Consider the following 52,088-nt stretch of genomic DNA (forward strand, 5'->3'; position numbering starts at 1 on the left):
GTGCAGCAGGCCGCGGGCGGCCGCGAGGCGCTGGGCCTGGGTGCCCTTGCCGGCGCCGGGGGGGCCGAGGAAGAGAAGGCGTTGCGTCATGGCGCGATAGGGGAGACGGATCGGGGGAAGAAAGGAAGTCGGGACATGGGCACGCCGGAGGGGTTCGCCACGGCCCGGCCCAAGGGCCAGGCCCGGAGGCGACGCCTCACTGGCGCACCATGCCCTCGTAGCGCTGGGAGATCACGTAGGTCTGCACCTGCTTGGCGGTGTCGATCGCCACGCCCACCAGGATCAGCAGCGAGGTGGCGCCCAGGCCCTGGAACGTCTTGACCTGGGTGGCCGACTCCACCGCCGAGGGGATGATCGCCACGGCGCCGAGGAACAGGGAGCCCAAGAGCGTCAGCCGGTTCTGCACGCTGGAGAGGTAGAGGGCCGTAGCGGAGCCGGGCCGCACGCCGGGCACCGCCACGCCGGTGCGCTTGAGGTTGGTGGCGATGTCGATCGGGTTGACCGTGAGCGAGGCGTAGAAGAACGAGAAGCCCACGATCAGGGCGAAATACACCAGCGCGTAGACCCAGGGGGTGCTGCTGTTGGGGCTGAGGTAGCCGGCCAGCTTGATCAGCCAGGGGGCATTCGCCATGTTGGCGATCGTGAGCGGCAGGAACACCACCGCCGAGGCGAAGATGATCGGCATCACGCCGCCGGCATTGAGCTTGAGCGGCAGGTAGCTCTGGCGCGCCGCCAGCAGGTTGGCGCCGCCCACCTGGCGCTTGGCGCTCACGATCGGGATGCGGCGGTTGCCCTCCTGCACAAAGATGATGCCCACGATCGTGACCAGGAACACCAGCACCAGCACCACGATTCCGCCCACCGTGCTGCGGTCACCGCTCTGGGCCAGCTCGATGGTGGAGCCCAGGGCCCGGGGCAGGGTGGCCACGATGTTCAGGAAGATCACCAGCGAGGCGCCCTGGCCGATGCCGCGCTCGGTGATCACCTCACTGATCCACATCACCACCATCGAGCCCGTCACCAGGGCCACGGCGGTCTGGATCACGAACACGAGATCCGGCGTGCCGGCGGTGGCGTAGGGCCGCAGGATCAGGGCGAACACCACGCTCTGGAGGATGCCCCAGCCGAGGGCCACGTAGCGGGTGTACTGGGCGATCTTGCGGCGGCCGGCCTCCCCCTCGTTCTTCTGCAGATCCTCCAGCTGGGGGATGGCGGAGGTGAGCAGCTGCAGGATGATCGAGGCGTTGATGAACGGCAGGATCCCCAGGCCGAACACCCCCAGGGTGGAGATGCCGCCGCCGGTGAAGATGTCCAGAAAGCCGATCAGCTGGCCGCCGCGGGCGATGAAGTCCTGGAAGGCGACCCGATCGATGCCGGGCACGGGGATGTAGATCCCCAGGCGCACCAGCAGCAGCAGGCCCAGGGTGGTCAGCACGCGATCGCGCAGGCCCTTGGCCTGGATCAGCTGGCTGAGGATTTCTCCGGCACTGGGGTTGCGACCCCGGCTGACGAGCATGGCGAAGAGGGGCGGTGGAGGGGAGAAAGCGGAACAAAAAAGCCGCCTGCAGGGCCCATGGCACTGTCAGACGGCTCTGACCCTAAGGGGTCTGAAGAACGGGAGAGATCGGGCCGATGGCTCAGATCTCTTCGACGCTGCCGCCGGCGGCCTCGATCTTGGCGCGGGCGCTGGCGGTGAAGGCGGCAGCCTGGACCGTGAGTTTCACGGACAGCTCACCGTTGCCGAGCACCTTGAGGGGGTGCTTGGGGCTGGTGACGAGGCCCTCTTTGACCAGGGTGTCGATGTTGACGGTGCTGCCGGCCTTGAGGTCGGCGAGCTTGCCCACATTGATCACCGTGTAGTTGGTCGGGTTGATCAGGGTGAAGTGCTTGAGCTTCGGCACCCGGCGGTAGAGGGGCATCTGGCCGCCCTCGAAGCCCGGACGGGTGGGACGACCCGAGCGGGACTTCTGGCCGCGCATGCCGAAACCGCAGCTGGCACCCTGGCCGGCGGCGATGCCGCGGCCCTTGCGGAGCTTGCGGCGACGGGCCCCCTTCTGGGGGGCGAGGGACTGGAGATTGAGCGACGTCATGGCGGGCCTCAGGAGTAGATCTGCTCGAGGGAGATGCCCCGCTCCTTGGCGGTCTCCTTGTGGGTGCGCAGGCCGTTGAGGGCATCCACGGCGGCCCGGGCGTTGTTGAGGGGGGTCTTGGAACCCAGGCGCTTGGCCAGCACGTTCTTGATGCCGGCGAGCTCCAGCACCGTGCGGATCGAACCACCGGCGATCACACCCGTACCGGGGGCGGCCGGACGGATCAGCACGCTGGCGGCGCCGTCCCGGCCGTTGCCGAGGGTGGGGATCGAAGAGTGGCGGGTGAGGGGCACCTTCACCAGGTGCTTCTTGCCATCGGCCACGCCCTTGCGGACGGCGCCGATCACATCGCCGGCCTTGCCGACACCCACGCCCACCTGGCCCTTCTCGTTACCGACGACGACGATGGCCCGGAAGCTCATCTTCTTGCCGCCCTTCACGGTCTTGGAGACCCGGCGGATCTGCACCACGCGCTCCTGCCATTCGGAGTCGCGCTCCTGACCGCGACGGTTGTCGCGGCCTCGACCGCCCTTGCGGTCACCACCCCCCCTGCCGTCACCGCGGCCACCACGGCGCTCCTGCTGGCCTTCGGCCGCGGCGGGAACGTCGGAGGCGGCGGGCACCGCGTTGGACTGAACTTGATCGTTGGTTTCCGTCATGGTGAGAGCAGGGATCAGAACTGAAGGCCCGCTTCCCGGGCGGCATCAGCCAGGGCCTTGACCCGGCCGTGGTACAGGTTGCCGCCGCGATCGAAGACCACCTGCTGGATGCCCTTGGCAAGGGCCCGCTTGGCGACCAGCTGACCAACAGCGACGGAGGCGTCGGAGTTGGAGCCGAGCGTGAGGCTGGTGCGGAGCTCCTTGTCGACGGTCGAGGCGGAACACAGGGTGTTCTGGGCCGCGTCGTCGATGACCTGGGCGTAGATGTGATTGTTGGAGCGGAACACGGCAAGCCGCGGACGAACCGCGGTGCCGGCCAGATGGCGACGCAGGCGGCGGTGCCGCTTCTGGGTCTGCTGCTTGCGAGTAAGGGACGACATGGGAGTACTGGGTAACGACGCTCAGGCAGACCTCATTTCTTACCGGTCTTACCGGCCTTGCGCAGGATGCGTTCGCCCTCGTACTTGATGCCCTTGCCCTTGTAGGGCTCAGGCGGACGGATTGCGCGCACCTTGGCGGCTTCGTTGCCCACAACTTCCTTGTCGGCACCGGACACCAGCACGGTGGTGTTGCCGTCGACGGCGAAGCTGACACCCGCGGGGGGATCCAGCTCCACCTGATGGCTGTAGCCGGCGCTCACCACCAGCTTCTTGCCCTGGACGGCGGCGCGGTAGCCCACGCCGACGATCTCGAGCTTGCGGGTGAAGCCGTTGCTGACGCCCTCGACCATGTTGGCCACGAGGGTGCGGCAGAGGCCGTGGCGCTCCCGGGAGCGGCGGCTGCCGTTAACGGGGCTCACCACCAGGGTGTTGCCGTCCTGGGCGATGGCGACGCCATCGGGGAGGGTGCGGCTCAATTCCCCCTTGGGCCCCTTCACGGTCACGTCGAGGCCGTTGAGGCTGACGGTGACCGCGTTGGGGACGGGAATCGGCGCTTTACCAATACGAGACATGGGTTGACCTCCCTATCAGTAGACGTAGCAGAGCACTTCGCCGCCGACGCCCTGCTTGCGGGCATCGCGGTCGCTCATCACACCCTTGGAGGTGGAGATGATGGCCACGCCGAGGCCGCCAAGAACCTTGGGCAGCTGGCGGGTGTTCTTGTAGATCCGCAGGCCGGGCTTGCTGACGCGCTGCACGGTGCGGATGGTGGGCTGGCGGTGCTTGCCGCTGTACTTCAGCTCGAGCACGAGGTGCTTGAGCACGCCCTCACCTTCTTCGGTGATGTCGGCGATGAAGCCCTCCTGCTGCAGCACGTTGGCGATGCTGCGGACGATGCGGGAGGCCGGCACCTTGGTGGTCTGGTGACGCTTCTCACTCGCATTGCGGATGCGGGTGAGCAGGTCGGAAATCGGGTCGTGATTAGCCATGGTCGGATCCGAAGAGGGCTCAGTTGCTCTGGAACGGCATTCCCATCTCGCGCAGGAGGGCGCGGCCCTCTTCGTCGTTACGGGCGGTGGTCACGATGGTGATGTCCATGCCCCGGATGGCATCGATCTTGTCGAAGGAGATCTCGGGGAAGATGATCTGCTCCCGGATACCCAGGGTGTAGTTCCCCCGGCCGTCGAAGCTCTTGGCACTCACGCCGCGGAAGTCGCGGATGCGGGGCAGGGCGAGGTGGATGAGACGTTCGAGGAAGGCGTACATCCGATCACCGCGGAGGGTGACGGCCACACCGATCGGCATGCCCTGACGGATCTTGAAGCCGGCGATGGCCTTCTTGGCGCGGGTCACCACGACCTTCTGGCCGGTGATGGTGGCCAGCTCCACGATCGAGGCCTCGAGGGCCTTGGCGTTCTGGGCGGCTTCACCGAGGCCCCGGTTGACGGTGACTTTCACCACCTTGGGGACTTCGTGGATGTTCGAGAGGTTGAGATCCTTGAGCAGCTTGGGCTGGATCTTCTCCCGATAGTTCTGTTTGAGGGACATGACGGGGGGAAGGGGTTGCGCTTCTGGGCGTTGTCAGAAGGCGGACAGGGACAGACAGAAAGAAAGGCGGGTGTAGCGGAGACCGATCAGGGGCCTGGAATGAGGAAACTCAGTCCAGGATCTCGCCGGTCTTCTTGAGGCGGCGCTTCTTGGTGCCGTCCTTCTCCACCACGATCTCCACGCGGCTGGCCACCTTCTTGTCGGTGGAGTACAGCTGCACGTTGGAGGCGTGCACGGAGGCTTCCTCGGTCACGATGCGACCGGATTCGCCCTCCTGGGTGGGCTTGACGTGGCGGGTGCGCAGGTTGATGCCCTGCACGACCACGCGGTTCTCGTAGGGAAGGGTGCGCAGGACCTCACCGGTCTTGCCCTTGTCCTTGCCGGCGATCACCTGGACGGTGTCGCCCTTCTTGATGCGCATCTTGATGCGCACCTGGGCCTTAGCCTTGGGGGTGGCAGTCGCCATCTCAGATCACCTCCGGAGCGAGGGACACGATCTTGGTGAAGTTGCGCTCGCGCAGTTCGCGGGCGACGGGACCGAAGACGCGGGTGCCCTTGGGGTTGTTGTCGTTGCCCAGGATCACGGCGGCGTTGTCGTCAAACCGGATCGAGTTGCCGGTGTCGCGGCGCAGGGTGGCCTTGGTGCGCACCACCACGGCCTTGACCACGTCCGACTTCTTGACGCCCATGTTGGGCATGGCGTCCTTGACGGCGGCCACGATCACGTCGCCCACGTGGGCATAGCGACGGTTGGTGCCCAGCACACGGATGCACTGGATCCGCTTGGCGCCGCTGTTGTCAGCGACGGTGAGGAAAGTTTCCTGTTGAATCATCGGGAGTCTTCCTCAGCTGGCGCTGGTGTTGGTGAGAACCTCGGCCACGGCCCAACGCTTGGTGCGGCTGAGGGGACGGGTTTCGGTGATACGAACCCGGTCACCCACCTTGCAGGCGTTGGCCTCATCGTGGGCCTTGTAGCGGGTGGTGCGGCTCACCGTCTTCTGATAGATGGGATGGGGGAAGCGGTTTTCCACCGCCACCACCACCGTTTTGTCCATCTTGTCGCTGACGACGGTGCCGACCCTTTCCTTGAGTGCCATGACTGGTATGGGGGGAATCAGGAAGCGGCGGAGCGCTGGCGCTCGGATTGCACCGTCAGCAGCTGGGCCAGCTTGATGCGGGCGGCCTTGAAGCGGTGCGGGGTCTCGAGACGGCGGGTGGCCTGCTCGAAACGCAGGGTGAACAGTTCGCGGCGGGTGCCGTCGATCTGGGCGGTGATCTCCTCGCCGGAGAGCTTGCGCAGTTCGGCGATGTCGGGACGTGCCATGGTCAGGACTCCACGGTGGCGACTTCTGCGACCTGGGCGGCCTCTTGGTCAGCCAGGCTCAGAAACTTGGTCTTGAGGGGCAGTTTGTACTGCGCCAGGCGCATGGCCTCTTTGGCGATTTCGGGGGTGATGTCGGCACCACCCATCTCAAAGAGGATGCGACCGGGCTTGATCACCGCCACCCAGAACTCCGGGTTGCCCTTACCGGAACCCATCCGGGTTTCGGCGGGGCGCATGGTGACCGGCTTGTCGGGGAAGATCCGGATCCAGATCTTGCCGCCCCGCTTGACATGGCGGGTCATGGCACGACGGCAGGCCTCGATCTGGCGGGAGGTGATCCACCCGCACTCCTGGGCCTGGAGCGCGAAGTCACCGAAGGCAATGGTGTTGCCTCGGGTGGCGATGCCGCGCATGCGGCCGCGCTGCTGCTTGCGGAATTTGACGCGTCTGGGACTCAGCATGGTTCAGGCCTCCTGATCACTCTTCGTTCGAACGGTCTTCGAACTGTTGGGGCCGCCGGCTGGTGCGGCGCTTGGGTGCCGCACCCACGGGCACCTTGTCCTGTTGACCAGGAAGGACTTCCCCCTTGAACACCCACACCTTGATCCCCAGCACCCCGTAGGTGGTGGAGGCGACCTTGGTGGCGTAGTCGATGTCGGCGCGGAGGGTGTGCAGGGGCACACGGCCTTCGCGGGTCCACTCGGTCCGGGCGATCTCGGCGCCGTTGAGGCGGCCGCTCACCTGGATCTTCAGGCCCAGGACGCCGGCGCGCTGGGCGCGCTGGACGGTCATGCGCAGCACGCGGCGGAAGGCCACGCGCTTCTCCAGCTGCTGGGCGATGTACTCGGCCAGCAGGTAGGCGTCGGCGTCGACGCGCTCCACTTCGACCACGTTGATGCGCACCTGACGGCTGGCATCCCCGACGGTCTTCTGAATGCCGGCGCGCAGTTCCTCAATGCCGCTGCCCTGACGGCCCACGAGCACGCCCGGACGAGCGGTCTTGAGCTCGACCTCGAGCTGGTCGGCCTTGCGGGCGATCAGCACATCGCTGATGCCGGCGGCGCCGTACTTCTTGTGGATGAACTTGCGGATCCGGTCGTCCTCCTGAAGGAGGGTCGGATAGGTCTTGCTGGGGGCGTACCAGCGGGACCGGTGCTCCTGGGTGATCCCCAGGCGCAGGCCGGTTGGATGGATCTTGTGTCCCATCGTTCGGTGTCCTCGGGATCAGGCGGAAGGAGCCACAGCAATGCTGATGTGGCAGGTTTTTTTCTGAATCGCGTAGGCGCGACCCTGGGCGCGGGGGCGGAAGCGCTTCAGCACGGGACCCATATCGGCCGTGGCCGCAGAGATCACGAGATTGGCGGGATCCAGGCCCAGGTTGTTCTCGGCATTGGCCACCGCGGAGCGAAGCACCTTGGTGATCGGGCCGGTGGAGCGGTAGGGCATGAACTCGAGCATGATCAGCGCGTCGCGATAGGAGCGACCGCGGATCTGATCGAGCACCCGGCGCACCTTGGACACGGAGCCACGGATGTAGCGGCCATGGGCCTGGGCCGTTTGGTTGGAGCTGTTAGCCATGTCCTCAGCGGCCTCCTTTCTTGTCCTTGATGTGGCCCCGGAAGTTGCGGGTGGGCGCAAATTCCCCGAGCTTGTGACCCACCATCTGCTCGGTCACGTAGACGGGCACATGGGCCTTGCCGTTGTGCACGGCAATGGTGTGTCCGATCATCATCGGCAGGATGGTGGATGCCCGTGACCAGGTCTTGATCACGGACTTGTCGTCGGCAGCGTTCTGCTTCTCAACCTTGCGGAGCAGGCTGTCGGCAACAAACGGGCCTTTTTTGAGTGAACGTCCCATGGCGGTTTAAGCGGAAAGCAAAGCGGTGTGGTTCATCAGGAATCGCGTCCGCCACGGCTCCGCTTGGAGGTGCGGCGACGTTTCCGGAGCACAAACCGATTGCTGGGTTTGTTCCGCTTGCGGGTCTTGAGGCCAAGGGCCGGCTTGCCCCAGGGGGTGACAGGGCCGGAGCGGCCGATCGGCGCGCGACCCTCGCCACCACCGTGGGGGTGGTCGCAGGGGTTCATCACCGAGCCGCGCACCTGGGGACGGCGACCGAGCCAGCGGCGACGGCCGGCCTTGCCGAGGCTGGTGTTGCGGACTTCGGCGTTGCCCACTTCGCCGAGGGTGGCGTAGCACTCACGGCGCACCAGGCGAACCTCGGTGGAGGGCAGCTTGAGGGCGACGTAGTCGCCTTCCTTGGCCATCACCTGGGCGCTGGCGCCGGCGGTGCGCACCATCTGGCCGCCACGACCGGCGTACAGCTCCACGTTGTGGACGCTGGAGCCGAGGGGGATGGCGGAGAGGGGCAGGGCGTTGCCGTTCTCGATCGGGGACTCGGGACCCGAGACCACGGTGGAGCCGACGGCCACCCCGGCCGGAGCCAGGATGTAGCGCTTCTCGCCGTCGGCGTAGAAGAGCAGCGCCAGACGGGCGTTGCGGTGCGGGTCGTAGTGGATGGCGGCCACCTTGGCCACCACCCCGTGCTTGTCGCGACGGAAGTCGACGAGGCGATAGAGGCGCTTGTGGCCACCGCCGCGGTGGCGGCAGGTGATCACGCCGCGGTTGTTGCGGCCCTTGCGCTGGTGCTTGGCCACCACCAGGCCGCGCTCGCGGCCCCGGCCGGTGACTTCGGCGTAGTCGCTGGCGACCCGGGTGCGGGTGCCAGGCGTAATCGGGCGGTACTTACGGATTCCCATGTCGGTTCAGACCCCTCAGGACTCAGGGAACAGCTGGATGGCACTGCCATCGGCAAGGCGCACCACCGCCTTCTTCACCTGGGCGCGCTTGCCGGCGAAACGGCCCACACGCCGGGTGCGGCGCGGGGGGTTCATGGTGCTGATCCCGACGACCTTCACATCGAACAGCTGTTCGACGGCGGCCTTGATGTCGGGCTTGGCAGCCCGGTGGTCCACCTCAAAGGTGTACTGGTTCTGCTCGAGGGCGCGGGTGGCCTTCTCGGTGATCAGCGGCCGACGGATCACATCCGCGAGCCGACCTGCAAAACGTTCAGCCATCGCCGTAGACCTCCTGAATCTTCGCGAGTGCTTCCTCGCTCACCACCAGGGCGTTGGCGTGGAGCAGATCGAACACGTTGAGCTGATCAGCGGCGATCAGCTTCACCTTTTCGAGGTTGCGCACCGAGCGGCGCACCACCTCGCTGGGGGCATCCAGCACCACCAGCACCTTGGAGCCTGCGGCGATGCCGAGACGGCCGAGGGCGGCGGTGATTTCCTTGGTCTTGGGGGTGTCCAGGCCAGCGGCGAAACCCTTCACCACGGTGATGTCCGCAGCGCGGCTCACCAGGGCGGTGCGCAGGGCGAGGCGCCGCTCCTTGCGGTTCATCCCCAGGTTGTAGGAGCGGGGCTTGGGCCCGAAGACCACACCGCCACCGGGACGCAGCGGGGTGCGGATCGAACCCTGGCGGGCGCGACCGGTGCCCTTCTGCTTGTAGGGCTTGCGGCCGCCACCGGCCACTTCAGCGCGGGTGAGGGTGCTGGCGGTGCCCTGACGGGCATGGGCCAGCTGGCGCACCACGGCGCGATGCACGAGGTCCTTGGCGGAGCTCTCCTTGGCGACCTTCAGGTCGAGGCTGGCGGAACCCGCCTCCTTGCCTTGCCAGTCGCGAACGACGATGGTTGTCATCTCTGTCCTCCTCAGTTCGCGGCCTTGGCGCCCACCCGCTTGGCGGGGAGGATGTTCAGCAGGGTGCCCGGCTTGCCGGGAACCGAGCCCTTCACCACCAGCAGATTGCGCTCGGTGTCCACCTTCAGGATCACCAGCCCGCGGGTGGTGATCTGCTTGCCGCCGTAGCGGCCTGCCATGCGCTTGCCGGGGTAGACGCGGCCGGGGGTGGTGCCGGCGCCGATCGAACCGGGCTCGCGGTGGTTCTTCGAACCGTGGGTCATGGGGCCGCGGCTGAAGCCGTGGCGCTTCTGCAGGCCGGAGAAACCGCGACCGATGGTGTCGCCGCTCACATCGACTTTCTGGCCCGCCTCAAAGGCGGCCACGGTGACATCGCTGCCGAGTTCCAGGCCGTCGACGCTGTCGACGCGGTACTCCTTCAGGTGACGCAGGGGCTCGCTGCCGGACTTGGCCAGGTGACCCTTGGCCGGCTTGTTGACGAGCTTCTCGCGAATGTCACCGAAGCCCAGCTGAACGGCGGTGTAGCCGTCGGTGCTGTCGGTTTTGAGTTGGGTGATGCGGCAGGGACCCGCCTCGATCACGGTGACCGGGATGGATCTGCCTTCGTCGTCGAAGAACTGGGACATACCCAGTTTCTTCCCAAGAATGCCGATGGACATAGGAAGGGGAACAACGCCAGCAGGACCACCACTGCCCTCTGCAACTGCAGCCAGCAATGGTGTGGGCTGAATTCGGCGCTCGCGGACTGACCCGGCGGGGCGTGGCGCTCAGGCGAGCGCGGCAGCAGAAACCGGGGGAGCTAGCGGCATCGCAGACAGCAGGCTGGGACTTGCTCGACCGGACCAGGCAATCCCCGAGGGGACCGGATTGATCTGCAGGGGAGGCCTCGCCGAAGCGGTTGTCCCGAGGTCAGTCCTGGCGCGTGAAGCAGTTTCCCGGCGGTGACTCCTGAACCGATCCCGAAGGAGGGCTTGGGAGGCCGCACTGGCCGGGGAAGGTCGCCACCACTGGCGACCTGGTGCAGTGCGCTGGAGGCCCGGCTAGCGGACGGGCACAGTTGCAGTTGCACAAGCGACGATGCTACCGCATCGCCCCACGGCCTTCCCCTGGGCCGAACCAAAGACCGGGGCCTAACTGCCAGACTGGTCGGAGCGCTCTGCTGCCCGCATGCCCCTGCTGCTCACCGGTCGCGGATTCCGCCAGGAACTGGAGCAGGCCGGAGCCCTGGCCCTCTATGCGCCCCTGGAGGGTGGCAGCGAGACCCGGCTCCTGCGCCGGCTGCGGGCCGCAGGCTACCGGGCCCAGATGACCTCAGCCCGGGGCCTGGGCGATCCGGAGGCCTTCCTGCTGCAGCTCCACGGCGTGCGGCCGCCCCACCTGGGCCACCAGAGCGTGGGCCGGGGCGCAGCGGTGGGCGAGGTGCACATGGCCGCGCCCCAGCTGGGGGCCCTGCTGGAGGGCGACGCCCCAATCCTGCTGTGGCTGCTTGAGGGCCAGGTGCTCTCCACGGCCGAGCTGGCGACCCTGGTGAACCTGACGCGGCGCGAGCCGCGGCTGAAGATCGTGGTGGAGATGGGCGGCGCCCGGGCCCTGCGCTGGCAGCCCCTGCAGCAGCTGGTGGGCTAAGGCCTTGGGCGCCGCCACGGCTGGTCCGCCCCTGGCGGCCCCGCTCCCAGCTGACGCCCAGGACTCCCCCGAGCAGGCCCTGGCCACGGGCCGCTGGGTGAAGCTGATCTGCGGCGCCGGCAACCAGGACCTGGCCGCCATCGAGGACCTCTGCGCCATCTACGCCCTGGCGGGGGTCCACTGCATCGACGTGGCGGCCGACCGGGCGGTAGTCGCCGCGGCGCGCCGCGGCCTGGCCTGGGCGGCCGAGCAGGCCGCTGGCCGGGAGGCCCCGCGGCCCTGGCTGATGGTGAGCCTCAGCGACGGCGAGGACCCCCACTTCCGCAAGGCCCGCTTCGATCCCGGGCTCTGCCCGCCCGACTGCCCGCGCCCCTGCCAGCGGGTCTGTCCCGCCCTGGCCATCGGCGCCGCCGGCGGGGTGATCGCCGAGCGCTGCTACGGCTGCGGCCGCTGCCTGCCGGCCTGCCCGCTCGGGCTGATCGGCGAGGAGCACCAGATCCTGGCGGCCGAGGCGGTGGCGCCGCTGCTGGCCGAGCTGCGCCCCGACGCCGTGGAGCTGCACACCCAGCCCGGCCGCCTGGCGCCCTTTGCCCGGCGCCTGGAGCAGGTGCGCGCCAGCGGCGTGCCCCTGCGGCGCCTGGCGGTGAGCTGCGGCCTGGAGCGGGGGGCCGTGGGCCCTGAGGCGAGCCGACCCCCGGCGCCCCTCACGCCCCGGCAGCTGGCCACCGAGCTGTGGCAGCGCTTCGCCCTGGTGCGGGCCGCCGGACTGCGGCCCCTCTGGCAGCTGGATGGTCGGCCGATGAGCGGCGATGTGGGGGCGGGCACCGCCCGGGCGGCGGTGGCCCTGCTGGCGGAGTTGCAGGCCTGGGCGCCCCCCGGCCCCCTGCAGCTGGCGGGGGGCACCAACGACCGCAGCCTGGCCCTGCTGCCGCCCGGCAACCGGGCCGCCGGGGTGGCCTTCGGCAGCGTGGCCCGCCGCCAGCTCCAGCCGTTGCTGCAGCAGGCGGAGGCCGCCGGCCGGCCGCTGCGGGAGCTGCCGGAGCTGCGGCGGCAGGCCCTGGGACTGGCCCGGGGGCTGGTGGAGCCGTGGCGGCAGCGCGGGCGCAACGCCGCTGGCTAGAACGCAGGTCCGGCAGAGCATCCGCCCGTGACGGCCTCCCCCGCGCCCAGCGGCGCAGCCCCCATCCCGGTATCCCCGCCTGCGGCGGGGGCCGTCCCCAGCGGGCCGATCGCGCCCCAGCGGGTCACCGACGACCTGGACCGGCTGCTGGAGGTGCTCCCGGCCGCCGTGCAGCAGGCCCTGGCGCCGGCCGAAGCCCGCGACCAGCTGCTGGAGGTGGTGCTGGACCTGGGCCGGGTTCCCGAGGCCCGTTACCCCGGCCGGGCCGTGGCCCTGGGGAACGCGGTGGTGACCCGCGGCGATCTGGCGGCCGTGGTGGAGCAACTGGGGGCCTTCGGCGGCGACAACCGGGCGGGCATCGAGCGCACCCTGCACCGCATCAGCGCCATCCGTAACCGCAGCGGCGACGTGGTGGGCCTCACCTGCCGGGTGGGCCGCGCCGTGTTCGGCACCGTGGCGATGGTGCGCGACCTGCTGGACACGGGCCAGTCGCTGCTGCTGATGGGGCGCCCCGGCGTGGGCAAGACCACCGCCCTGCGCGAGATCGCCCGGGTGCTGGCCGACGAGCTGGGCAAGCGGGTGGTGGTGATCGACACCAGCAACGAGATCGCCGGCGACGGCGACATCCCCCACCCCGCCATCGGGCGGGCCCGACGCATGCAGGTGGCGCGGCCGGAGCTGCAGCACCAGGTGATGATCGAGGCGGTGGAGAACCACATGCCGGAGGTCATCGTGATCGATGAGATCGGCACCGAGCTCGAGGCCCAGGCGGCCCGCACCATCGCCGAGCGCGGCGTGATGCTGGTGGCCACGGCCCACGGCAACGAACTGGCCAACCTGGTCAAGAACCCCACCCTCAGCGACCTGGTGGGAGGCATCGAATCGGTGACCCTGGGCGACGAGGAGGCCCGCCGCCGCCGCACCCAGAAAACGGTGCTGGAGCGGGCCGCCGAGCCCACCTTTCCCCTGGCGGTGGAGATGCACAGCCGCAGCCGCTGGCTGGTGCACCGCGACGTGGCCCGCACCGTGGATCTGCTGCTGCGGGGGCAGCTGCCCCGGCCCCAGGTGCGGGAGCTCGATGGCGACGGCCAGCTGCGGCTCCAGGAGTCGCCGACGCCACTGCCCCTGACGAGGCCCGGGGGCGAGGAGGAGCGGATGCCGGCGCGACGGCCCCGCCCCGTGGCCCTGGCCCCGGTGCCGCTGCCGGATCCGAGCGCTCCCGCCCGGCAGCGGGGCCGAACGGGGTCACCGGCCGGCCCATCGGGGCGGGGGGCTGACGGGGCGCCCGACGCGGCAACAACCGGGCTGGCGGACGGGGACGAGCCAGCCGGGAGCAGGCCCCAGCTGCCCCTGCGGCTCTATGCCGCCGGCGTCAGCCCCCAGCTGGTGGAGCAGGCCGTGCGCAGCCGCCGCCTGCCGGTGCAGCAGGTGGAGGCGGTGGCGGAGGCCGATGCGGTGCTGAGCGTGCGCCAGCAGCTGGGCCGGGACCCGGCGGTGCGCCAGCAGGCCCAGGCCCACGGGGTGCCGATCCTGGTGATCAAGGCCGACACCCTGCCCCAGATCCAGCGGGGCCTGGAGCGGCTGCTGAGCCGCCACGGCGCCCTGGCCCCGGACGCCCCCACGCCCGCCGGCCAGCAGGACGACGCCCTGGCGGCCCTGGAGGAATGCCGCCTGGCCGTGGAGCAGCTGGTGCTGCCCCAGGGGCGTCCGGTGGAACTGCTGCCCCGCAGCGCCCGGGTGCGGGAGCTGCAGGCCGAACTGGCGGCCCGCTACCGGCTGGGCTCGGCGGTGTTCGGCAGCGGCGGCCAGCAGCGGCTGCGGATCTTTCCGGCCTGAGGGCCCGGCGGCGGGTGCAGCGCGGACCGGCCGACAGGACGCCGGGATTCAGGGGGCCGAGATTGACGAAGGTCCCCCCGCTATGGGTAACTATCTGGGTGCTCAGGACTCCCTGGGTACTCCGGGCTGCGGCGCCAATGCCGTCGCAACCAGCCTGACTGGATCGACCTCCGTTGACCAAGCCAGGCCGATTGATCCCAGATCAATCGAAGCCCGAAGACATTGGGCCGTCGCCAAGTGGTAAGGCAGCGGGTTTTGGTCCCGCCATTCCTAGGTTCGAATCCTAGCGGCCCAGTTCAAATCGTCTCCGCCGTGCACCCCAGCCCCCTGCTGGTGTTCGACTTCGACGGCGTGCTCGTCGACGGCATGGCCGAGTACTGGTGGAGCGCCCGCCGTGCCGCCCTGGCCCTGCGGCCGGAGGTCCACCTGCCTGAGCTGGCACCCGCCGGCTTCCGGCTGCTGCGGCCCCTGATCCACAAGGGCTGGGAGATGGTGCTGTGCGCCCTGGAACTGGGCCGGTCCGACCTCGATCTGGCCGCCTTCCTGGCGGACTACGACGGCCACACCGCGGCGGCCCTGGCGCGCTGGCAGCTGGAGCCCGCCCAGCTGCAGGGAAGCCTGGAGGCCGTCCGCCACGCCGCCCTGCGGGACGACCGCGACGGCTGGCTGGCCCTGCACCGGCCCTACCCCGGCGTACCGGAGCGCCTGCGGCGCCTGGAGGCCGAGGGCAGCCCCTGGCTGGTGCTCACCACCAAGGGCGAGGCCTTTGCCCGGGAGCTGCTGGCCGCCGCCGGGCTGAAGCCCCTGGCGGTCTACGGCCACGAGCGGGGCAGCAAGCCGGAGGTGCTGCTGCAGCTGGGCCGGGAGCAACCCCTGGGTCAGCCAGCGCCGGGGCAGGAACCGCCGCCGGCCCGGGAGCCGCTGCGGCCGCTGTGGTTCGTGGAAGACCGCCGTCCCACCCTGGAGCGGGTGCGGGCCACCGACGGGCTGGCCGGGGTGCGCTGCTTTCTGGTGTCGTGGGGCTACCTGGGGCCGGGCGACCAGCAGAACCTGCCCCCGGGCATCCAGCTGCTGGAGCCGCAGCAGTTCGCCGCCCCCCTGGCGCAGTGGCCCTGACGCGCTAGCGTACGTCTGTACTAGAGCGCTGCCATCCACCTGGGCCGGGGCCCCGCGGACCCCGCCGGCACCCGCGGCGCTCCAGCTTCGGACGCCACCCGTGGAACGGAAGCCGGTTTCGGTGGCACTGGTTCCTGCGAGGTCGCAGGATGGCCCCCATCTCCAGCCCAGCCTCCCCCCAGCCCCGCGGCCCACTCCATCGCTGATTCGCAGACATGCCTGCCGACGACAAGACCCCCGACCTCAAGGCCGCCCGCATCCCCGCCACGGGCGGCAGCAGCGCCGCCAGCGCCGCCGCCGATGCGCGGGCCGCGGCTGAACGGGACAAGGCCCTGGGCCTGGTGCTCAACCAGATCGAGCGCAACTTCGGCAAGGGCTCGATCATGCGCCTGGGGGATGCCTCGCGCATGCGGATCGAGACGACCCCCACCGGCGCCCTGACCCTGGACCTGGCCCTGGGCGGCGGCTATCCCAAGGGCCGCGTGGTGGAGATCTACGGCCCGGAGAGCTCCGGCAAGACCACCCTCACCCTGCACGCCATCGCCGAGGTGCAGCGCCGCGGCGGCGTGGCGGCCTTCGTGGATGCGGAACACGCCCTCGATCCTGTCTACGCCGCGGCCCTGGGGGTCGACATCGCCAACCTGCTGGTGTCCCAGCCGGACACCGGTGAGATGGCCCTGGAGATCGTGGACCAGCTGGTGCGCTCCGCCGCCGTGGACATCGTGGTGGTGGACTCGGTGGCCGCCCTCACCCCCCGCGCCGAGATCGAAGGGGAGATGGGCGATCTGGCGGTGGGCAGCCAGGCCCGCCTGATGAGCCAGGCCATGCGCAAGATCACCGGCAACATCGGCAAATCCGGCTGCACCGTGATCTTCCTGAACCAGCTGCGCCAGAAGATCGGCGTCACCTACGGCAACCCGGAAACCACCACCGGCGGCAACGCGCTGACGTTCTACGCCTCGGTGCGCCTGGATATCCGCCGCATCCAGACCCTCAAGCGCGGCACCGAGGAATTCGGGATCCGGGCCAAGGTGAAGGTGGCCAAGAACAAGGTGGCACCGCCCTTCCGCATCGCCGAATTCGACATCCTGTTCGGCCGCGGCATCAGCACCCTGGGCTGCCTGCTCGACCTGGCCGAAGAGCACGGTGTGGTGGTGCGCAAGGGCGCCTGGTACAGCTACGAGGGCGACAACATCGGCCAGGGGCGCGACAACACGATCACCTGGCTGGAGCAGAACCCCGCCCAGAAGGACGCGATCGAGGTGAAGGTGCGCCAGAAGCTCAGCGAGGGCAACGAATCGCTGCGCCCGGTGGCCACTGCGGCCGCCAAGCTCGCCGCCGGAACCACCGCGTCAACCGACGACGTGGCCGAGGCCGCCCTGCCGGCGGCCGCCGGCTGAGCCCTAGGCGGGCGCCATGGCAGCCGTGCGCGTCGGCGTCTGGCCGGCGCTCACGGCATCGGCGACGCGCTGCAGTTCCTGGATCGCCTCGGCACCCTCGAACTTGACCAGTTCATGGCCATGGCGGGATTCGACCCAGCTGATGCCGTAGTCGGACACGAGGAAGCGCACCATGTGGCCATCCCCCAGATCGGCCACGAAGGAGGCGCCCTGGCCGTCGCGGCCATCACCGCAGACGTAGCAGGTGGCCGCCAGGCCCTGGGCCTGCAGCCCCTCGGCGAGGGCCTGCAGGCTCATGACCAGGTCTTCAACGACCGAGCGGTAGTGCTCGGCGAGACGCGCAAACATGGCGCCCAGACAAAGAGTTCGCCCAGCCTAAAGGTTTTCTTCCGTTTGTTGCGAGTCGTCATGGACGGAGGCGGGGCCTCAGCCGTCCGCCAGGGTCCACCAGCCCAGGGCCGGCCCCAGGAAGCGCACGGTGATCCAGAACAGCACCAGGGCGCCGATGCCGATCCAGGCGCCCTTGGTGGTGACCTGCACGAACTGCTCACCCTGCTTCTGGGTGAGGGGCAGCCAGGGGGCGATGCGCGGCGAGGTGTCCTTCGGCTTGGTGGCCTTGGGTCTGGGGCGGGGCGGAGCCCCGGTTTCGGCACGGCGTTTGGCTTCTCCCATGACCCCTGGATCCTGCGCGCTGCAGGCTAGAGGGCCAGGCCATCGCCAGCCTCAGCTGGGCAGCAGGCGCTGCAGCGCCACCCAGGGCTCGAGGGCCTGGAGCACCTGGCGGCCCCAGCCGCGGCGACGCAGGCGTCCATCCAGCACCGCCAGCCGGCCGCCGCTGCGCCGCAGGCCCGCCACCGCCCGCTGCAGCCGCCCCAGGGCCTCCGGCAACAGCAACTCCCGGAACCAGTCGCGCCCCTGGAGCCGCAGGGCCTGAACGCGGGCCGCCGTGAGCGGATCCTCCAGGCTGGCGATCGGCAGGGTGGCCGCCACCAGCTGACAGGGCAGAGGCAGTCGGCCCTGGTGCTCCAGCCACCAGCTCCAGCTGCAGCACAGCACCCCATTGGCCTCGGGGGCGGTGGTCTCATGGCCCACGCGGCTGCCGAACTCGGCCGCCAGGCCGCTGGCCAGGCCGCGGCGCAGGCCCTCATCGTCGAGCAGCACCACGGTGAGGCCGGCCTGGCCCAGCACCAGCCGCCGCGACTGCTCGAGCAGATGGCTGGCGTAGTGGGGGGCATTGGGCAGGGCCTGGCCCTGGGGGGCGAACAGGGGCAGGGGATCCTGCAGTGGTGGATCGGCCAGCCGGACCTCCACCTGGGGCCGGAAGCCAAGGCCGCTGCCCTCGACCACCTGGCCCAGCAGCACCACGCCCCGCTGCTCCCACAGACCGGCCATGGCCGCCAGGGGCTCCAGGGGCTGGCGCAGCCACTGCCACTGCAGCAGCACCGGATCGACCTGGGCCCAGCTGGCCCAGCCGTCGCCGGCGGCCGCCAGCCACTGGGGCCAGGGGTCCGGCAGGGGCGTGAGCAGGCCGAGCAACTGGCGCAGGGGCGCCTCCTCCTCGGGAGCGATCGCCACCTGCTGCAGGGGTCCGCAGGGGCGCGCCAGGATCCGCCGGCTCAGCCGTTCGTGGAGCGCCAGCAGGCTGGCGGCGGCGGCGGGCAGGCTGCGGCGCAGGGCCTCCCAGTCGCCGGAATCGAGGCTGACGCCCAGGGCCCGGCGCAGCTGGGGCTCCAGGGCTTCGGCCTCGGGCACCACCAGCTGCCGGTCCGCCAGCAGCCCCTGGCGCCAGGCCGCCACCAGATCCGCGTGCTGGAGCAGCCAGAGCCGATCCGGCGGCGGGGCCGTCGGCCCCTCCCAGCAGGGCAGCTGCAGGCCGGCCGCCTGCAGGCGCGGCAGCTCCACCTGCAGCAGCCGCTGCCGCAGCTCCGGGGTGACCACCAGGGCCAGCGGCACCTCCGCCAGGGCCAGGGGCACCAGCAGGCCCAGCAGCCAGCTGGGGTCGGAGCCGGGGGCCAGCCGCACCAGGGTCTGGTCGCCGCGGCGCAGGCTGCGGGCCACCAGCCGGCTGAGGGTGAGGTGGTGGGGCCAGCGGGGTTCCCCCTCCAGGCGGAGGAGCGCCTTGAGCTGCGCGTGGGCCCGGGCTTCCAGCATCGGGGAATCGTAGGAAGCTGGCTCCAGCCGACTGTGCGGGGGATGACCAGTCCAGGGATACCGGCGGCGCCAGGGCCCGCAGGCGCCTCACCGGCGCCCACCGTCGCGGCGGCCGCCACCGGCGATGCGACCACAGCAGCCGCCAGCAGCGACGGGAGCCAGCCGTGGCGGCTGGGCCCCGTGGGGATCGTGGGCCTCGGCCTGATCGGCGGCTCCCTGGGGCTGGACCTGCGCCGGCGCGGCATCCGCGTGCAGGCCCTGGTGCACCGGAGCGCCACGGCGGAGCGGGCCCGGGCGCGGCAGCTGGCCGATGCGGTGGACACCGACGCGGCCGTGCTGCAGGGCTGCGGCCTGGTGGTGCTGGCCCTGCCGCTGGACCGGCTGCTGGATCCCCCCGCCGAGCTGCTGGCCGCCCTCCCCGCCGGGGCGGTGGTGACGGACGTGGGGTCGGTGAAGGAGCCGGTGCTGCGGCGCTGGCGCGCACGGGAGCGCTTCGTGGCCAGCCACCCGATGGCGGGGACCGCCGAGGCCGGGGTGGAGGCGGGAATCCCGGGACTGTTCCAGGAGCGCCCCTGGGTGGCCACACCCGAGGCGGGAACCGATCCCGGCGCTCTGGCGGCGGTGCGCCAGCTGGCCGACACCGTGGGGGCCCGCTGGCTCACCTGCGAGGCCGGCGCCCACGACCGCAGCGTGGCCCTGATCTCCCACCTGCCGGTGCTGCTGGGGGCCGCCCTGATCGAGGCCGCCGACGCCGGCGGGGCCGAGGCGGGCGCCGGGGCGCTGGTGCGGGCCCTGGCCTCCAGCGGCTTCGCCGACACCAGCCGGGTGGGCGGCGGCAACCCGGAGCTGGGCACGCTGATGGCCCGCTGCAACCGGGAGGCGCTGCTGGCGGCCCTGGGCCACTACCGCCGCGAGCTCGATCAGCTCGAAACCCTGGTGGAGGGCCACGACTGGGAGGGCCTGCAGCGGGCCCTCAGCCGCAGCCAGGCCCTGCGGCCGGAGTTTCTCTGAGCACCAGCTCCCGGCCGCGGCCGGCCAGCAGCTGGCGGCAGGCCATCAGCGCCGAGAGGCTCACCCCGGCGGTGCCCTCGCCCGGATAGATGGCATCGCCGCAGAGCCACAGGCCGGGCAAGGGCGTGCGGCTGGCCAGGCCGAAGGGGCCGAAGCGGCCGGGGTGCTGCCCCAGGCCGCCCACGAAGCCGAAGGGGCGACCGGTCCAGCCGGCCCAGCCCCGGGGCGTGGCCAGCTCGGCGTGGAGCCAGTGGTGGGACTCCAGCCCCAGCAGCCGCTGCAGCCCGGCCTGGATTCCGGCCAGGGCGGCCGCCTTGCGCCGCTGGTAGTCCGGCTCCGCCAGGCCGAACCAGGGCCGGGCCGCCGTGAACACGCTGGCGATCACCGTGGCCTGCCCCGCCGGCGCCCGGCCGTCACCCTCGGCGCTGAGGGACACGAACAGGTTGCCCGGATCGTCCCACTCCAGCTGGGCATGCAGGCCGGCGTCGGCGGGCAGAGCCTGGCGGGGCACCGCCCCATAGAGCACCAGGGCGCCGGAGGGATCGCCGAAGCCGTTGAGGCGCCGGCCATAGGCCGGCGGCAGCTGCTCCCCCAGCAGCGACGGCAGCGCCTGGGGCGGCAGCGTGCACACCACCTCCGCGGCCTCCAGCGCAAAGGGTCGCCGGGCCGGGCCCTCGCCCGTGACCCGCCAGCCGCCCCCGGTCAACCGCTCCAGCCCCGTGACGCGGTGCCGCAGCCGCAGCCCGCCGCCCGCCGCGGCCAGAGCCCGTTCCAGATCGTCGCTGAGCACCTGCATCGAGCCCTGCAGGTGCCAGAGGCCCAGCGGCGCCTGGGCCATGGCCAGCACCGTGGCGCCGTAGAGGGCGGCGGTGCGGTCGGCCGGCTCCTGGGAGTAGAGCTTCAGCTGGAGATCGAGGAAGCGGCGCAGGCGCCCATCGCCGCCGCAGCCCGTGAGCCGCTGCAGATCCGCCACGGTCGCGGTGGTGAACAGGCCGCTGGCCAGGGTGGCGGGGCGCAGGGCCGCCAGCAGCCGGGCCAGGTCCCAGGGGGTGCGGGGCGGCAGCACCGGATCGCGGGCGGCGAAGGCCCAGTTGCTGCGGTGCAGGGCGGCGCAGAGGTCCCAGAAGCGGCCGCTGCCGGGGAACTGGCGCAGGCGCTCCTGCTGCCAGCGCTGCGGATCCCGCCAGAGCTGGATCGGCTCCGCCTCCCCCGCCAGCCGCACGCTGCAGCCCGGATCGAGGGCACTGGCCGGCGGCAGCGGCAGCCCGAAGTGGCGGCAGAGCCGCCAGTGGATGCCGCCCGGCTCCAGGCCCGCCACCTGGGTGGCGCCCACGTCGAAGCGGTAGGGACCGCGGCGGAAGCTGCCGGCGCAGCCGCCGCTCTGGCTGTGGGCCTCCAGCAGCACCACCTGCAGACCCTCCCGGGCCAGCAGGGCCGCCGCCGTGAGGCCGGCGATGCCGGCGCCGATCACGATCACCTCAGGCCGATCAGCGTGGCGGTCGGAGCTGGCGATGGCGCTGCGCTCGAGAGGGCGATCGGCGTCGCGTTCGCCGGGGCAGTTGGAATCCGGCGCGGCAGGCAACGGCCAATGGGGAACGGCAGGCGGCATGCTGGCAACGCCCCCACCGAGGCCGTGGCCCCGTGCTGCCGACGCCGCTCACCGCCTGGGTGCACGAGCAGCTCGGCACCGCCGTGGCCGCGCTGCGGCCGGTGGGGGGCGGCTGCATCCACCGCGCCTGGGCCCTGGAGCTGGCCGATGGCCGGCGCCTGTTCGCCAAGACCAACGACGCCCGGCAGCTCCCACTGCTGGACGCCGAGGCCGACGGGCTGACGGCCCTGGCCGCCGCGGCCGCGGGCGATCCGGTGGTGCCCCGGCCGCTGCACTGGGGGGAGCGGGACGGCCAGGCCCTGCTGCTGCTGGAGTGGCTGCCCCTGGCGCAGGGCCCGGACAGCGGCTGGTGGGACCTTGGCGCGGCTCTGGCCCGGCTGCACCGGCGCAGCCTGGAGCAGGCCGATGGCCGCTTCGGCTGGCATCGGGACAACGTGATCGGCGCCGGGCCCCAGCCCAACGGCTGGCGGCGGCGCTGGGGCGCGTTCTTCGCGGAGCAGCGGCTCGGCGCCCAGCTCGCCTGGGCCGCCCGCTCCGGCCGGCGGCTGGAGGGAGCCGAGGCGCTGCTGGCCCAGGTGCCGCAGTGGCTGGAGGGCCATGGTGCCCAGCCCTGTCTGGTGCACGGCGACCTCTGGAGCGGCAATGCCGCCCTGCTCGAGGACGGCCGCGGCGCCCTGTTCGATCCGGCGGTCTACCGCGGGGACCGGGAGGTGGATCTGGCCATGGCGCGGCTGTTCGGGGGCTTCCCCGAAGCCTTCTTCGCCGGCTATGCGGCGACCTGGCCACTACCGGAGGGCCACCAGCGCCGGGTTGAGCTCTACAACCTGTACCACCTGCTCAACCACGCCAACCTGTTCGGCGGTAGCTACTGGAGCCAGAGCCAGCAGAGCGTGCAGCGGCTGCTCCGCCACCCCCCGCTGGGCTGAGTCACGGGGGGAGAGAGAAAGAAGGGGCCTCGAGCAAGCCCATTGGTCCCAGTCGCCTTGAACCAGGCCGCTCGGAGACAGTTGCCTGGCAGAAGACCGGCGGAGCCAGCCGACTCGGACCGAGCCGCCGAGGACCGCTCGGTCTGAGGCCCAGGCCCTCAGCCCAGGTATTCCTGGCGCAGGTTCTGGATCCGCGACAGCACGGCGCTGCGCTTCTCGCTGGTGGTGAGGTTCTGCCAGCTCCACTGACCCACCACCACCAGACCCAGCAGCTCCAGCAGGCCGGGCACCACGGGCAGCAGGTTGATGGTGTCGAGCACCCCCTTGATCAGCACCTGGGCCACGATCACGGCCACCAGGACACCCACCGCCTTGAGGACGAGGCTGATCTGGCTCCAGTCGACCTGGTCGAGGGTCTGGTTGACCTTGCCGAGGATCTCGCTGTAGCGCTGGCTGAAGCTGGCGGCGGCGTCATCGATCGCCTCGCTCACCGGCTCCTTCAGGTCGGGGGTCTCGTCGCTCATGGAGCCAGGGCTTGTGGGTTCAGCGCCCATAAGGTATCCGGGTGAGTGCCCCCACACCAGAGCAGCTGCGCGCAGATCGGCATTGCCTGATGGTTCTGGCGCGCACGCTGCAGAGCGCCGAACCCGAGGAGGGCTGTGCGCTGCTGCTGGGCCGGCGGGATGGCACGGAGCTGGCGCTGCTGGAGAGCTGGCCCTGCCTGAACCGCTGGCAGCCGGCCGGCGAGCGCCGCCGCCGCTTCAGCCTCGATCCCCGCGAGCAGCTGCAGGCCCAACGCTGGGCCCGGGCCCGGGGCCTGCAGGTGCTCGGTGCGGCCCACAGCCATCCCGGCAGCGCCGCCGAGCCCTCCGCCACCGACCTGGCGCTCTGCTGGGGGCCCACCCTGATGCTGATCCGCAGCGGCCTGGAGCCGGGCGACGGCGACCCCGCCACCGCCACCGCCAGGGAACAGGCAACGGCCGCAGCGGCTGCCGCGGGGCTGCGGGCCTGGTGGATCCCCGGCGAGGACGGCGGTGCCCCCCGGGAGCTGCCGATCGCGGTGGCGAAACCCGAACGCCCCGGCGCCTGGGCGTCGCGCCATGCGGGCGACGGGCCCTCTGATTTGGGAGAGTAGGGAGCTGGCAAGCACTCCCCGCCCATGCTTCCGCTCGACACCAGCAGCGTTCAGCTGAGTCCCGACGAGGTGGCCCGCTTCTCGCGCCACCTGATCCTGCCCGAGGTGGGCATGGAGGGGCAGAAGCGGCTGAAGGCCGCCTCGGTGCTGTGCGTGGGCACCGGCGGCCTGGGGTCGCCCCTGCTGCTGTATCTCGCCGCCGCCGGCGTGGGCCGGATCGGCATCGTCGATTTCGACGTGGTGGACCACTCCAACCTGCAGCGCCAGGTGATCCACGGCACCAGCTGGGTGGGCAAGCCCAAGATCGAATCGGCCAAGGCGCGGATCCTGGAGATCAACCCCCACTGCCAGGTGGATCTCTACGAGACGGCGCTCACCAGTGAGAACGCCCTGGAGATCATCCGGCCCTACGACCTGGTGTGCGACGGCACGGACAACTTCCCCACCCGCTACCTGGTGAACGACGCCTGCGTGCTGCTGGGCAAGCCCAACGTCTACGGCTCGATCTTCCGGTTTGAAGGCCAGGCCACGGTGTTCAACCTGGATGCCGAAAGCCCGAACTACCGCGACCTGTTCCCCGAGCCGCCGCCGCCGGGCATGGTGCCCTCCTGCGCGGAGGGCGGTGTGGTGGGCGTGCTGCCCGGGATCATCGGCGTGATCCAGGCCACCGAGGCGGTGAAGATCATCACCGGCATCGGCACCACCCTCAGCGGCCGGTTGCTGCTGTTTGACGCCCTGCAGATGAAGTTCCGCGAGCTGAAGCTGCGGCCCAACCCCGAGCGCCCGGTGATCGACAAGCTGATCGACTACCAGGAGTTCTGCGGCGTGGGCGGCACCGCCCCGGGCCAGGAGGAGGCGGGCGCGGTGCCCAGCATCACCGTGGCCGAGCTGAAGACGGTCATCGATGGCCAGCTCGAGGACTTCCTGCTGCTGGATGTGCGCAACCCGCCCGAAGCGGACATCGCCGTGATCCCCGGGGCGGTGCTGGTGCCGCTGGATCGGATCGAGAGCGGCGAGGCCATCGACGACGTGCGCCAGCTCGCCCAGGGCAAGAAGCTCTACGTGCACTGCAAGCTGGGCGGCCGCAGCGCCAAGGCCCTGATCGCCCTGGGCCGCCACGGCATCGAGGGCACCAACGTGAGCGGCGGCATCGACGCCTGGAGCCAGGAGGTGGATCCCTCGGTGCCGCGCTACTGAGCGGAGCACCAGCGCCTCCGATGGCACCCGTGGGCCCCACCCTCTCCGGAGGCGACGACTTCGGCCTTGACGTCCGCTCCCAGCGCCTGCGCCTGCAGCGCCGACTGGTGCGTCTGGAGGGGCAGTTCGTCCCCCTCCTGGTGACGGTGCTGCTGCCGATCCTGCTGCTGCCGCTCACAGCCAGCCACGACGGGCCTGGCCAGTGGCTGATTCCGCTGCTGTTCAGCCTGCTGATCCTGCAGTCGATCCGCACCCTGCCGGTGCTCAAGCCCTCCCCCTCCGCCGCCGCCCTGGTGACGGCCTACCGGGTCATCGGGCTGGTGGCGCTGGCTGGGCTCTGGCTGCCGCTGCTGAGCCATGGCTGGCCGAATCCCTTCGTGCGGGCCACGGTGATGGTGCTGAGCACCAGCTTCACGCTCACCACCTCGCTGCGCCTGGTGCAGCTGCTGGCGCGCGTTCCCCGGGTGAATGCCCAGGTGATGGCCGGTGCGGCAGCGGGTTACATCTACCTGGGCCTCACGGGGGGCCTGGTGGCCACCGCCATCCAGGTGATCCAGCCCGGCAGCTTCAACCTCGGGCCCAACGCCACCAACCAGGTGCTGCTGGATCGGCTCACCTACTTCAGCTTCGTGACGATCGGCGGCCTGGGCTTCGGCGACATCGTGCCGACCAACGCGGTGGGCGAACGCCTCGTGATCCTGCTGAGCGTGGCGAGCACCCTCTACGTGGTTCTGCTCGTGGGTCTGCTGCTGGGACGCTTCATCGCCACGGAACAGCTGGAATTTGAGGTGGAGGCCCTGGTCGACGAGGTGGAGGATGCGAACAGCACGATTCGGAGCCGTCTCAACGCTGGCGGGCCCGACCGACGGGACGCGCCACCTTGAGGCACGTCAGTAATCGACGCCGCGCTTGAGATCGATGCCGCGCTCGGCGTAGTGCTTGTGGCACACCATCTCCGAGTGCACCGAGGCCAGATCGAAATAGGCCGGCGGGTGCTTGCAGCGCCCGGTGATGATCACCTCGGTCTCCGCCGGCTTGCGCAGCAGGGTCTGCACGATCGGCTCCACCGGCAGCAGCTCCAGATCCACGGTGGGGTTGAGCTCATCGAGGATCACGGTCTTGTAGAGGCCGCTGGCGATGGCGGCCCGGGCGATCTCCCAGGCCCGCTCCGCCTCCACGTAGTCGATCGGCTGCTGCTGGCCCCGCCACACGATCGCGTCGCGGCCGGAGCGCAGGTGATCCACCAGGTGGGGATAGCTCTCGCGCAGGGCGGCGATGGCGGCGTCCTCGGTGTAGCCGTTGCCGCCCTTGAGCCACTGCAGGATCAGCACCCGGTGGCTCTTGTCCTGGCTGATGCCGCGGCCGATGGCCTGCAGGGCCTTGCCCAGGGCACTGGTGCTCTTGCCCTTGCCCTCGCCCGTGTAGATCTCGATCCCGTCGAGGCCCAGGGCCGCCGCCTCGGCGTCCTCGCCGGCCTCGAGGCCCTCCAGGGTCGCGTCGTGGCGGCGGTGGGCGCGCATCTCCGAGTGGAGATCGGCGATCTGCACCAGGGAGCGCGGCGCCCCCCGGCCGGTGACGATCACCTCCATGCCGTCGGGCTTGGCCGCCAGGCTGCGCACCACGTCCTCCACATCGAGCAGGCCCAGGTCGAGCACCGGGTTGAGCTCATCGAGCACCACCACCGAGTAGAGCTCGCTGGCGATGGCGCCCTTGGCGATGTCCCAGCCGCGCTGGGCCTCCTGGCGATCGAAACGCGTGGCCTCCTCGGCGGTGAAGAACTCACCGCGGCCCGTGCGCACCTGGTCGATCAGGTGGGGGAAACCCTGCTGCAGGGCCTCGATGGCGGCGTCCTCGTCGTAGGAGCGGCCGGGGCCCTTGAGGAAGCGCAGCAGCAGCACGCGGGTGCGCTTCTGCTCGCAGATGCCCAGGCCGATGGTGCGCAGCACCACGCCCAGGGCGGCCTGGCTCTTGCCCTTGCCCTCGCCGTCGTAGACGTGCAGCTGGCCGTGGCTGCGCTCGCTGCTGCCGGCGGCCGTGCGGATGCCGATGCCACGGCCGGTGCCTGTGGGGCGTCCGGAGCGGGGGGAACTGGTGGCTGAGGTCGCCTGCGGCGCCATGAGCGGCCCTCTTACCGTTGGATCCTAACGAGGGCCGTCCCCCGGCATGCAGCCAAGCCCGAGCCCCACGCGTCCCGGCGGCAGCCCCTGCGACTCCGGGACCCATGGCGGCGAGCAGCATCCGCCTGGAGCCCATCCGCTGGAAGGCCAGCAGCGCGCACCTGGCCCAGTGGAGCATCCCCAGCTCGAGACCCTGCCCGAGGCCCTGCAGCGCGACCTGACGCGGCTGCGCCAGCGGATCGCCGCCCTGGGCCCGGTGGTGGTGGCCTACTCCGGCGGTGTCGACAGCGCCCTGGTGGCGGCCATCGCCGCCGAGCAGCTGGGGGACGGCGCCCTGGCGGTGACGGGGGTGTCGCCCGCCCTGGCGCCGCACCTGCTGGAGGAGGCGCGGCTGCAGGCCCGCTGGCTGGGCCTGGCCCACCGCGAGCTGGCCACGGCCGAGCTGGAGGACCCGACCTACGCGAACAACCCGGCCAACCGCTGCTATGCCTGCAAGCGCGAACTGCACGCGCTGCTGGCGACCCTGGTGGCAGACCTGGCCGAGCCCGCCGGGGAGCAGGCGTCCGGGGCCGGCGCAGCGCAGTGGCCTGCCGCCCAGGTGCTCGATGGGGTCAACCTGGACGACCTGGGCGACCACCGCCCCGGCATCCAGGCCGCCCGCGAGCGGGGCGTGCTGTCACCCCTGGCGGAGCTGGGCATCGACAAGGCCGGGGTGCGCGCCATCTCCCGGGCCCTCGGCTTCCCCTGGTGGGACAAGCCCGCCCAGCCCTGCCTGGCCTCCCGCTTCCCCTATGGCGAGGCGATCACGGCCCAGCGCCTGCGGCGGGTGGCGGCGGCCGAGGCCTGGCTGCGCCAGCGGGGCTTCCAGGAGCTGCGGGTGCGCAGCCAGGGGGAGACGGCCCGGATCGAGCTGCCGCAACAGCGGATCGGCGAGCTGCTGGAGCCCCGGGCGCGCCAGGAGCTGGTGCAGACCTTCCGGGAGCTGGGCTTCAGCGCCGTGAGCCTGGACCTGGAGGGCCTGGTGAGCGGCAAGCTCAACCGCGAGCTGCTGGCCGCCGCCCAGGGCTGACCGGCCAGACACCGACCCGCCGCACGGCGCGTGGCCAAGGGCCGCCGGGACCCGCCGGACAGCAAAAAGCCCCGCCACGGGGCGGGGCAGACAACAGCCAGGGGCTCAGGCGGGCACGACCCCAGGGGAGGGGAAGGGCGCCAGGGCCCCGCTGGGTTCAGGCGGCCGCCAGGGCCGGCTCCCGCTCGGCGCCGGCGACGCTGCAGGGGGTCTCGCGGCGGAAGCTCTTGAGCTTGTAGTGGCCCGCATCGAGCTCCTCGCTCAACACCGTGCAGGCCCGCTCCGGCATGGTGTGGTCACCACAGGTGAACACATCCACCGCGGCGTAGCCGGACTCCGGCCAGGTGTGGATCGAGATATGGGATTCGGCCAACAGGGCCAGCCCCGTCACCCCCTGCGGTTCAAACCGGTGGGTGATCAGATTCAGGAGAGTGGCGCCAGCACGTTTCGCTGCTGTCGTGATGGCGGTCCTGAGGAAGGCTTCGTCATCGAGCTTGCTCGGATCGCAGTTGTAGAGCTCGAGGATGCAGTGTTTGCCCACCATGTCGGTGGCACTGGGGGGTTGGGGGCTTGGGGAGAAGGGGCTCTCAGCTCCGGTCCATCCCGGGTTGGGGTGGAGGCAGGCCGCGGTCTGGCTCATCGAATCCAGGTAAACAGCGCACCAGCTTAACGGCCTGGGCCGAGCAGACCGTGCTCCACGCCCACAATCTGCGACTGCTCCCGCCAGCCACCGCCGAAGGCCCCCAGGTGCGTGGCACTCACCAGGCACTGGTGCCCCTCCCCCACCGCCTCCAGCAGCAGCTGCTGGCGGGCGGGATCGAGCTCGGCCAGCACGTCGTCGAGCAGCAGCAGCGGCGGCTCGCCCCAGAGCTGGTGCACCAGCTCCAGTTCCCCCAGCTTGAGGGCCAGCACCAGGGTGCGCTGCTGGCCGGCCGAGCCGTAGCGGCGGGCGGGCTGACCGCCCAGCTCCAGGGCGATCTCGTCGCGGTGGGGGCCCACGCTGCACTGGCCCAGGCGCAGCTCGTCCTCGCGCTGGCGGCGGAGCTGCTCCAGCAGCGCCTCCCGCCAGGGGGCCTCCGCCTCCTCCCCCTCCAGCAGGCTGCCGGGGCAGTAGCGCAGCTCCAGGCGCTCGCGCCCGCCGCTGAGCCGCTGCTGCCAGGCCGCCGCCAGGGGCTCAAGCCGGGCCAGGGCACGGCGGCGGCGGCGGTGCAGCCGGGTGCCGACCAGGGCCATCTGCTGGTCGAAGGCCTCCAGCAGATCGGCGAGGTGGGCGCGGCCCAGGCCGCGGCGCAGCAGCTGGGAGCGCTGGCGCAGCAGCCGCCCGTAGCGGCTCAGCAGCTCGGCGTAGACCGGCTCCAGCTGCAGCACCACCCGGTCCAGCCACTGGCGCCGCAGCGCCGGCTCACCCCGCACCAGCTCCAGATCCAGGGCACTGAAGCCCACGCAGCGCAGCGGCCCGATCAGATCCAGCTGGCGCTCCAGCACCTTGCCGTTGCGGCGGGCCTCCCGACCGCCCCGGCGGCGCAGCTCCAGTTCGAGCCGATCGCCCCCCGCGCAGTCGGCCCGCAGCAGGGCGCAGGACTCCCCGTGGCGGATCAGGTCCCGGTCGGCGCTGCAGCGGTGGGAGCGCAGGCTGCCGAGCAGTTCCACCGCCTCCAGCAGGTTCGACTTGCCCTCGCCGTTGCTGCCGATCACCAGCAGGCGGGGCGCCTCGATCACCAGATCCTGCTGGGCGTAGTTGCGGAACTGGCGGAGCTCCAGGCGTTGCAGCCGAATGGGTCCGGGGCCGTCTGCCGGTTAAGGTAAGTCCCGCGGCGGAGGCCTGGCCTCAACCGAGCCATGGGCTGCACGTCCATGGGCATGTAGCTCAGTTGGATAGAGCGTCAGATTCCGGTTCTGAATGTCGGGGGTTCGAGTCCCTCCATGCTCGTGACGGCCCGCAGACAAGCCCCACCCGACAGCCCCGCCCGACCCGGCGGGGCTTTTTCATGGCTTGTCCGGGACGGCGTCCCCGGCGTCAGCCCAGCAGCTGCAGGCCCATGGCCCGGATGCCGCCCGGATCCACCACGAAGCCGTGCTGCTGCAGGGCCTGGAGCGCCTCGGGCGGGGCCGAGAGCGAGATGCTGCAGCCCGGCAGTTCCCGCCGCAGCCGCTGCAGGACTGCGTGGACCAGCACCAGCAGCAGCTGGTCGCGCTCCGCTGCGGCCGGGTGGGCCGTGAGATCCCAGATGTTGGCGTTGAGGGCCAGGTCGCTCGTGACCCGGGCGAAGCCCACCAGCTGGCCGCCGCCATCCCGCAGGCAGAGCTGCCAGGCGCTGCGGGCCAGGGCCGCCTCCAGCCGGGCCAGGGGGCGCTCCGGTTCGCCGCAGGCCACCAGCAGGGCATTGAGCTCGGCTGGCTCCACGCTGCCGCGGCCGTCGAAGGCATAGCCCTGGGGCAGCACCGGGGGCTGGTTCTGGCTGCGGAAGGGGATCAAGAGGGAATCCAGCACGTCAGCCCGTGTTGCGCATGCCGGCGGCGATGCCGTTGATCGTGAGCAGGGCACCCCGCAGCAGCTCGCTGCGGCTGTAGGTGCGGCCGTCGTCGCTGGGGCTGGCGGCCTCGCTGGTGGGCGGCTGGCGGTTCTGGTCCCGCAGGCGCCGCAGCAGCGCCACCTGCAGGAAGCCCAGGGGAATGATCGTGCGGTTGCGCAGATCCACCGAGAGCTGCAGGGCCGGATCCCCGTCCAGCAGACGGCTGTGGCCGGTGATCGCCAGCACCAGATCGCGGGTGAGCACGAACTCGGCGGCGATCGCCTCGAAGATCTGCTCGAAGGCCTCGCGGTGGCCCGGGCGCCCCAGGGCCTGCACGTAGTGGTGCGCCAGGTCGAGATCGACCTTGGAGAGCGTCATCTCCACCTTGGAGATCAGCATCCGGAAGAAGGGCCAGCGCTGGTAGAGCTGCTGGAACAGCTCCAGCTGCTCGGGATCGCCAGCCATCTCCTCCTGCAGGGCCGCGCCGACGCCGAACCAGCTGGGCAGCAGGAAGCGGCTCTGGGTCCAGCCGAACACCCAGGGGATGGCCCGCAGGCTGGAGAGGTCCTTGGCGCCGCTCTTGCGCCGGGCCGGCCGGCTGGAGATCTGCAGCTTGCTGATCTCCTCGATCGGCGTCACCTGCTGGAAGAAGGCCACCAGGTCGGGGTTGTCGTGCACCAGGGCGCGGTAGTGCTGACGCGAGCGGGCCGCCAGCCGCGCCATCAGGGTGTTCCAGTTGGGGGTGTCGTCCACATGGCTGGTGACCAGGCTGTTCTGCAGCACCGCCGTGGTGACGGTCTCCAGGTTGTAGAGGGCCAGCTCGGGCAGGGAGTATTTGGAGGCCAGCACCTCCCCCTGCTCGGTGATCTTGATGCGGCCGCTGAGGGTGCCGCTGGGCTGGGCCAGGATCGCCTGGTAGGCCGGACCGCCGCCACGCCCCACCGAGCCGCCGCGGCCGTGGAAGATGCGCAGCACCACCTCATGCTGGCTGGCCAGGCGCTGCAGGGCGATCTGGGCCTGGTGGATCTCCCAGTTGCTGGAGAGGAAGCCAGAGTCCTTGTTGCTGTCGGAGTAGCCGAGCATCAGCTCCTGCAGGGGCCGGCCGCCGGCGTTGCTGCTGCTGCTGGCCAGCAGCTGGCGGTAGAAGGGCTCCCGGAACAGCCGCTCCATCACGGCCGGCGCCCCCTGGAGATCCTCCACGGTCTCGAACAGGGGCACCACCAGCAGGTCGGAGCGCTGGGCGGAGGGATCCACCAGCCCGGCCTCCTTGGCCAGCAGCAGCACCTCCAGCAGATCCGACACCGTGTGACTCATCGAGATCACGTAGGTGCGGCAGATGCGGCGGCCGAACTCCTTCTGGAGCCGCTGCAGCATGCGAAACACGTCGAAGGTCTCGCGGGTGGGGGGCGTCCACGGGGCCGCCGGGGGGATCAGGGGCCGGCGCGTCTGCAGCTCGGTGAGCAGCCACGCCACCCGCTGCTCCTCGTCCATGGCGCCGTAGGGCACGGGCAGCTGCAGGTAGCGGCTCAGCTCGTCGAGGGCATCGCTGTGGCGGGTGCTCTCCTGGCGGATGTCGAGGCTGGCGAGGCAGAAGGCGAAGGTGTGGACCTGGGCGATCAGGTTCTGCAGGGGCTCACAGCTCAGGCCCGTGCCCTCCAGGCTGGCGAGGATCAGCTCCAGGTCGCCGCGGAATTCATCCACGGAGGTGTAGTGCAGCTCCTGCACCGGGGCCGGCATCAGCCCGGAGCCGGGCTCGGCCACCGGCGCCGGCCCCTCGCTGGGGGCCTCCCAGCCTGCGGCGGCCAGCTGCTGGTTGCGCTGGTGGGTGAGCTGCAGGCGCTCCAGGATGTAGCTGATCTTGAGCCGGTAGGGCTCGAGCCGGTAGCGGGCGGCCCGCTCCTCGTAGATCTCCGGGAAGCGCAGCCGGTCCATCTCCAGCGACTCCAGCAGCGCCGCGCTCACCTGGCTCCACTGCATCGAGATGCTGAGCTGGTCGCGCAGGTTGCCCACCGCGGCGATGTAGCGCTCCAGCATCAGCTGGCGCTGGTAGCAGGCGGTGCGCCAGGTGATCTCCGGCGTCACCGAGGGGTTGCCGTCCCGGTCGGAGCCCACCCAGGATCCGAAGGTGCAGAAGGCATCCCGCGGCGGCACCACATCCGGGTAGCTGGCGGCCAGGGCCCCTTGCAGCCGCTGGCGCAGCTGGGGCAGCGCCTCGAACAGCACCTGCTGGAAGTAGTGCAGGGCGTAGTCCACCTCGTCGAGCACCGAGGGCTTGAACTGGTGCAGCTCATCGGTGCGCCACCACAGGCGGATCTCCTCCTCCAGCTGCTGGCGCAGGCTGTGGCGCTCATCCAGGTTGGGCAGGCCGTTCTGCTGCAGCTTCTGGATCAGGGCCGCCACGCGGCGCTGCTTGTGGCGCACCGTGTGGCGCACGATCTCGGTGGGGTGAGCGGTGAACACCAGGCGGATGTCCAGCTCCTGGAGCAGCTGCTCCAGCTGGGCCGGCGGCACGCCGAGGCCCCGCAGGCGCGCGAACAGCTCGCGGAAGGTGGCCGGTTCGGTCTGGGTGGCGAGGGGCGGCGCGAAGGGATCGCTGAGGTCGTCGCGGTGCTGGGCCTTGAGGCTGGCCAGGTAGCTGTCCTCCTCGATGTGCTGCTCGAGGATGTTGACCAACTGGAAATAGAGGGAGAAGGCGCGGGCCGCGGCGATGGCCTCCGCCAGGTCCATCTCGCGGATGAGCTGCACGATCGCGGCGGTGGCGGCCTCCGATCCGGGATCCAGCTCGCCGCCATCGATGCCGGCGCTGAGCGCCTTGAGCCGCAGCAGCCGCTCGGCCTGCAGCGGCGGGCACTCACTGCGCAGCACGGTCTGCCAGAGGTCCTCCACCAGCTCCAGCCGCTCACCGAGCAGCCGGGTCACCTGGGGCGGCGTCGCCGCGGCGAGCAGGGCCGGATTGCCGCTGATGGCATCGCCGCTGACGCCGGGTGCGTCGCCGCTGTCGTGGGGGGCGGTCAGGGACTGCCGCATGGGGGCGGGCTCAGCGGGCGGGCGATCCATGATCATCCCAAAGCGCGCGAGCGGTCTGTCGCAGTGAGTGCGATCAGGGCCTGCTCCTCGCGCTCCATCGCCGCGATGCCCGCCGCCAGGATCCCGGCCACGCCCTGGCCGGCCGCCAGCTGGCGCAGCCACTGGATCGCCTGGTTGCCCTCGCTGAGCACCCGCTGCAGCGGCGCCAGGGTGGCCGTCAGCCCCAGCTCGGTCGCCAGGGGAGCCAGCTGCTCCAGCTCGGCGGCGATCCAGTCGCGGGCGGTGAGGGTCTCCCCCGTGCGCCAGTGGACCAGCGGGGCCTCAAGGCTGGCGCGGGCGGCGGCCCGGTCGTTGGCATCCGCCAGGGCCGCCAGTTCATCGGGGCTGAAGCACGAGCGGCCCAGGGGGTCGTGGCCGTCGGGATCGGCCAGCAGCTGCTGGATGCGCAGCTCGGCGAAGGCCGTCACCGCCAGCAGCAGCGCCGGATCGGCGATCAGATCACAGATGCGGATCTCCAGACGGTTGAGGTCGTGGGGGCGGTGGTCGCCGTTGGGGCGCACCGAGGTCCAGAGGTGGCGCACGTTCTGCATGCTGCCGGCGGCCAGCTGCTCCTCGATCCAGCGGATGTAGTGCTGGTGACTGGTGAACAGCGGCACCTGCTTCGGCGTGAGCGGGAACTGCAGCCAGCGCTGGGAGTGGGCACCGGTGGCCACACCGTCGAGGAAGGGGGAGCAGGCGCTCAGGGCCAGCAGCAGGGCGCCCTCGCAGCGCATCAGCCGGCAGGCGGCGAACAGGGGCTCCATGGCGGTGATCCCCAGGTTGATGTGCACGCTGGCGGTCACCACCCGGGTGCCGTAGGTGGTCTCGATGTAGCCGTGGTAGGCGTTGCCGGGGTCGGAGCGCTCGAAGCGGTGGCTGTCCCCCAGGCTCAGGGTGCTGCCGGGCAGCAGGGTGAGGCCGCGGTGGGCCAGCCAGGCCCGCAGGCGCTGGCGGGGTTCCAGCAGCAGCTCCAGCTGGCGGGCATAGCTGGCCTCGGGCGGCGTGGTGTATTCGAGGTTGCGGCAGTCGGGCTCGGTCACGAAGCCCTCCAGGGCCGCGGCGGCCTCGGCGGAGCAGCCCACCACGGTGCCGTCGGGGCGGCCCGTGAACAGCTCCACCTCGAAGCCCTTGAGCAGCAGCGGGGCGGCCATCAGGCGGAGGCCCCCGCAGCGGCAACCCCCGTGGCCGCATCGGCCCCCTGCAGACAGGCGAGGGCCTTGAGCATGCCGCGGGCCTTGTTGAGGGTCTCCTGGTATTCGGCGGCGGGCACCGAGTCGGCCACGATGCCGGCCCCCGCCTGCACCTGCACCCGCCAGCCCCCCTCGGCCGCCGGCAGCACCACCATCGTGCGGATCGTGATGGCGGTGTTGAGGGCGCCGCCGAGGTCCATGGCGCCGTAGACGCCGGAATAGGGGCCGCGGGCGTCGGGCTCGAGGGCGTGGATCAGCTGCATGGCCCGGATCTTGGGGGCGCCGCTGACGGTGCCGGCGGGAAAGGAGGCCATCAGCAGATCCCACACGTCGTGCTGGGGATCCAGCAGGCCCTCCACCTCACTCACGATGTGCATCACGTGGGAGTAGCGCTCAATCACCATCAGCTCGCTCACCCGCACGCTGCCGGGCCGGCAGACACGGCCCAGGTCGTTGCGGCCCAGGTCCACCAGCATCACGTGCTCGGCCCGCTCCTTGGGGTCGGCCAGCAGGTCGGCCTCGAAGGCGCGGTCCTCCGCCTCGTCGGCGCCGCGGGGGCGCGTGCCGGCGATGGGCCGCAGGGAGGCCTTGACGCCCCCAGCCCCGGGCAGGGGATCGGCCTTGACCATCACCTCGGGACTGGAGCCGATCAGGTACCAGCCGCCGAAGTTGAAGAAGGCCATGTAGGGCGAGGGGTTCACCATCCGCAGGCTGCGGTAGAGCTCGAAGGGGTCCCGGTCGATGCGGGTCTCGAGCCGCTGGCTCAGCACCAGCTGGAACACGTCGCCGGCGGCGATGTGCTCCTTGGCCGTTCCCACGGCGGCCTCGAAGTCGGCGCGGCCGCGGTTGCTGGTGGTGGCCAGGTCCAGGCCCGGCGTGTCGCGCCAGTCGAGGGGGGTGACACCGGCGGGCAGGGGCTCGTGCATGCGGGCCTCCAGGGCATCGAGCCGGGCCAGGGCCTGGTCATAGGCCCGGTCCGCATCGCCGCCGGCGGCCCCCTCGGCCGTGAGATCGGCGTAGGCCACGGCGGTGATCTGGCGCTTCACCTGGTCGAACACCAGCAGGCTGTCGGCCAGCATCCAGCAGCCGTCCGGCGGCGCCCCCGGGGCCGGGTCGTGGACGGGCACGCTGGGCTCGATCCAGCGGATCAGCTCGTAGCCCCAGAAGCCGAACAGCTGGCCCACCGGAGGCAGGCCCGGCACCGGCTCGGTGCGGTAGGGCGCCAGGGCGCCGCGCAGCAGGTCGAAGGGGTTGCCCGCCAGGGCGCGGCTGCGGCCATCGCGCCAGAGCTGCTCGCCGGCCTCGCCGCGCACCGTGAGGGTCCAGAGCGGATCGCTCACCACAAAGCTCCAGCGCCCGATCCGCTCGCCGCCCTCCACCGACTCGAGCAGCACGCCGTGGCGACTGCCCGCCCCCACCTTCAGCCAGGTGGTGAGCGGCGTCTCCAGGTCGGCCGGCCAGCGCCGCCACACCGGCAGAAAATTGCTGCCGGCCGCGGCCTGGTCCAGGAAGGCGGCGCGATCGGGGGAGGGCATCACGGCTGACGGACAGGCAAAAAAAACGGGGCGCCTGGCCCCGCTGTTATAGATGCTGGCCGCTCAACGACCCGGCATTCAGCCCGGATCGGGAGCGGCTGGTGAGAGGCAGATCCAGCGGGGATCAGGAATCGAAGGTGTTCTTGCCGCTGAACTTGAGGTTGGCGGGGTTGGGGTTCTCGCCGATGCGGCGGGGGTTGTGGCCCACGATGGCGCGACCCTCGTTCACTTTCTCGGGGAACACACCATCTTTGGGGTGCAGGAACTCCGTATCACCACCGGGGAAGATGCGGTAGATCTTGTAGTCCTCGATGCGGGGCTTGAACTTGGTGCGCAGCTGGGTGCCCAGGGCGAGGCACTGCTCCTTGCGGGCGAAATACATCAGGTTCTCGCCCTCGTTCATGTGGGCGGCACCACCGGTGGGCAGCTCGAACACCTGCTCTTTGGAGCTGGTCCAGGTGATCGCGTACTTCTCCTCGGTTTCAGCGGCGTTGAGCAGCCCGCCCGTGCTGCCGAGGTACTTCGGGAGTTGACCGCTCAGCGCCGTAGATGCCATGGCTATTCCGAAAAGGGGAGTCGGCAGACCGTTTCGGCTGGAAGCTAGCACCGAGTTTTGGGGCCGACTGGCGGGCCCACAGCTCTCTTCACACCCGTCAACAAACCCAGCGCCGGCGGGGGCAACGCTCAGCTCGTCGCCACCGGGAAGAACACGGTGAGGTCGTTGCCGGAGCGCTCGGTGAGGCGGCCGCCCAGGCTGTGGAACAGCCGCTGGGTGGCCTGGCGGCTGAGCTGCAGGCTGCCGGTTTCCGGGTTCCAGCTCAGCACCGGCCCCACCACCCGCCGCGCGGCCTCCGGCCCCGCCTCCCCGTCCAGCGCGGCGGCACCCATGCCGCTGCCGCTGAGCCGCAGCTTGAGGCGCGAACCGGCCGGCTGCAGGCTCAGCACCACCGTGGCGCCGCCGGGCAGGCCGCGGCTGAAGCGATCGATCAGGCCGCCCAGCATCGTTTCAAGGCGGCTCGGATCGCTAAGCACCGGGGAGAGTTCGGGGGCGATCTCCAGCCGCAGCGGCAGGCCCCGGCGCTGCAGCTGGTGCTGCCACAGGGGCTCGAGCCGGCGCAGCAGCTCGGCCAGATCGGTGCGGGCCAGCGCCTGGCCCCGGCTGGGCCGCGGCTGCCGCTGCAGTTCGGCGGCGTGGAAGATCAGGCCGAAGCGGTCGATCTGCTCGCTGCACTCGCCATCGATCTGCTGCAGCCGCTGGCGCACCAGGGCGGAGAGGTCGTCGCGGCGCAGCAGCGAGCGGATCAGGGTGCGGATCGTGGCCAGGGGTGTGCGCACCTCGTGGGTGAGCGCCTCCAGCAGGGCCAGCTCGCTACTGGCACCGGCGCGGGGCTCGCCCAGGGCCGCCTCGCTGCGGTGCACCAGTGGCTGCAGGGTGACGCTGGGGGCCATCGAGGCCAGCCGCTCCGCCAGCCGCGGCCAGAAGCGCTCGGCCAGGCCCTCATCGCTCTGAAGCGGGCCGAGGCCGTGCAGGGCCTGGCGCAGGCGCTGGCCCTGCTCCGGGGCACTGCGCTGCAGCCGGGCATCCACCAGGCTCAGGGCCGCCGAGAGGGTGGTGGGATCAAAGCGAGCCACCAGCTGGCGCTGCCCCGGTGGACCCGCCAGGGCCAGGGCCAGCTGCAGCCGCGGCGTGATCAGCAGCAGCAGCGGATCGCTGCCATCGGCCTCCTCCAGGGGCAGGCGAGCGAAGCCGCCGAGGCCGGCGGGCGCCTCGGCGGAGGGCTGGATGCCGGGCAGCAGCGGGGCCGGCTGGAGCAGGTCCCCCAGCTCGGCCGGAGCCCAGACCCAACCCTGCAGCTGGGCCAGCAGGGGCGGCTCGTAGAGGGCCGGCAGGGGTGCGGCCAGCCACACCCCCTGCAGGGGCTGGAGCGGCAGCAGGAAGTCGTCCTGCAGGGTGGCCAGGGCCGCCCACCACTGGCGGCGGCTGCCGTCCTCGTCGCCGCGGCCGGGGGGCACATCGCGGGCGAGGCGGCGCCGCAGGGCCTCCAGGGAATCGCCGGGGAGGGAATCACCGGGGGCGGACGCGCTCACCGGCGGGCCTTGGCCGCCAGGCCCCGACGCGCCACCGAGGCACACAGCCCCAGGGCGATGAAGTTCACGAGCATCGCCGAGCGGCCGTAGCTCATCCAGGGCAGGGGGATGCCGGTGATCGGTCCCAGGCCGATGGTCATGTTGATGTTGACCACGACCTGGAACATCACCATCGCACCAATCCCAACCACCACCAGGGATTCGTAGTCCGTGCGCGCTTTGCCGGCGATCTGAAGCAGGCGCCAGATCCACACCACATAGCCCGCCACCACCAGCAGCGAGCCGAGGAAACCGGTCTCCTCACCCAGGGCACTGAAGATGAAATCCGTGTGCTGCTCGGGAATGAAGCGCAGCAGCGTGAGGTGGCCCTGCATCAGGCCGGTGCCGAACAGGCGACCGGAACCGATCCCCACCATGCTCTGGAGCAGGTGATAGCCGCCGCCGAGGGGGTCCTGGGAGGGATCCAGGAACAGGGTGAGACGGGCCCGCTGGTGGGGCTGCAGAAAGTGGTTCCACAGCCATGGCGTGGCCACGGCGAAGACCCCCTGCACCGCCAGCACCACGGCGAGGGCCATGCGCTTCCAGGGCAGGGAGCTCCAGGCCAGCCAGCCCATGGCCGGGATCCAGGCCAGCAGCAGCCAGGGGAACGCGCCCGCCAGGATCGCCGTGAACAGCGGCGACATGAACAGGACCACCCAGGCGCCGGGCATCCCCGACCAGAACATCATCACCAGCAGGATGGCGCCGAAGACGAGCGAGCTGCCCAGATCCGGCTGAACGAACACCAGCAGCCAGGGCAGGCTGATCATCCCCACAGGCCGCACCAGATCCACCGGCCGTTCCACCGGGTGGCGGGTGAGCACACGGGCCAGCAACAGGATCGCCGCCACCTTGGCGAATTCGGATGGCTGCACATGGAAGCCGGCGATGTTGATCCAGCTCTGGGCCCCCAGGGCGCTCACCCCGACGATCCGCACCGCGATCAGGCTGGCCACCATCACCCCATAGATGGGCCACTGCCACTGGCTGAACCGCTCCAGGGGCACGCGGGCCAGGAGCAGGGCCACCCCCATCCCCACGGCCGCGGTGACCCAGTGCTGATACCAGTCAGCGTAGCCGGCCTGGCGCTGGGTGCTGGCGATCAGGATGCCGGCGAGGGCGATCATCGCCAGCGGAATCCACCACAGCAGCTTGTCGACGCCGTCGAACCAGCGGCGACGGGCGACCCGGCCCCCGGAGAACAGGTCCGGCCGGCGGCCCCATGCCCCGAGCAGCGTCATGCCGCCGGCACGGCGCTCAGCAGCCGCTCGGCCAGGGCGCGGAAGGCCTGGGCCGTGGCCGACTCCGGCGCGCTCAGCACCGCCGGGCGGCCGCCATCGCCGCCCTGGACCACCGCCAGGTCCATCGGCAGCTGGGCCAGCAGCGGCACGCCGGCCTCCTCGGCCAGGCGCTGGCCGCCGCCGCGGCCGAACAGCTCGTAGCGCTTCTCGGGCGCATCGGGCGGGATGAAGGCCGTCATGTTCTCCACCACCCCGAGCACCGGCACGCCCATCTGCAGGAACATCGCCAGGCCGCGGCGCGCATCCTGCAGGGACACCTGCTGGGGAGTGGTGACGATGACCACCCCGGCCATGGGCACGGCCTGGGCCAGGCTGAGCTGGGCGTCGCCGGTGCCGGGGGGCAGGTCCACCACCAGCACATCGCGTTCGCCCCAGTCCACCTGGTAGAGGAACTGGCGGATGATGCCGTTGAGCATGGGGCCGCGCCAGATCACCGGCTGGTTCTCCTGGATCAGCAGTCCCATCGACACCATGGCGATGCCGCAGCTCTCGATCGGCGTGAGCACCTGGGCCGCGCCCTCGCCACGCACCTCGGGGGTGCGGTCCGCCACCCCGAGCATGGTGGGGGCGTTGGGCCCATAGATGTCGGCGTCGAGCAGGCCGACCCGCAGACCGCTGGCCGCCAGGGCACAGGCCAGGTTCACGGCCACGGTGCTCTTGCCCACGCCGCCCTTGCCGCTGCTCACGGCGATCACCTGCTTGACGCCGGGGATGGCCTGGCGCTCGGGCCCGCCGCCGCCGTGACCGGCCGCGCCGATCGGGGCACCGCCATGGCTGTGGCTGTGACCATGGCTGTGACCCGCCGCCTGGGACTGGGCGGGGGCCGCCTCGGTGGGCTGGGCCAGCTCGATCTGCACGTCGTCGATGCCGCCGAGGGCCAGCAGGGCACTGCGGGCCTCGGCAGCGATGCGCTCCCGCTGGCTGCCGGCGAAACCGGGCAGGGCCAGGCGGAACACCACGCGGTTGTTCTGCACCCGCACCTGGCGGATCCACTGCAGCTCCAGCAGGCTGCGGCCACTGCCGGCGTCGCGCAGGGGCTCCAGGGCGGCGATGGCCTGGTCGAGAACCTGATCGGCGCTGGCCATCCGGCGGGGAGGAGGGAGCTGGATCCTAGGAGCCGCGGGCAGCGGCGCCGGCGCGACTCCCGCCCCCGGCCCGACGGCCGAGAGCAGGCGCCGCCGCGCCATGCCGCAATCATGATGACGAACACCCTCGTCCCCTTGTGCCAGGGCACCGCCGGCTGAAAAGGTGTGGGGGTTTCCTGGCGTCCGGATCGGACGTGGCGTCGATGTTGAAGGCCCTGCTGGCACGCGCGAAGAACAAGCTGGGCGGCGCGCCGAGCGGCCCCGCCGCCTTCGCCACACCGGCCGCAGCCGCCCCAGCCACCGACCTGGAGCGCCCCCCCGCCGACTCCCGGGCCCGGGCCAAGGCCCTGCTGATGGGCCTGCAGGACTCGATCTGCGCCGGGCTGGAGCAGCTCGATGGCATCGGGCGCTTTGAGGAGGAGAGCTGGGTGCGGCCCGAGGGCGGCGGCGGCCGCTCCCGGGTGCTCAAGGGCGGCCGCGTGTTCGAGCAGGGCGGCGTGAACTTCTCCGAGGTGGAGGGCGACCAGCTGCCCCCCTCGATCCTCAACCAGCGCCCCGAGGCCGCGGGCCAGCGCTGGTTCGCCACCGGCACCTCGATGGTGCTGCACCCCCGCAACCCCTACATCCCCACCGTTCACCTCAACTACCGCTACTTCGAGGCCGGCCCGGTGTGGTGGTTCGGCGGCGGCGCCGACCTCACCCCCTACTACCCCTTCCTGGAGGACGCCCAGCACTTCCACCGCACCCTCAAGGGCGCCTGCGACAGCGTCAACCCGGCCTACTACCAGGTGTTCAAGCCCTGGTGCGACGAGTATTTCCACCTCAAGCACCGCCAGGAAACCCGCGGTGTGGGCGGCATCTTCTACGACTACCAGGATCCCCGCGGCGTGCTCTACAAGGGCCAGGACCCGGACGGCCCCGCGGCGGCTGAGAGCAACCGGATCGGTGCGGTGAATCAGAGCTGGGAACAGCTGTTTGCCCTGGCCTCGGCCTGCGGCAACGCCTTCCTGCCCAGCTACGTGCCGATCGCCGAGAAGCGCGAGCACACCCCCTACGGCGAGCGCGAGCGCCAGTTCCAGCTGTATCGCCGCGGCCGCTACGTGGAGTTCAACCTGGTGTTCGACCGGGGCACGATCTTCGGCCTGCAGACCAATGGCCGCACCGAGTCGATCCTGATGTCGCTGCCGCCGCTGGTGCGCTGGGAGTATGGCTACCAGCCGGAGGCCGGCAGCCGCGAGGCCCTGCTCACCGAGCTGTTCACCCGGCCTCAGAACTGGCTGGAGGACGCCTCGCTGGTGGCCCGCTGCCAGCCCCACGGCGCAGTGGGCTGAGCACCAGCGGCGGGCTGGTCGGACTGGTTCAGGGCGCCGGTGGTCCAGGCGGGGGCCAGGCCATCGGCGGGCTGGGGCGCCAGGCCCCGCTGCAGGGCCAGCACCACCCGGTCAGCGATCACGGCCAGGGCCTGCTCGCGGCGGCCGGGATCCCGCAGACTCGCCTCCAGGCTCCCCTCCAGTTTGCCGATCTCCAGCAGGCTGAGGCCGCGGCGCGGGCCCCCCAGGCCACCGCGGAACCCCATCGGATAGGCGCCGAAGGCCTCGGCCAGGCTCTCGTCCAGCCGCGAGAAGGGGGCACGCAGGGCGGGGATCACGCCCGAACCCACGCCGTCGGGGCCGTAGGCGTCGAAGTGGATCTCCAGGGCATAGCCGCCGGCCTCAAAGTGGCGCTGGCCCACGCTCCAGTTGGTGCGGGGATCGTTGGGGTTGGCGATGCTGCGCAGGGGCGGCTCGTAGAAGCGGATGGCGAGGCCCCGCTGCTGGCCGCGGGCCACCACCTCCCGGGCCACCGCCAGGTTCCAGAACAGCTCGTCGGAGATGCCGGGCTGCATCGGCGCGTAGCCGGCCCGGCCCACGGCGGCCCCGGCCGTGCCCGAGCCGGCGATGCCCTGGGCATCGGCGTGGCCGGCCAGCACCAGGATCTCGGTCTGGGGCGGCAGCGGCCGCAGGCCGACCCAGTTCTTGGCGAGGGGGCTGCGCACACCCGTGAGGGGATCGGCCGTGGCGAGCAGCTGGGCCTGGGCGGACGCCGCCGCCGGCGCGGCCAGCGCACCGGCCGCCAGGGCCAGCAGCAGCGCCCCCTGGAGCTGGAGCCGGCGATGGCATGGGGCGAAGCCATCACCGGCCAGGGGATCGCGGACCATGGGGCGGCAGCGGAGGCCGGGCCCATTCTGCGGGGAACGGCCACCGGGGTTGGTGCACCAGGGTGGAGCGCAGGCTCCGGGCTCGTGCCCGGCGGGCGCCGGCCCGGCCTCAGATCGGCGACTTCAGCAGATCGCCATCGCTGAACAGGCCCAGCTGCGGGCCCAGCTCCAGCTCCAGGGCGATCAGCTCGTCGCGGTGGGCGCGCAGGCGCAGGGCACTGCCGGTGGCGCCGTCGTGGCTGATCAGGCGCAGCTCCACGCTCTCGGCCCGCTCGGCCCGGCGCCGGTAGATCAGGCCCGCCAGGGGGCCGAGGGCCACCAGGCCCAGGGGCCACCAGCCCAGCTGGGGCAGCAGCTGGCGCAGCACCAGCCCCAGGCAGCCCGCCCCCACGGCCCCCAGCAGCGACAGCAGGGCCGCCAGCACCGGACTGGCCGCCACCCGGCCGCGGAAACGCAGCAGACGCCGATCCGGATCGGTCTCCTGGGCCTGCCAGCCGCGCTGCTGCAGCCAGTCGCTGAGCGCCGGCAGCACCTCCAGGGGCGGCCGGGAGGTGCGCACATCCACCACGGTGGTGCGGTCCTTACTGGCAGCCCGCAGGAAGAACACCAGCCCGATGGCCAGCAGCAGGGTGAGCAGCAGGGTGGAGCCCAGGGCTGGGGGCATGGGATCCGGCCGTGATCGGCATTGCATTCTCCTGCAGCCAGTGCCGCCACGGCGCCATCAGGGCCTCGGCCCCCTCCCGCTGGCTGTCGAGCAGGTGCAGCATCCGGCGCGGACGGCCGCGGCTGGGGCAGCGCTGGGAGTAGCTGCTGATGGCACCGGCCTCCACCAGGAAGACCAGGGCCTGCTGCAGCACGGTTTCCGACAGGCGCAGGTGGGGATGCCGGCAGGTGAGGTCCTGCAGCAGGGCCGTGGGGTAGCTGTCGGCCTCCAGCAGCCGCTCGAGCACCCAGCACACCCCCAGCTCCAGGCCCAGGTGCTGCAGGGGCGGCCGTACGAAGAAGTTCTGGATGGCCTCGAGGCCGCCGGGCGGGCAGAGGCGGCTGGAGCGGAGGGGCACAGCCAGGGAGCGATCTGTCCTTCTGCTAGCTCCGTTGCCCCCGGGCTTTCAAGCCTTCACGCGGCTTTCGACACAGGCGGGCGAACCGCCACGGCTCCGGCATCCGCGAGCATGGCCGCCATCCCCCGCGCTCCGATCATGGCCCCCTCCCCCAGCCCGGCCGCCATCGCCACCACCACGGCCTTCAGCGCCGCACCGGCCGCCGGATCGAGCGCGGCCCGCTTCGCCGTGTTCGACGCCGACCTGGACGCCGAGTGGCTGTCCCTGCTGGGATCCGCTCCGGCCCTGGCGGTGGACACCGAGGCCATGGGCCTGGTGCACGGCCGCGATCGCCTCTGCCTGGTGCAGATCGCCGATGGCCACGACAACGTGTGCTGCATCCGCATCGGCCGCGGCCAGGCCGCGGCGCCTCGGCTGCAGCAGCTGCTGGAGGCCCCGGCCATCGAGAAGGTGTTCCACTTCGCCCGCTTCGACGTGGCCGCCCTGGCGGAGGGGCTCGGCATCACCACCGCCCCGATCTTCTGCACCAAGGTGGCCAGCCGCCTGGCCCGCACCTACACCAACCGCCATGGCCTCAAGGACCTGGTGCAGGAACTCTGCGGCGTGGAACTCGACAAGCAGGCCCAGAGCAGCGACTGGGGCCGGGTGGAGGAGCTGAGCGAGGCCCAGCTGGCCTACGCGGCCAACGATGTGCGCTACCTGCTGGCCGCCCGGGATCAGCTGGTGACGATGCTGGCGCGGGAGGAGCGGCTGGAGCTGGCCCAGCGCAGCTTCGCCTGCATCCCGGTGATCGCCGAACTGGATCGGGGCCTGTTCGGCGCGATCTTCGAGCACCGCTCCTGACGCTGCCCTGGCTCAGTCGTCGCCGATGTAGTTGGCCTCCTCGGCCACGGCCTCCAGCAGGGTGTCGAGCAGCTGGCGGGATTCACTGCCCATGCCCTGGGTCTCCAGCAGCAGGCGCTGGGCCACCAGGGTGCGACCGGCCGCATCCCGCACCCCCTCCCGGGCCGCCAGCGTGTCCACCTTGCGACGGGCGGCGGCGATGCTGATGCTCAGCTGGCTGGCCAGGCGGCTGCAGGCGATGACGTAGTCGTGGTCCTGGGGAGCGGCCATGGGCAGGGGGCGACGGGGGTGCTGCCGCCATCATCCCGCCGGGCTCAACGGGCGCCCGTGCCGGCGGCCGGCGCCGGGCCCAGCAGCCGTGCCTCCACCAGGGCCGCCAGGGCCTCGCCGCCACCGGGCGGGCCCATGCGCCGCCGGCCGATCCGCCCCAGGCGGCGGCGCTGCAGCGGCTCCTGCAGGAGTCGCTGCAGGCCATCGGCCAGCTCGCGGCCGCTGCGGCACACCCGCACCGATCCGCCCAGCAGCCGGCTCTGGCGCCGGGCAAAGCCGAGCTTGAACTGGGGCCCCGGCCCCGGCAGCGACAGGGCCGGAATGCCCAGCCCCACCAGCTGCTCGGTGGCGGTGCCGGCCGCAGCCAGGCCCACCTCGCCCCAGCCGGCCCAGGCCCCGAAGCGGCCGGGCCCCACCAGCAGCAGCAGGCCAGAGCGCCCCCAGGCGGCGGCGGCCCCGGTGCCGGCCGGCAGCGGCCGGGGCACCAGGCCGCGGCGCGCCAGCAGCGGCGCCAGCTCCATGGGGCTGGGCCGCGAACCGGTGGCGGCCAGCACCAGCCAGGGCTGGGGCGCCGGCGGCCGGCCATCGAGGGCCGTCAGCAGGCGCTCCAGGTTGCCGAGGGCCTCGGGCATGCGGCTGCCGCCCAGCAGCACCAGACGCCGATGCCGGGCCAGGGCCGGCGGCAAGGGGTCGGGCTCCAGGCCATCCATCATCGGGTTGCCCGGCGCCAGGGCCGCCACGCCATGGCGCCGCAGCCCCCGGGCGGTGAGGTGGTCGCGCACGGCCACCAGGCGGCAGCGGCGGCCGGCCATCAGCGCCCACTCCCAGGGGTCCCACTCGCTGCCCTTGAGCCGGTGGTAGGCATCGGCCAGGGGGCTGGCGCCGGGGCCACTGCGCCAGGTGTAATCGCTCTTGGGGGTGCCGATGAAGCCGTAGGGGGCACCGCTGCGCCAGGCCAGCAGCAGGGGCAGCAGGTCACCGACGGCCAGCACGGGATCACCGCCGCGGCCCCAGCGGCGCACCAGCCGCCACTGCTGCCAGCTGAGGCCGAGCACCCCGGCGGCCAGATCCCGCAACAGGCCCCGCAGGCTCTGGTTGCTGAAGCCGCCACTGGGCAGGCGCCGGCGCGGCCCGACACGGCGCAGCGCGCCGGCGGCCTCGGCGGCGGCGAAGGCGCCCCCCTCCCCCACCAGCGGCAGCACGTGGATCTCGAGCTCCGGGCGGCGCCGGTGCAGGGCCCGCAGCACCCGAAGGGCGATCAGGTCCTCCCCGTGCCCGTTGCTCAGAACCAGCAGCCGGGGGGCCATCGTGTGACTGATACGATCCCTTCCAGGGAGTTTGCTCCCGCACGGCGGCATGGCCAAGTGGTAAGGCAGAGGATTGCAAATCCTTTACCCCCAGTTCGAATCTGGGTGCCGCCTCTTTTTTGATGCTTGCGCGAAGCAGGCAACAGCAAGCACCGAGTGACGCCCGCGCATCGCGCAACCAAAAGCACTTGGCGCCTCAGGCCAAGTGCTTCACCGGGCTTGATCTCGCGCCATATGAACTGGATCCGAGAGGCACCCAAGACGGCCCGCGAGCACCGTGGCGCAGCGATCAGGGGAAAGCCTTAGGGAGTGTGCCAGCACCAGCAGAGCCAGCGGCGCCAGGCGTCCAGAGAGACAGCAGCGCCATGGGCAGAACAAAAGACCGCAACGCACCAGAAACACCGATTACGCGCATCAATTTTTGCGAATGAAGCCAATTCGCATTTGGACCTCTTGCTATCAAGCTAGAAAAAATAAGCCATGCCAAAAGGGCATCCATTCACCCTTGCCGCGATCCTGTCAGCCCTAGGAGGAGTCGTCATGACGACCACCCCGAGCGCCAATGCTCAGCTATCTCCCAATTGCGAGAGAAACGGCAAGCGCGACTACTGCGCCATCACCCCTGTCGCCGGCGCCACAACCGAAAAGCGGTCCTTCGACATGATCACCTTCGCAGACCACACGGTCTACGAAGTGACAAGAAATCTTAAGTCGTGCAAGAAAGCCTCAGAAAAGATTGAGACCTGCAACGCCAAGATCATCACGCCCCCTGGAAACCCCAAGCCAATCCCCGCCTTCTACAGGCGGACCTTCTACGAGGGTGGAGTCAAGCAAGAATATGTCGGCAAAGGAATTCGCCTGACCTATTTCTTTCTTGATTAGACTTGGACAGACAAGCAGGGGCTTGATGCGTCGCGCGATTGACACGAGAAGGACGGGGGAATAGCCAATCCGAACTGGGTAATCCGCCAACTGGCCTGGTCGCCCTGGCCTTTGGCGCCCTGCAGGCCTGGCGGATCAGCAGCACCCTCCGCAAGCGGGATCTGGCACGACCAATGAGCGACGACGCGTTCCGCAAGACGCTGGAGCGGATCTGGGCGAAGACGGCCTGAGGCACCTACCGCTCACTTGCTGAGCGCCTTCCAGATCCACCAGAGCGCCAGACCCAGCAAGACCCACGGCACCAGCGCCCTGAAGACCAGCAGGACCACGAGGATGACCGCCGCAGAAACCGCAGTTCGCTTGGTGAGCGCCTTGGCCTCATCGGTCATGAAGCGCCAGCGGGGCAACAGGGGCATGAGCGGCAGAGCGAGGGGGATCACCCAGGAAACCTTCTTGGACCCTCAGGCGCCAGGCCAGGGACGCCCAGATCTTCCTCACAGCACGCCACGGCATCCACCAGATCCACCACCACCAGGAGCGACTGATGGCGACGAGTTGTGCGCCATCAAGGCGCCCAAGCAACTGAAACGGATAGCATCCTCAAAGGCAGGCCAAATCATGATGCAACGGTTCATACGCACCCTTCAGAGCACGATCCTTGCCCTTGGAATGCTGGCCGCGACGCCTGGACAGAGCGCCGAATGGAAAGACAGGGACTGCCGAAAAGACAAAGACGAGAGTGGAAACAGGGTTGAAGTCTGCCGCGACAAAGAATCGATTGGTATTTTCTGGGAGGACGGCTCGTTCGTCAATGGCTGGTGCGACGACCGCGACTACGAGATTGACTACAAAGGGATCAAAAAGGCTGAGGCGCTGTCCTGGGTTGAATACTATTGCGACTAGAGAGTGATTGATCCCTGATCAGCGTGACGAAAACACCCTCTGCCAACGGGGTCTTTTCATCCCTAGCTCGGATGGCGTCGAGATCTCGCGGATCAATCAGGCGGATCCGCGCGAAGCGTGAGCAGAGGCAATGAGGGAACGCGCTGGACTGGCCACACCACTGGCACTGGCGCTGCTGCTCGGTGCCTGCGGGATCCAGGGACAGGGAGCACGGGAAGGCGCCTGCCGGAATGGCGGAACATCGTGTGCCGCCGCTGAGGCACCCCAGGGAATGCGCCAGGTCCTGAAGGGTCACAGGATGGTCAAGACCCAATGGGTCAAGAAGACCAACAGGGAATCGGGAGTCCCCGACATCGGCGTGAAGGCGGAGTGGGAACCCGTGACCGAGAGGCAATGACAGGAGATCCAACAGAAGAACGGGGAGGAGTCCTTGACCGCCAGGCCTCCAGCACGGCATCGGCGCCTAGGCCCTCCGCACAGAACGCCAGCGCATCCGACAGGGACGCCAGCAGCGCCAACTACTTTCCTTGAACCAGGGCAACCGCCCTAGACAGCGTCAGCCCCATCACGTCATAGATCAAGAAGCCGTGGGCAAGAATCAGGATCCGCGCCCGAGCCGAGTTGCCCTTGATTCCACTAATCGAGGCGGAGAACACTGAGGAGAAGGAGGCGATAAGGTAGTCGATGGGCCGCGGGAACTCGCCCTCGCAATCCAGCCGCAACAACCGGCGGCTACCGCTACTTGCAGCCCTATCAAGCCGCCAATAGACCCAACCCCAGATCAAGAGCGAATAGGGCAGGAAAAGAGCAACTGAGCAACCAGAAGAAACCGTGGAGTCACGGAGTCAAAAACAAGAAGATTCAGCCCAACCAACTGGATTGCCGTCCTGAAGACGACATAGACCCCAATAACATCGAGGTATTTTCTCGCCCAAGGGGGACGACCGGGGCAGAGAAGCAGATAGAGAACTGGCAGCAGGATCGCCACGAGCGACACATAGGCCAGGTCATGGACAACAAAAGATTCAAACGAGGCGAAGACAGCAACCGCCCAGCGAAGATAGGAAAGAGATTTAATGTCAACAACAAAGAAGAAGACCTGGAAAACCAGCAACAAATAGACAGCAAGAAAGAAGACAACTTCCCACCTATGCCCTAAATATAGGCAGGCCGTGCGCCATCGCCTGACCCTGGCATCGCTGAGGCCTTGGTTGTCGCTCATCCCGCAACGTCCTCCAACAGATCCTCGATACCACAATCCAGAACCGTCACGATCCTGGATGCCAGATCCAGCGACAGTGCCGATGCCACCTTCCCATCCGTACGTGCCAGGCGCGTGATGACTGGTGCCGCCACACCCACCTGAACCGCCAAAGCCTTCATCGTGATGGATGCCTCACCGGACTCAGCACGGTGAAGGTTGACCTTGGCGATTGCCGTGGCGATTGCCGTAGCGAGGGCGATGCGGACCTGTTTGACCATGAAGATACCGCACTTCAATCACCCAGGCGGCACAAAGCCGCAGCAGGGAGAGCAGAACCAGTGCCCAATTCTAGAGAGGCTGCGTGATCGAAGCCCGTAGAGGATCAGACCAGGCCTTCCGACCGTCGATCCATGGACTTGGCGACCCTCAACGCCGCTCCGGTCAGCATCCTTGCGGCCATCCGCAACCACTCCCTCCAGGGAGCAGCAACGTCGGCGACGGCACGTCACCGACGTTGCTGGTGCGTCTCAGGCCCCGTGATGCACGGACCTGAACAACGTGATCACCCCTAGGATTGCCTCAGGACCACCGCCAGTGGCGCCGAGGCCATGACGCCAGCCATCAGCCGCTACCGATCGACGCTTCTCCTCGCGGCAGGAGTCCTTGGCGGCGTGGCCGCAGGACTCACCAGCGCAGCGATGGCCCAGTACTCGCCGAACTGCCTGCGGAATGGCAAGAGCGATTAACGCCATCACACCCATGGAGAGAGCAGACAAGAAGGATGAGGTTCTCACCACCATCACCTTTGCAGATCACACGGCCTACGAGGTTGTGCGCAATGAGGCGTCATACAAGAACACCTCAGACAAGGTCATGACGTGCAACGCCAGGATTGTCGCCCCTCAGGGCGGCGGAAAACCCATGCCCGCCTTCTACCGAGGCACCTACTACGAAGGTGGTTACAAGCACGAGTATGTCGGCAAGGGCATCCACCTCAGCTATTTCTTTCTAGACTAGACAAGCAAGAGAACGTGAGCATGGAACCACTCTGGATGCTCCTGCCCTGGGCGATCTTTGCCATCGCCGCTGGGGTCAAGTTCTGGCGCCTCACGGCCCTGTTCCGCCGGCACCGGCCTGGAGTCCCATCCCCGACGGAACGCTTCAGACAGTCGCTGGAGCGGACCTGGCAGAAGGATCAGCAGGCAGCGTGATGGAGGCCCTGACCTCGGGATACCTCCAACTGGGTCTGTTTGCCCTGGCCTTTGGCGGCCTGCAGGTCTGGTGGATCCGCAGCACCCTGAGGCAGCGAGACCTGGCACGGCCGATGCGGGAGGGCGAGTTCCGCAAGGCCCTGGAGCGGATCTGGGCGAAACAGCCCTGAATGGGGCAGAGCACTCGCACTCCGTTACAGATCTTCATAGGATGAGGGCTGGTCATCGAGCGGTCCTGGACGGGTCCGCTTTTTTATGGCCTTGACCTGACCCCCTGGATGGGTCCAGACCCCATGGGGCTGACCTGGACCCCAGGCAGCGTTCCAGGGTGGACTCCCCGGCCCAGTCGGGCCGGATGAGAGCTCTCCGTCAGCGTGGCCCGGTTTCCGGTAGCCACGCCATGATCTCGCCACGACCCCTGTGGAGCTGAGGATGAACCACGGACTCATCGCCCTGCTGATGGCCGCCACACTGTTCCCCGTGGCCGCAGAGGGAAAAAACGCCCGCTGTGTCATCAAACAGAACGGGACAACGGCCTACTCCGGTGCCTGCGACTTTCAGATGGATCAGGGCGGCAGTTTCGGCATCCGACGCCACGACGCCAAACCCATCCTGCCCAACATCACCGACATCTCTGTGTTCATCGTCTCCTCGGGTGTTGCGGAGGTGCGGGGTCTGACCACCGATGGCATCAACTCCCGCTGGGGAAGGGCCATCAGGAGCCAGGTGGATCCGGCCTGCTGGAAGGGATCGGATTTTGAGATCTGTGCCTATTGATGGGTGCAGGACGCCCCCATGGGCAACGGGGGCCATGCCGCGACCCACGCCGCAGAAACCGCCAGGGCCATCCCGTGCCGACGATCCGGTCAGCCGACAGCTGAGCTCAGAAGGTTGCCTGGGCCGCCCAGGTCTCCCCACTCAGGGCACGGGCCTCGCAGCGCACGCTGGAGGCCTCCAGCTGGCAGCGCCCCTCGGCGGGCCAGGCGCTGGGCAATCCCTGGGCCAGGCCGCGCTCGTCGAAGCTGGCCTCACTGACGCTGGTGAGCGCAGTGCGCAGGGGGCCCTTCGGCGTGCAGCGTCCCCCCTTGCAGGCCAGGGGCGTGGCGCCGGCCTCCAGTGCACCGGCAAAGGTGAGCTGGTTGGCGCTGTCGGGCTTGCTGCCACGGGCGATGAAACGCACGCTCAGCACCCCCTCCTGCTGCTGGCTGAGCTGCACGCTCAGGCAGCCGGCCGGCTCAGCACCAGCCAGGTTGCGGCGGCAAGTCTGGGCCGCCCGCTGCCAGCTGCCAAAGCCATCGGCGCGGCGCTGGGCCTGCAGCGGGCCCGCCTCCAACAGCAGCAGCAGCAACGGCGCGAGAACCAGCAGCGGCCGGCGG

Annotated in this window: 64 protein-coding genes and 3 tRNA genes (2 of these 67 only partly in view); 22 read left to right on the forward strand and 45 right to left on the reverse strand. The window is 70.4% G+C overall.

Translation table 11 applies throughout. The features are described from left to right. The 20 genes from ACLV7J_RS11965 to rplC all read right to left on the reverse strand — a co-directional run. Positions 1-90: the 5' portion of an adenylate kinase gene (locus ACLV7J_RS11965; RefSeq protein WP_411869315.1), read on the reverse strand. 471 nt of this gene lie to the left of the window's left edge; the window shows 90 of its 561 coding nt (coding positions 1-90); it begins with the start codon at positions 88-90; the stop codon falls past the left edge of the window. A gap of 106 nt (positions 91-196) precedes the next feature. Continuing rightward, a complete protein-coding gene (secY, locus tag ACLV7J_RS11970) occupies positions 197-1,516 on the reverse strand; it encodes a preprotein translocase subunit SecY (protein WP_255126228.1) in 1,320 nt (439 codons plus the stop codon). A gap of 121 nt (positions 1,517-1,637) precedes the next feature. Next, positions 1,638-2,090 carry a 50S ribosomal protein L15 gene (gene rplO / locus ACLV7J_RS11975; protein ID WP_411869316.1) on the reverse strand — a complete coding sequence of 151 codons (453 nt, stop codon included), beginning with the start codon at positions 2,088-2,090 and terminating at the stop codon, positions 1,638-1,640. An 8-nt stretch (positions 2,091-2,098) separates the two neighbouring features. Next, the gene (gene rpsE / locus ACLV7J_RS11980) at positions 2,099-2,749 is read right to left on the reverse strand and encodes a 30S ribosomal protein S5 (RefSeq protein WP_411869317.1); all 651 of its coding nucleotides are present in this window, start codon (positions 2,747-2,749) and stop codon (positions 2,099-2,101) included. 14 nt (positions 2,750-2,763) lie between these two features. After that, the gene (gene rplR / locus ACLV7J_RS11985) at positions 2,764-3,129 is read right to left on the reverse strand and encodes a 50S ribosomal protein L18 (protein ID WP_094589734.1); all 366 of its coding nucleotides are present in this window, start codon (positions 3,127-3,129) and stop codon (positions 2,764-2,766) included. A gap of 32 nt (positions 3,130-3,161) precedes the next feature. Next, positions 3,162-3,701, reverse strand: coding sequence for a 50S ribosomal protein L6 (rplF, locus tag ACLV7J_RS11990; RefSeq protein WP_094589732.1), 540 nt, complete (start codon positions 3,699-3,701; stop codon positions 3,162-3,164). A gap of 15 nt (positions 3,702-3,716) precedes the next feature. Further along, complete coding sequence (rpsH, locus tag ACLV7J_RS11995) at positions 3,717-4,118, reverse strand: 30S ribosomal protein S8 (protein ID WP_094589730.1); 402 nt, start codon at positions 4,116-4,118, stop codon at positions 3,717-3,719. Between the two features lie 19 nt (positions 4,119-4,137). Next, on the reverse strand, positions 4,138-4,677 hold the full coding sequence (gene rplE / locus ACLV7J_RS12000; protein ID WP_094589728.1) for a 50S ribosomal protein L5: 540 nt from the start codon (positions 4,675-4,677) through the stop codon (positions 4,138-4,140). Positions 4,678-4,786: 109 nt separating this feature from the next. Next, positions 4,787-5,143: a 50S ribosomal protein L24 gene (gene rplX / locus ACLV7J_RS12005; protein ID WP_411869318.1), complete on the reverse strand. Its 357-nt coding sequence runs from the start codon at positions 5,141-5,143 to the stop codon at positions 4,787-4,789. Between the two features lies 1 nt (position 5,144). Further along, positions 5,145-5,510 carry a 50S ribosomal protein L14 gene (rplN, locus tag ACLV7J_RS12010; protein ID WP_094589724.1) on the reverse strand — a complete coding sequence of 122 codons (366 nt, stop codon included), beginning with the start codon at positions 5,508-5,510 and terminating at the stop codon, positions 5,145-5,147. 12 nt (positions 5,511-5,522) lie between these two features. Beyond that, the gene (rpsQ, locus tag ACLV7J_RS12015; protein WP_255126235.1) at positions 5,523-5,774 is read right to left on the reverse strand and encodes a 30S ribosomal protein S17; all 252 of its coding nucleotides are present in this window, start codon (positions 5,772-5,774) and stop codon (positions 5,523-5,525) included. A gap of 17 nt (positions 5,775-5,791) precedes the next feature. Then, entirely contained in the window at positions 5,792-6,001 is a 210-nt protein-coding gene (gene rpmC / locus ACLV7J_RS12020) for a 50S ribosomal protein L29 (protein WP_094589720.1), read from the reverse strand. A 2-nt stretch (positions 6,002-6,003) separates the two neighbouring features. Next, entirely contained in the window at positions 6,004-6,462 is a 459-nt protein-coding gene (gene rplP / locus ACLV7J_RS12025) for a 50S ribosomal protein L16 (RefSeq protein WP_411869319.1), read from the reverse strand. A 16-nt stretch (positions 6,463-6,478) separates the two neighbouring features. Then, positions 6,479-7,207 carry a 30S ribosomal protein S3 gene (gene rpsC, locus ACLV7J_RS12030; protein ID WP_094589716.1) on the reverse strand — a complete coding sequence of 243 codons (729 nt, stop codon included), beginning with the start codon at positions 7,205-7,207 and terminating at the stop codon, positions 6,479-6,481. Positions 7,208-7,225: 18 nt separating this feature from the next. Further along, positions 7,226-7,579, reverse strand: coding sequence for a 50S ribosomal protein L22 (rplV, locus tag ACLV7J_RS12035; RefSeq protein ID WP_094589714.1), 354 nt, complete (start codon positions 7,577-7,579; stop codon positions 7,226-7,228). Between the two features lie 4 nt (positions 7,580-7,583). Next, entirely contained in the window at positions 7,584-7,859 is a 276-nt protein-coding gene (gene rpsS, locus ACLV7J_RS12040; protein WP_094589712.1) for a 30S ribosomal protein S19, read from the reverse strand. Positions 7,860-7,894: 35 nt separating this feature from the next. After that, entirely contained in the window at positions 7,895-8,758 is an 864-nt protein-coding gene (gene rplB, locus ACLV7J_RS12045; protein ID WP_255126239.1) for a 50S ribosomal protein L2, read from the reverse strand. 15 nt (positions 8,759-8,773) lie between these two features. After that, positions 8,774-9,076 (reverse strand): 50S ribosomal protein L23, encoded by a 303-nt coding sequence (locus tag ACLV7J_RS12050; protein WP_094589708.1) that lies wholly within the window; start codon positions 9,074-9,076, stop codon positions 8,774-8,776. After that, positions 9,069-9,704, reverse strand: coding sequence for a 50S ribosomal protein L4 (rplD, locus tag ACLV7J_RS12055; protein ID WP_411869320.1), 636 nt, complete (start codon positions 9,702-9,704; stop codon positions 9,069-9,071). Before rplD ends, ACLV7J_RS12050 begins: the two co-directional genes overlap by 8 nt. An 11-nt stretch (positions 9,705-9,715) precedes the next feature. Next, positions 9,716-10,363, reverse strand: coding sequence for a 50S ribosomal protein L3 (rplC, locus tag ACLV7J_RS12060; protein WP_094589704.1), 648 nt, complete (start codon positions 10,361-10,363; stop codon positions 9,716-9,718). A 508-nt stretch (positions 10,364-10,871) separates the two neighbouring features. On the opposite strand from rplC, the gene ACLV7J_RS12065 reads away from it, so the two are divergent. From ACLV7J_RS12065 to recA, 6 genes are all read left to right on the forward strand, one after another. Then, on the forward strand, positions 10,872-11,330 hold the full coding sequence (locus tag ACLV7J_RS12065) for an NAD(P)H-quinone oxidoreductase subunit N (protein ID WP_411869321.1): 459 nt from the start codon (positions 10,872-10,874) through the stop codon (positions 11,328-11,330). A gap of 31 nt (positions 11,331-11,361) precedes the next feature. After that, positions 11,362-12,450: an LdpA C-terminal domain-containing domain gene (locus ACLV7J_RS12070; protein ID WP_411869370.1), complete on the forward strand. Its 1,089-nt coding sequence runs from the start codon at positions 11,362-11,364 to the stop codon at positions 12,448-12,450. A 108-nt stretch (positions 12,451-12,558) separates the two neighbouring features. Next, the gene (locus ACLV7J_RS12075; protein ID WP_411869371.1) at positions 12,559-14,286 is read left to right on the forward strand and encodes an AAA family ATPase; all 1,728 of its coding nucleotides are present in this window, start codon (positions 12,559-12,561) and stop codon (positions 14,284-14,286) included. A gap of 223 nt (positions 14,287-14,509) precedes the next feature. Beyond that, a tRNA-Gln gene (locus tag ACLV7J_RS12080) sits at positions 14,510-14,581 on the forward strand. Positions 14,582-14,598: 17 nt separating this feature from the next. Further along, positions 14,599-15,402, forward strand: coding sequence for an HAD family hydrolase (locus ACLV7J_RS12085; protein ID WP_411869322.1), 804 nt, complete (start codon positions 14,599-14,601; stop codon positions 15,400-15,402). A gap of 215 nt (positions 15,403-15,617) precedes the next feature. Then, positions 15,618-16,802: a recombinase RecA gene (recA, locus tag ACLV7J_RS12090; protein ID WP_411869323.1), complete on the forward strand. Its 1,185-nt coding sequence runs from the start codon at positions 15,618-15,620 to the stop codon at positions 16,800-16,802. 3 nt (positions 16,803-16,805) lie between these two features. On the opposite strand, the gene ACLV7J_RS12095 is transcribed toward recA, so the two are convergent. The 3 genes from ACLV7J_RS12095 to ACLV7J_RS12105 all read right to left on the reverse strand — a co-directional run bounded on the left by ACLV7J_RS12095 (position 16,806) and on the right by ACLV7J_RS12105 (position 18,953). Then, complete coding sequence (locus tag ACLV7J_RS12095; protein ID WP_411869324.1) at positions 16,806-17,150, reverse strand: DUF1815 family protein; 345 nt, start codon at positions 17,148-17,150, stop codon at positions 16,806-16,808. Between the two features lie 78 nt (positions 17,151-17,228). Further along, on the reverse strand, positions 17,229-17,474 hold the full coding sequence (locus ACLV7J_RS12100) for a DUF2839 domain-containing protein (protein ID WP_411869325.1): 246 nt from the start codon (positions 17,472-17,474) through the stop codon (positions 17,229-17,231). 51 nt (positions 17,475-17,525) lie between these two features. Then, entirely contained in the window at positions 17,526-18,953 is a 1,428-nt protein-coding gene (locus tag ACLV7J_RS12105; protein ID WP_411869326.1) for a helicase, read from the reverse strand. A 42-nt stretch (positions 18,954-18,995) separates the two neighbouring features. On the opposite strand from ACLV7J_RS12105, the gene ACLV7J_RS12110 reads away from it, so the two are divergent. Then, complete coding sequence (locus tag ACLV7J_RS12110; RefSeq protein WP_411869327.1) at positions 18,996-19,964, forward strand: prephenate/arogenate dehydrogenase; 969 nt, start codon at positions 18,996-18,998, stop codon at positions 19,962-19,964. On the opposite strand, the gene crtD is transcribed toward ACLV7J_RS12110, so the two are convergent. After that, on the reverse strand, positions 19,927-21,573 hold the full coding sequence (crtD, locus tag ACLV7J_RS12115; protein WP_411869328.1) for a C-3',4' desaturase CrtD: 1,647 nt from the start codon (positions 21,571-21,573) through the stop codon (positions 19,927-19,929). The two genes, ACLV7J_RS12110 and crtD, sit on opposite strands and share 38 nt — an antisense overlap. A gap of 32 nt (positions 21,574-21,605) precedes the next feature. Here crtD and ACLV7J_RS12120 point away from each other — a divergent pair, with 32 nt between their 5' ends. Next, positions 21,606-22,499: a fructosamine kinase family protein gene (locus ACLV7J_RS12120; RefSeq protein WP_411869329.1), complete on the forward strand. Its 894-nt coding sequence runs from the start codon at positions 21,606-21,608 to the stop codon at positions 22,497-22,499. Between the two features lie 158 nt (positions 22,500-22,657). Here ACLV7J_RS12120 and ACLV7J_RS12125 read toward each other — a convergent pair whose 3' ends face one another. Then, positions 22,658-23,023 carry a CAAD domain-containing protein gene (locus tag ACLV7J_RS12125; protein ID WP_255126254.1) on the reverse strand — a complete coding sequence of 122 codons (366 nt, stop codon included), beginning with the start codon at positions 23,021-23,023 and terminating at the stop codon, positions 22,658-22,660. A gap of 89 nt (positions 23,024-23,112) precedes the next feature. Here ACLV7J_RS12125 and ACLV7J_RS12130 point away from each other — a divergent pair, with 89 nt between their 5' ends. The 3 genes from ACLV7J_RS12130 to ACLV7J_RS12140 are packed head-to-tail and all read left to right on the forward strand — an operon-like array spanning position 23,113 to position 25,715. Beyond that, on the forward strand, positions 23,113-23,634 hold the full coding sequence (locus tag ACLV7J_RS12130) for a M67 family metallopeptidase (protein ID WP_411869330.1): 522 nt from the start codon (positions 23,113-23,115) through the stop codon (positions 23,632-23,634). A gap of 24 nt (positions 23,635-23,658) precedes the next feature. After that, complete coding sequence (gene moeB, locus ACLV7J_RS12135) at positions 23,659-24,831, forward strand: molybdopterin-synthase adenylyltransferase MoeB (RefSeq protein ID WP_411869331.1); 1,173 nt, start codon at positions 23,659-23,661, stop codon at positions 24,829-24,831. Between the two features lie 29 nt (positions 24,832-24,860). Next, on the forward strand, positions 24,861-25,715 hold the full coding sequence (locus ACLV7J_RS12140) for an ion channel (RefSeq protein WP_411869332.1): 855 nt from the start codon (positions 24,861-24,863) through the stop codon (positions 25,713-25,715). A gap of 6 nt (positions 25,716-25,721) precedes the next feature. Here the strand turns inward: ACLV7J_RS12140 and ACLV7J_RS12145 are convergent, their stop codons facing one another. Beyond that, entirely contained in the window at positions 25,722-26,948 is a 1,227-nt protein-coding gene (locus ACLV7J_RS12145) for a cob(I)yrinic acid a,c-diamide adenosyltransferase (protein ID WP_411869333.1), read from the reverse strand. Positions 26,949-26,994: 46 nt separating this feature from the next. Between ACLV7J_RS12145 and larE the strand changes: the two genes are divergently transcribed. After that, on the forward strand, positions 26,995-28,017 hold the full coding sequence (gene larE / locus ACLV7J_RS12150; protein WP_411869334.1) for an ATP-dependent sacrificial sulfur transferase LarE: 1,023 nt from the start codon (positions 26,995-26,997) through the stop codon (positions 28,015-28,017). A 157-nt stretch (positions 28,018-28,174) separates the two neighbouring features. On the opposite strand, the gene speD is transcribed toward larE, so the two are convergent. Together speD and recF are read right to left on the reverse strand one after the other, a co-directional pair. Next, on the reverse strand, positions 28,175-28,657 hold the full coding sequence (gene speD, locus ACLV7J_RS12155) for an adenosylmethionine decarboxylase (protein ID WP_411869335.1): 483 nt from the start codon (positions 28,655-28,657) through the stop codon (positions 28,175-28,177). Between the two features lie 26 nt (positions 28,658-28,683). Beyond that, complete coding sequence (gene recF / locus ACLV7J_RS12160; protein WP_411869336.1) at positions 28,684-29,736, reverse strand: DNA replication/repair protein RecF; 1,053 nt, start codon at positions 29,734-29,736, stop codon at positions 28,684-28,686. Between the two features lie 137 nt (positions 29,737-29,873). Between recF and ACLV7J_RS12165 the strand changes: the two genes are divergently transcribed. Further along, positions 29,874-29,947: transfer RNA gene (locus ACLV7J_RS12165), tRNA-Arg, on the forward strand. Between the two features lie 87 nt (positions 29,948-30,034). On the opposite strand, the gene ACLV7J_RS12170 is transcribed toward ACLV7J_RS12165, so the two are convergent. From ACLV7J_RS12170 to ACLV7J_RS12205, 8 genes are all read right to left on the reverse strand, one after another. Then, complete coding sequence (locus tag ACLV7J_RS12170) at positions 30,035-30,508, reverse strand: N-acetyltransferase (RefSeq protein ID WP_411869337.1); 474 nt, start codon at positions 30,506-30,508, stop codon at positions 30,035-30,037. 1 nt (position 30,509) lies between these two features. Further along, positions 30,510-33,593 carry a phosphoenolpyruvate carboxylase gene (ppc, locus tag ACLV7J_RS12175; RefSeq protein ID WP_411869338.1) on the reverse strand — a complete coding sequence of 1,028 codons (3,084 nt, stop codon included), beginning with the start codon at positions 33,591-33,593 and terminating at the stop codon, positions 30,510-30,512. After that, positions 33,590-34,747, reverse strand: a complete 1,158-nt coding sequence (gshA, locus tag ACLV7J_RS12180) for a glutamate--cysteine ligase (protein ID WP_411869339.1) — start codon at positions 34,745-34,747, stop codon at positions 33,590-33,592. Before gshA ends, ppc begins: the two co-directional genes overlap by 4 nt. Beyond that, positions 34,747-36,321, reverse strand: a complete 1,575-nt coding sequence (locus ACLV7J_RS12185) for an anthranilate synthase component I family protein (RefSeq protein ID WP_411869340.1) — start codon at positions 36,319-36,321, stop codon at positions 34,747-34,749. Before ACLV7J_RS12185 ends, gshA begins: the two co-directional genes overlap by 1 nt. A 124-nt stretch (positions 36,322-36,445) precedes the next feature. After that, positions 36,446-36,877, reverse strand: a complete 432-nt coding sequence (locus ACLV7J_RS12190) for a photosystem I reaction center subunit II PsaD (protein WP_255128296.1) — start codon at positions 36,875-36,877, stop codon at positions 36,446-36,448. A 128-nt stretch (positions 36,878-37,005) separates the two neighbouring features. Beyond that, entirely contained in the window at positions 37,006-38,409 is a 1,404-nt protein-coding gene (locus ACLV7J_RS12195; protein WP_411869341.1) for a sensor histidine kinase, read from the reverse strand. Further along, positions 38,406-39,689: a rod shape-determining protein RodA gene (gene rodA, locus ACLV7J_RS12200; protein ID WP_411869342.1), complete on the reverse strand. Its 1,284-nt coding sequence runs from the start codon at positions 39,687-39,689 to the stop codon at positions 38,406-38,408. The genes ACLV7J_RS12195 and rodA overlap by 4 nt, the downstream gene beginning before the upstream one ends. Beyond that, complete coding sequence (locus ACLV7J_RS12205; protein ID WP_411869343.1) at positions 39,686-40,834, reverse strand: P-loop NTPase; 1,149 nt, start codon at positions 40,832-40,834, stop codon at positions 39,686-39,688. The genes rodA and ACLV7J_RS12205 overlap by 4 nt, the downstream gene beginning before the upstream one ends. Before the next feature lie 203 nt (positions 40,835-41,037). On the opposite strand from ACLV7J_RS12205, the gene hemF reads away from it, so the two are divergent. Continuing rightward, the gene (gene hemF, locus ACLV7J_RS12210) at positions 41,038-42,165 is read left to right on the forward strand and encodes an oxygen-dependent coproporphyrinogen oxidase (RefSeq protein ID WP_411869344.1); all 1,128 of its coding nucleotides are present in this window, start codon (positions 41,038-41,040) and stop codon (positions 42,163-42,165) included. On the opposite strand, the gene ACLV7J_RS12215 is transcribed toward hemF, so the two are convergent. The 3 genes from ACLV7J_RS12215 to ACLV7J_RS12225 form a co-directional block, all read right to left on the reverse strand. Then, positions 42,102-43,031: a dehydrogenase gene (locus ACLV7J_RS12215; protein ID WP_411869345.1), complete on the reverse strand. Its 930-nt coding sequence runs from the start codon at positions 43,029-43,031 to the stop codon at positions 42,102-42,104. The genes hemF and ACLV7J_RS12215 overlap by 64 nt on opposite strands. Positions 43,032-43,140: 109 nt before the next feature. Beyond that, positions 43,141-43,695 carry a cofactor assembly of complex C subunit B gene (locus ACLV7J_RS12220; RefSeq protein WP_411869346.1) on the reverse strand — a complete coding sequence of 185 codons (555 nt, stop codon included), beginning with the start codon at positions 43,693-43,695 and terminating at the stop codon, positions 43,141-43,143. Then, positions 43,613-44,092 (reverse strand): Pex protein, encoded by a 480-nt coding sequence (locus tag ACLV7J_RS12225; protein ID WP_411869347.1) that lies wholly within the window; start codon positions 44,090-44,092, stop codon positions 43,613-43,615. Before ACLV7J_RS12225 ends, ACLV7J_RS12220 begins: the two co-directional genes overlap by 83 nt. Before the next feature lie 138 nt (positions 44,093-44,230). Here ACLV7J_RS12225 and ACLV7J_RS12230 point away from each other — a divergent pair, with 138 nt between their 5' ends. Further along, positions 44,231-44,935 carry a ribonuclease D gene (locus ACLV7J_RS12230; protein WP_411869372.1) on the forward strand — a complete coding sequence of 235 codons (705 nt, stop codon included), beginning with the start codon at positions 44,231-44,233 and terminating at the stop codon, positions 44,933-44,935. A 12-nt stretch (positions 44,936-44,947) separates the two neighbouring features. Here ACLV7J_RS12230 and ACLV7J_RS12235 read toward each other — a convergent pair whose 3' ends face one another. Then, positions 44,948-45,205 carry a hypothetical protein gene (locus ACLV7J_RS12235; RefSeq protein ID WP_411869348.1) on the reverse strand — a complete coding sequence of 86 codons (258 nt, stop codon included), beginning with the start codon at positions 45,203-45,205 and terminating at the stop codon, positions 44,948-44,950. Positions 45,206-45,249: 44 nt separating this feature from the next. Next, on the reverse strand, positions 45,250-46,512 hold the full coding sequence (locus ACLV7J_RS12240; protein ID WP_411869349.1) for a lipid-A-disaccharide synthase-related protein: 1,263 nt from the start codon (positions 46,510-46,512) through the stop codon (positions 45,250-45,252). A 43-nt stretch (positions 46,513-46,555) separates the two neighbouring features. On the opposite strand from ACLV7J_RS12240, the gene ACLV7J_RS12245 reads away from it, so the two are divergent. After that, positions 46,556-46,626, forward strand: a tRNA-Cys gene (locus ACLV7J_RS12245). Positions 46,627-47,052: 426 nt separating this feature from the next. After that, positions 47,053-47,394 carry a hypothetical protein gene (locus tag ACLV7J_RS12250; RefSeq protein WP_411869350.1) on the forward strand — a complete coding sequence of 114 codons (342 nt, stop codon included), beginning with the start codon at positions 47,053-47,055 and terminating at the stop codon, positions 47,392-47,394. Positions 47,395-47,636: 242 nt separating this feature from the next. On the opposite strand, the gene ACLV7J_RS12255 is transcribed toward ACLV7J_RS12250, so the two are convergent. Next, complete coding sequence (locus ACLV7J_RS12255; protein WP_411869351.1) at positions 47,637-47,783, reverse strand: hypothetical protein; 147 nt, start codon at positions 47,781-47,783, stop codon at positions 47,637-47,639. On the opposite strand from ACLV7J_RS12255, the gene ACLV7J_RS12260 reads away from it, so the two are divergent. Next, complete coding sequence (locus ACLV7J_RS12260) at positions 47,782-48,297, forward strand: hypothetical protein (RefSeq protein WP_411869352.1); 516 nt, start codon at positions 47,782-47,784, stop codon at positions 48,295-48,297. The two genes, ACLV7J_RS12255 and ACLV7J_RS12260, sit on opposite strands and share 2 nt — an antisense overlap. 781 nt (positions 48,298-49,078) lie before the next feature. Here ACLV7J_RS12260 and ACLV7J_RS12265 read toward each other — a convergent pair. Further along, positions 49,079-49,519 (reverse strand): hypothetical protein, encoded by a 441-nt coding sequence (locus tag ACLV7J_RS12265; RefSeq protein WP_411869353.1) that lies wholly within the window; start codon positions 49,517-49,519, stop codon positions 49,079-49,081. Continuing rightward, a complete protein-coding gene (locus tag ACLV7J_RS12270) occupies positions 49,516-49,779 on the reverse strand; it encodes a helix-turn-helix domain-containing protein (protein WP_411869354.1) in 264 nt (87 codons plus the stop codon). Before ACLV7J_RS12270 ends, ACLV7J_RS12265 begins: the two co-directional genes overlap by 4 nt. A gap of 481 nt (positions 49,780-50,260) precedes the next feature. On the opposite strand from ACLV7J_RS12270, the gene ACLV7J_RS12275 reads away from it, so the two are divergent. From ACLV7J_RS12275 to ACLV7J_RS12290, 4 genes are all read left to right on the forward strand, one after another. After that, a complete protein-coding gene (locus tag ACLV7J_RS12275; RefSeq protein WP_411869355.1) occupies positions 50,261-50,518 on the forward strand; it encodes a hypothetical protein in 258 nt (85 codons plus the stop codon). A gap of 35 nt (positions 50,519-50,553) precedes the next feature. After that, entirely contained in the window at positions 50,554-50,712 is a 159-nt protein-coding gene (locus tag ACLV7J_RS12280) for a hypothetical protein (RefSeq protein WP_411869356.1), read from the forward strand. Further along, a complete protein-coding gene (locus ACLV7J_RS12285) occupies positions 50,712-50,882 on the forward strand; it encodes a hypothetical protein (RefSeq protein WP_411869357.1) in 171 nt (56 codons plus the stop codon). Before ACLV7J_RS12280 ends, ACLV7J_RS12285 begins: the two co-directional genes overlap by 1 nt. A gap of 262 nt (positions 50,883-51,144) precedes the next feature. Beyond that, entirely contained in the window at positions 51,145-51,489 is a 345-nt protein-coding gene (locus ACLV7J_RS12290) for a hypothetical protein (protein WP_411869358.1), read from the forward strand. Between the two features lie 106 nt (positions 51,490-51,595). Here the strand turns inward: ACLV7J_RS12290 and ACLV7J_RS12295 are convergent, their stop codons facing one another. Beyond that, positions 51,596-52,088: the 3' portion of a hypothetical protein gene (locus ACLV7J_RS12295; RefSeq protein WP_411869359.1), read on the reverse strand. 95 nt of this gene lie beyond the right edge of the window; only the last 493 of its 588 coding nucleotides appear in the window; the start codon falls outside the window, past its right edge; it ends in the stop codon at positions 51,596-51,598.

This window comes from Vulcanococcus limneticus LL, assembly GCF_943369875.1.
In the GTDB taxonomy this organism is placed as follows: Bacteria; Cyanobacteriota; Cyanobacteriia; order PCC-6307; family Cyanobiaceae; genus Vulcanococcus; species Vulcanococcus limneticus_A.

Bases quoted from the DNA above. Each gene is read 5' to 3' on its own strand.
- rplP (WP_411869319.1), bottom strand. From the start codon at position 6,462: ATGCTGAGTCCCAGACGCGTCAAATTCCGCAAGCAGCAGCGCGGCCGC.
- rpsE (WP_411869317.1), bottom strand. From the start codon at position 2,749: ATGACGGAAACCAACGATCAAGTTCAGTCCAACGCGGTGCCCGCCGCC.
- ACLV7J_RS12215 (WP_411869345.1), bottom strand. From the start codon at position 43,031: ATGGTCCGCGATCCCCTGGCCGGTGATGGCTTCGCCCCATGCCATCGC.
- rplX (WP_411869318.1), bottom strand. From the start codon at position 5,143: ATGGCGACTGCCACCCCCAAGGCTAAGGCCCAGGTGCGCATCAAGATG.
- ACLV7J_RS12185 (WP_411869340.1), bottom strand. From the start codon at position 36,321: ATGCCCTCCCCCGATCGCGCCGCCTTCCTGGACCAGGCCGCGGCCGGC.
- crtD (WP_411869328.1), bottom strand. From the start codon at position 21,573: ATGCCGCCTGCCGTTCCCCATTGGCCGTTGCCTGCCGCGCCGGATTCC.
- ACLV7J_RS12230 (WP_411869372.1), top strand. From the start codon at position 44,231: ATGGCCCCCTCCCCCAGCCCGGCCGCCATCGCCACCACCACGGCCTTC.
- ACLV7J_RS12065 (WP_411869321.1), top strand. From the start codon at position 10,872: ATGCCCCTGCTGCTCACCGGTCGCGGATTCCGCCAGGAACTGGAGCAG.
- ACLV7J_RS12235 (WP_411869348.1), bottom strand. From the start codon at position 45,205: ATGGCCGCTCCCCAGGACCACGACTACGTCATCGCCTGCAGCCGCCTG.
- ACLV7J_RS12130 (WP_411869330.1), top strand. From the start codon at position 23,113: ATGGTTCTGGCGCGCACGCTGCAGAGCGCCGAACCCGAGGAGGGCTGT.
- ACLV7J_RS12265 (WP_411869353.1), bottom strand. From the start codon at position 49,519: ATGAGCGACAACCAAGGCCTCAGCGATGCCAGGGTCAGGCGATGGCGC.
- hemF (WP_411869344.1), top strand. From the start codon at position 41,038: ATGTTGAAGGCCCTGCTGGCACGCGCGAAGAACAAGCTGGGCGGCGCG.
- speD (WP_411869335.1), bottom strand. From the start codon at position 28,657: ATGAGCCAGACCGCGGCCTGCCTCCACCCCAACCCGGGATGGACCGGA.
- rpsQ (WP_255126235.1), bottom strand. From the start codon at position 5,774: ATGGCACTCAAGGAAAGGGTCGGCACCGTCGTCAGCGACAAGATGGAC.
- rplO (WP_411869316.1), bottom strand. From the start codon at position 2,090: ATGACGTCGCTCAATCTCCAGTCCCTCGCCCCCCAGAAGGGGGCCCGT.
- ACLV7J_RS12205 (WP_411869343.1), bottom strand. From the start codon at position 40,834: ATGGCCAGCGCCGATCAGGTTCTCGACCAGGCCATCGCCGCCCTGGAG.
- rpsS (WP_094589712.1), bottom strand. From the start codon at position 7,859: ATGGGACGTTCACTCAAAAAAGGCCCGTTTGTTGCCGACAGCCTGCTC.
- ACLV7J_RS12285 (WP_411869357.1), top strand. From the start codon at position 50,712: ATGGAGGCCCTGACCTCGGGATACCTCCAACTGGGTCTGTTTGCCCTG.
- secY (WP_255126228.1), bottom strand. From the start codon at position 1,516: ATGCTCGTCAGCCGGGGTCGCAACCCCAGTGCCGGAGAAATCCTCAGC.
- ACLV7J_RS12145 (WP_411869333.1), bottom strand. From the start codon at position 26,948: ATGGCGCCGCAGGCGACCTCAGCCACCAGTTCCCCCCGCTCCGGACGC.
- rplC (WP_094589704.1), bottom strand. From the start codon at position 10,363: ATGTCCATCGGCATTCTTGGGAAGAAACTGGGTATGTCCCAGTTCTTC.
- ACLV7J_RS12050 (WP_094589708.1), bottom strand. From the start codon at position 9,076: ATGGCTGAACGTTTTGCAGGTCGGCTCGCGGATGTGATCCGTCGGCCG.
- ACLV7J_RS12260 (WP_411869352.1), top strand. From the start codon at position 47,782: ATGAAGCGCCAGCGGGGCAACAGGGGCATGAGCGGCAGAGCGAGGGGG.
- rplV (WP_094589714.1), bottom strand. From the start codon at position 7,579: ATGGCTAACAGCTCCAACCAAACGGCCCAGGCCCATGGCCGCTACATC.
- ACLV7J_RS12270 (WP_411869354.1), bottom strand. From the start codon at position 49,779: ATGGTCAAACAGGTCCGCATCGCCCTCGCTACGGCAATCGCCACGGCA.
- ACLV7J_RS12105 (WP_411869326.1), bottom strand. From the start codon at position 18,953: ATGCTGGAAGCCCGGGCCCACGCGCAGCTCAAGGCGCTCCTCCGCCTG.
- moeB (WP_411869331.1), top strand. From the start codon at position 23,659: ATGCTTCCGCTCGACACCAGCAGCGTTCAGCTGAGTCCCGACGAGGTG.
- recA (WP_411869323.1), top strand. From the start codon at position 15,618: ATGCCTGCCGACGACAAGACCCCCGACCTCAAGGCCGCCCGCATCCCC.
- rpsH (WP_094589730.1), bottom strand. From the start codon at position 4,118: ATGGCTAATCACGACCCGATTTCCGACCTGCTCACCCGCATCCGCAAT.
- ACLV7J_RS12280 (WP_411869356.1), top strand. From the start codon at position 50,554: ATGCTCCTGCCCTGGGCGATCTTTGCCATCGCCGCTGGGGTCAAGTTC.
- rplR (WP_094589734.1), bottom strand. From the start codon at position 3,129: ATGTCGTCCCTTACTCGCAAGCAGCAGACCCAGAAGCGGCACCGCCGC.
- rplD (WP_411869320.1), bottom strand. From the start codon at position 9,704: ATGACAACCATCGTCGTTCGCGACTGGCAAGGCAAGGAGGCGGGTTCC.
- rplB (WP_255126239.1), bottom strand. From the start codon at position 8,758: ATGGGAATCCGTAAGTACCGCCCGATTACGCCTGGCACCCGCACCCGG.
- ACLV7J_RS12250 (WP_411869350.1), top strand. From the start codon at position 47,053: ATGACGACCACCCCGAGCGCCAATGCTCAGCTATCTCCCAATTGCGAG.
- ACLV7J_RS12255 (WP_411869351.1), bottom strand. From the start codon at position 47,783: ATGACCGATGAGGCCAAGGCGCTCACCAAGCGAACTGCGGTTTCTGCG.
- ACLV7J_RS12100 (WP_411869325.1), bottom strand. From the start codon at position 17,474: ATGGGAGAAGCCAAACGCCGTGCCGAAACCGGGGCTCCGCCCCGCCCC.
- ACLV7J_RS12220 (WP_411869346.1), bottom strand. From the start codon at position 43,695: ATGCCCCCAGCCCTGGGCTCCACCCTGCTGCTCACCCTGCTGCTGGCC.
- ACLV7J_RS12110 (WP_411869327.1), top strand. From the start codon at position 18,996: ATGACCAGTCCAGGGATACCGGCGGCGCCAGGGCCCGCAGGCGCCTCA.
- rpsC (WP_094589716.1), bottom strand. From the start codon at position 7,207: ATGGGACACAAGATCCATCCAACCGGCCTGCGCCTGGGGATCACCCAG.
- rplN (WP_094589724.1), bottom strand. From the start codon at position 5,510: ATGATTCAACAGGAAACTTTCCTCACCGTCGCTGACAACAGCGGCGCC.
- ACLV7J_RS12125 (WP_255126254.1), bottom strand. From the start codon at position 23,023: ATGAGCGACGAGACCCCCGACCTGAAGGAGCCGGTGAGCGAGGCGATC.
- ACLV7J_RS12240 (WP_411869349.1), bottom strand. From the start codon at position 46,512: ATGGCCCCCCGGCTGCTGGTTCTGAGCAACGGGCACGGGGAGGACCTG.
- ppc (WP_411869338.1), bottom strand. From the start codon at position 33,593: ATGATCATGGATCGCCCGCCCGCTGAGCCCGCCCCCATGCGGCAGTCC.
- ACLV7J_RS12190 (WP_255128296.1), bottom strand. From the start codon at position 36,877: ATGGCATCTACGGCGCTGAGCGGTCAACTCCCGAAGTACCTCGGCAGC.
- larE (WP_411869334.1), top strand. From the start codon at position 26,995: ATGCAGCCAAGCCCGAGCCCCACGCGTCCCGGCGGCAGCCCCTGCGAC.
- rplE (WP_094589728.1), bottom strand. From the start codon at position 4,677: ATGTCCCTCAAACAGAACTATCGGGAGAAGATCCAGCCCAAGCTGCTC.
- rodA (WP_411869342.1), bottom strand. From the start codon at position 39,689: ATGACGCTGCTCGGGGCATGGGGCCGCCGGCCGGACCTGTTCTCCGGG.
- rpmC (WP_094589720.1), bottom strand. From the start codon at position 6,001: ATGGCACGTCCCGACATCGCCGAACTGCGCAAGCTCTCCGGCGAGGAG.
- ACLV7J_RS12290 (WP_411869358.1), top strand. From the start codon at position 51,145: ATGAACCACGGACTCATCGCCCTGCTGATGGCCGCCACACTGTTCCCC.
- gshA (WP_411869339.1), bottom strand. From the start codon at position 34,747: ATGGCCGCCCCGCTGCTGCTCAAGGGCTTCGAGGTGGAGCTGTTCACG.
- ACLV7J_RS12095 (WP_411869324.1), bottom strand. From the start codon at position 17,150: ATGTTTGCGCGTCTCGCCGAGCACTACCGCTCGGTCGTTGAAGACCTG.
- rplF (WP_094589732.1), bottom strand. From the start codon at position 3,701: ATGTCTCGTATTGGTAAAGCGCCGATTCCCGTCCCCAACGCGGTCACC.
- ACLV7J_RS12275 (WP_411869355.1), top strand. From the start codon at position 50,261: ATGGAGAGAGCAGACAAGAAGGATGAGGTTCTCACCACCATCACCTTT.